Origin of the sequence: Primorskyibacter sp. S87 (assembly GCF_049801055.1) — a bacterium.
Classification (GTDB): Bacteria; Pseudomonadota; Alphaproteobacteria; order Rhodobacterales; family Rhodobacteraceae; genus JBNAGF01.
In genome coordinates, this window is record NZ_JBNAGF010000003.1 from 339804 (window position 1) to 396980 (window position 57177).

Annotated in this window: 53 protein-coding genes and 1 riboswitch (2 of these 54 running past the window's edge); of the genes, 26 read left to right on the forward strand and 27 right to left on the reverse strand. The window is 58.1% G+C overall.

Annotation, left to right across the window (positions count from 1 at the left end; translation table 11 throughout):
* Both ACP15U_RS07785 and ACP15U_RS07790 read right to left on the reverse strand, forming a co-directional pair.
* Window positions 1-1318, reverse strand: partial view of an ABC transporter substrate-binding protein gene (locus ACP15U_RS07785; protein WP_425044585.1) — the 5' portion only. The gene continues 614 nt to the left of window position 1, outside the view; the window shows 1318 of its 1932 coding nt (coding positions 1-1318); it begins with the start codon at window positions 1316-1318; its stop codon lies beyond the left edge, outside the window.
* Window positions 1311-3083 (reverse strand): dipeptide ABC transporter ATP-binding protein, encoded by a 1773-nt coding sequence (locus ACP15U_RS07790; RefSeq protein WP_425044586.1) that lies wholly within the window; start codon window positions 3081-3083, stop codon window positions 1311-1313. Before ACP15U_RS07790 ends, ACP15U_RS07785 begins: the two co-directional genes overlap by 8 nt.
* Window positions 3084-3321: 238 nt before the next feature.
* On the opposite strand from ACP15U_RS07790, the gene ACP15U_RS07795 reads away from it, so the two are divergent.
* The 5 genes from ACP15U_RS07795 (at window position 3322) to ACP15U_RS07815 (ending at window position 8512) form a co-directional block, all read left to right on the forward strand.
* Window positions 3322-3807: a class I SAM-dependent methyltransferase gene (locus tag ACP15U_RS07795; RefSeq protein ID WP_425044587.1), complete on the forward strand. Its 486-nt coding sequence runs from the start codon at window positions 3322-3324 to the stop codon at window positions 3805-3807.
* Between the two features lie 133 nt (window positions 3808-3940).
* On the forward strand, window positions 3941-5320 hold the full coding sequence (locus tag ACP15U_RS07800; RefSeq protein ID WP_425044671.1) for a bifunctional enoyl-CoA hydratase/phosphate acetyltransferase: 1380 nt from the start codon (window positions 3941-3943) through the stop codon (window positions 5318-5320).
* The gene (locus tag ACP15U_RS07805) at window positions 5317-6459 is read left to right on the forward strand and encodes an acetate/propionate family kinase (RefSeq protein WP_425044588.1); all 1143 of its coding nucleotides are present in this window, start codon (window positions 5317-5319) and stop codon (window positions 6457-6459) included. The genes ACP15U_RS07800 and ACP15U_RS07805 overlap by 4 nt, the downstream gene beginning before the upstream one ends.
* Before the next feature lie 99 nt (window positions 6460-6558).
* Window positions 6559-7188 carry a glutathione S-transferase family protein gene (locus ACP15U_RS07810; RefSeq protein ID WP_425044589.1) on the forward strand — a complete coding sequence of 210 codons (630 nt, stop codon included), beginning with the start codon at window positions 6559-6561 and terminating at the stop codon, window positions 7186-7188.
* Window positions 7189-7207: 19 nt separating this feature from the next.
* Entirely contained in the window at window positions 7208-8512 is a 1305-nt protein-coding gene (locus ACP15U_RS07815; RefSeq protein ID WP_425044590.1) for an NAD(P)/FAD-dependent oxidoreductase, read from the forward strand.
* Here the strand turns inward: ACP15U_RS07815 and ACP15U_RS07820 are convergent.
* Entirely contained in the window at window positions 8509-11907 is a 3399-nt protein-coding gene (locus ACP15U_RS07820; protein WP_425044591.1) for an indolepyruvate ferredoxin oxidoreductase family protein, read from the reverse strand. The genes ACP15U_RS07815 and ACP15U_RS07820 overlap by 4 nt on opposite strands.
* A gap of 142 nt (window positions 11908-12049) precedes the next feature.
* On the opposite strand from ACP15U_RS07820, the gene ACP15U_RS07825 reads away from it, so the two are divergent.
* Window positions 12050-12508 (forward strand): Lrp/AsnC family transcriptional regulator, encoded by a 459-nt coding sequence (locus ACP15U_RS07825; RefSeq protein WP_425044592.1) that lies wholly within the window; start codon window positions 12050-12052, stop codon window positions 12506-12508.
* An 18-nt stretch (window positions 12509-12526) separates the two neighbouring features.
* Here ACP15U_RS07825 and ACP15U_RS07830 read toward each other — a convergent pair whose 3' ends face one another.
* Window positions 12527-12916 carry a DUF3307 domain-containing protein gene (locus tag ACP15U_RS07830; protein ID WP_425044593.1) on the reverse strand — a complete coding sequence of 130 codons (390 nt, stop codon included), beginning with the start codon at window positions 12914-12916 and terminating at the stop codon, window positions 12527-12529.
* A gap of 268 nt (window positions 12917-13184) precedes the next feature.
* Between ACP15U_RS07830 and ACP15U_RS07835 the strand changes: the two genes are divergently transcribed.
* Window positions 13185-16139, forward strand: coding sequence for an ABC transporter transmembrane domain-containing protein (locus ACP15U_RS07835; protein ID WP_425044594.1), 2955 nt, complete (start codon window positions 13185-13187; stop codon window positions 16137-16139).
* A 7-nt stretch (window positions 16140-16146) separates the two neighbouring features.
* Here ACP15U_RS07835 and ACP15U_RS07840 read toward each other — a convergent pair whose 3' ends face one another.
* The 10 genes from ACP15U_RS07840 to ACP15U_RS07885 form a co-directional block, all read right to left on the reverse strand.
* Window positions 16147-16431 carry a metalloregulator ArsR/SmtB family transcription factor gene (locus ACP15U_RS07840; protein ID WP_425044672.1) on the reverse strand — a complete coding sequence of 95 codons (285 nt, stop codon included), beginning with the start codon at window positions 16429-16431 and terminating at the stop codon, window positions 16147-16149.
* A gap of 106 nt (window positions 16432-16537) precedes the next feature.
* A complete protein-coding gene (locus tag ACP15U_RS07845; RefSeq protein WP_425044595.1) occupies window positions 16538-17785 on the reverse strand; it encodes a mandelate racemase/muconate lactonizing enzyme family protein in 1248 nt (415 codons plus the stop codon).
* 28 nt (window positions 17786-17813) lie between these two features.
* A complete protein-coding gene (locus ACP15U_RS07850; protein ID WP_425044596.1) occupies window positions 17814-18905 on the reverse strand; it encodes a Zn-dependent alcohol dehydrogenase in 1092 nt (363 codons plus the stop codon).
* 93 nt (window positions 18906-18998) lie between these two features.
* Window positions 18999-20204 carry a TCR/Tet family MFS transporter gene (locus tag ACP15U_RS07855; protein ID WP_425044597.1) on the reverse strand — a complete coding sequence of 402 codons (1206 nt, stop codon included), beginning with the start codon at window positions 20202-20204 and terminating at the stop codon, window positions 18999-19001.
* Window positions 20205-20290: 86 nt separating this feature from the next.
* A complete protein-coding gene (locus ACP15U_RS07860; protein ID WP_425044598.1) occupies window positions 20291-21628 on the reverse strand; it encodes a class-II fumarase/aspartase family protein in 1338 nt (445 codons plus the stop codon).
* On the reverse strand, window positions 21628-22341 hold the full coding sequence (locus ACP15U_RS07865) for an alpha/beta fold hydrolase (RefSeq protein ID WP_425044599.1): 714 nt from the start codon (window positions 22339-22341) through the stop codon (window positions 21628-21630). Before ACP15U_RS07865 ends, ACP15U_RS07860 begins: the two co-directional genes overlap by 1 nt.
* Window positions 22342-22343: 2 nt before the next feature.
* The gene (gene pcaD / locus ACP15U_RS07870) at window positions 22344-23132 is read right to left on the reverse strand and encodes a 3-oxoadipate enol-lactonase (RefSeq protein WP_425044600.1); all 789 of its coding nucleotides are present in this window, start codon (window positions 23130-23132) and stop codon (window positions 22344-22346) included.
* A gap of 87 nt (window positions 23133-23219) precedes the next feature.
* On the reverse strand, window positions 23220-24197 hold the full coding sequence (locus tag ACP15U_RS07875; RefSeq protein ID WP_425044601.1) for a threonine ammonia-lyase: 978 nt from the start codon (window positions 24195-24197) through the stop codon (window positions 23220-23222).
* Complete coding sequence (locus ACP15U_RS07880) at window positions 24194-25018, reverse strand: alpha/beta fold hydrolase (protein WP_425044602.1); 825 nt, start codon at window positions 25016-25018, stop codon at window positions 24194-24196. Before ACP15U_RS07880 ends, ACP15U_RS07875 begins: the two co-directional genes overlap by 4 nt.
* Window positions 25018-25704, reverse strand: a complete 687-nt coding sequence (locus tag ACP15U_RS07885) for a haloacid dehalogenase type II (protein ID WP_425044603.1) — start codon at window positions 25702-25704, stop codon at window positions 25018-25020. The genes ACP15U_RS07880 and ACP15U_RS07885 overlap by 1 nt, the downstream gene beginning before the upstream one ends.
* 125 nt (window positions 25705-25829) lie before the next feature.
* Between ACP15U_RS07885 and ACP15U_RS07890 the strand changes: the two genes are divergently transcribed.
* Window positions 25830-26270, forward strand: coding sequence for an FKBP-type peptidyl-prolyl cis-trans isomerase (locus tag ACP15U_RS07890; RefSeq protein WP_425044604.1), 441 nt, complete (start codon window positions 25830-25832; stop codon window positions 26268-26270).
* Window positions 26271-26282: 12 nt separating this feature from the next.
* Here the strand turns inward: ACP15U_RS07890 and ACP15U_RS07895 are convergent, their stop codons facing one another.
* The 4 genes from ACP15U_RS07895 to fabA form a co-directional block, all read right to left on the reverse strand.
* Window positions 26283-26789: a hypothetical protein gene (locus tag ACP15U_RS07895; protein ID WP_425044605.1), complete on the reverse strand. Its 507-nt coding sequence runs from the start codon at window positions 26787-26789 to the stop codon at window positions 26283-26285.
* A gap of 102 nt (window positions 26790-26891) precedes the next feature.
* A complete protein-coding gene (locus tag ACP15U_RS07900) occupies window positions 26892-27683 on the reverse strand; it encodes an enoyl-ACP reductase FabI (RefSeq protein ID WP_425044606.1) in 792 nt (263 codons plus the stop codon).
* A 6-nt stretch (window positions 27684-27689) separates the two neighbouring features.
* Window positions 27690-28919, reverse strand: a complete 1230-nt coding sequence (gene fabB, locus ACP15U_RS07905; RefSeq protein WP_425044607.1) for a beta-ketoacyl-ACP synthase I — start codon at window positions 28917-28919, stop codon at window positions 27690-27692.
* 58 nt (window positions 28920-28977) lie between these two features.
* The gene (gene fabA / locus ACP15U_RS07910; RefSeq protein ID WP_425044608.1) at window positions 28978-29487 is read right to left on the reverse strand and encodes a bifunctional 3-hydroxydecanoyl-ACP dehydratase/trans-2-decenoyl-ACP isomerase; all 510 of its coding nucleotides are present in this window, start codon (window positions 29485-29487) and stop codon (window positions 28978-28980) included.
* Window positions 29488-29678: 191 nt separating this feature from the next.
* On the opposite strand from fabA, the gene irrA reads away from it, so the two are divergent.
* Together irrA and ACP15U_RS07920 are read left to right on the forward strand one after the other, a co-directional pair.
* Window positions 29679-30098, forward strand: coding sequence for an iron response transcriptional regulator IrrA (gene irrA / locus ACP15U_RS07915; RefSeq protein ID WP_425044609.1), 420 nt, complete (start codon window positions 29679-29681; stop codon window positions 30096-30098).
* A 130-nt stretch (window positions 30099-30228) separates the two neighbouring features.
* Window positions 30229-31026, forward strand: a complete 798-nt coding sequence (locus ACP15U_RS07920; protein WP_425044610.1) for a phytanoyl-CoA dioxygenase family protein — start codon at window positions 30229-30231, stop codon at window positions 31024-31026.
* 100 nt (window positions 31027-31126) lie between these two features.
* On the opposite strand, the gene ACP15U_RS07925 is transcribed toward ACP15U_RS07920, so the two are convergent.
* The gene (locus tag ACP15U_RS07925; RefSeq protein WP_425044611.1) at window positions 31127-31993 is read right to left on the reverse strand and encodes a hypothetical protein; all 867 of its coding nucleotides are present in this window, start codon (window positions 31991-31993) and stop codon (window positions 31127-31129) included.
* 181 nt (window positions 31994-32174) lie between these two features.
* On the opposite strand from ACP15U_RS07925, the gene miaB reads away from it, so the two are divergent.
* Window positions 32175-33506: a tRNA (N6-isopentenyl adenosine(37)-C2)-methylthiotransferase MiaB gene (gene miaB, locus ACP15U_RS07930; RefSeq protein ID WP_425044612.1), complete on the forward strand. Its 1332-nt coding sequence runs from the start codon at window positions 32175-32177 to the stop codon at window positions 33504-33506.
* Between the two features lie 63 nt (window positions 33507-33569).
* Here the strand turns inward: miaB and ACP15U_RS07935 are convergent, their stop codons facing one another.
* A complete protein-coding gene (locus ACP15U_RS07935; RefSeq protein ID WP_425044613.1) occupies window positions 33570-33908 on the reverse strand; it encodes a hypothetical protein in 339 nt (112 codons plus the stop codon).
* A 511-nt stretch (window positions 33909-34419) separates the two neighbouring features.
* On the opposite strand from ACP15U_RS07935, the gene ACP15U_RS07940 reads away from it, so the two are divergent.
* The 10 genes from ACP15U_RS07940 (at window position 34420) to ACP15U_RS07985 (ending at window position 44466) form a co-directional block, all read left to right on the forward strand.
* Window positions 34420-35430 (forward strand): PhoH family protein, encoded by a 1011-nt coding sequence (locus ACP15U_RS07940; protein WP_425044614.1) that lies wholly within the window; start codon window positions 34420-34422, stop codon window positions 35428-35430.
* A gap of 165 nt (window positions 35431-35595) precedes the next feature.
* Window positions 35596-36087, forward strand: coding sequence for an rRNA maturation RNase YbeY (gene ybeY, locus ACP15U_RS07945; protein WP_425044615.1), 492 nt, complete (start codon window positions 35596-35598; stop codon window positions 36085-36087).
* Between the two features lie 38 nt (window positions 36088-36125).
* Window positions 36126-37010: a hemolysin family protein gene (locus ACP15U_RS07950; RefSeq protein WP_425044616.1), complete on the forward strand. Its 885-nt coding sequence runs from the start codon at window positions 36126-36128 to the stop codon at window positions 37008-37010.
* Window positions 37007-38509, forward strand: coding sequence for an apolipoprotein N-acyltransferase (gene lnt, locus ACP15U_RS07955; protein WP_425044617.1), 1503 nt, complete (start codon window positions 37007-37009; stop codon window positions 38507-38509). The genes ACP15U_RS07950 and lnt overlap by 4 nt, the downstream gene beginning before the upstream one ends.
* A 31-nt stretch (window positions 38510-38540) precedes the next feature.
* Window positions 38541-38589: riboswitch (SAM-SAH riboswitch) on the forward strand.
* A 6-nt stretch (window positions 38590-38595) separates the two neighbouring features.
* Window positions 38596-39762, forward strand: coding sequence for a methionine adenosyltransferase (metK, locus tag ACP15U_RS07960; protein WP_425044618.1), 1167 nt, complete (start codon window positions 38596-38598; stop codon window positions 39760-39762).
* Window positions 39763-39945: 183 nt separating this feature from the next.
* Window positions 39946-40656 (forward strand): tRNA (guanine(46)-N(7))-methyltransferase TrmB, encoded by a 711-nt coding sequence (gene trmB / locus ACP15U_RS07965; RefSeq protein ID WP_425044619.1) that lies wholly within the window; start codon window positions 39946-39948, stop codon window positions 40654-40656.
* A 51-nt stretch (window positions 40657-40707) separates the two neighbouring features.
* Window positions 40708-41781, forward strand: a complete 1074-nt coding sequence (locus ACP15U_RS07970; RefSeq protein ID WP_425044620.1) for an amidohydrolase family protein — start codon at window positions 40708-40710, stop codon at window positions 41779-41781.
* A gap of 133 nt (window positions 41782-41914) precedes the next feature.
* Window positions 41915-43261, forward strand: a complete 1347-nt coding sequence (gene aroA / locus ACP15U_RS07975) for a 3-phosphoshikimate 1-carboxyvinyltransferase (protein ID WP_425044621.1) — start codon at window positions 41915-41917, stop codon at window positions 43259-43261.
* The gene (locus tag ACP15U_RS07980) at window positions 43258-43875 is read left to right on the forward strand and encodes a (d)CMP kinase (RefSeq protein WP_425044622.1); all 618 of its coding nucleotides are present in this window, start codon (window positions 43258-43260) and stop codon (window positions 43873-43875) included. The genes aroA and ACP15U_RS07980 overlap by 4 nt, the downstream gene beginning before the upstream one ends.
* 75 nt (window positions 43876-43950) lie before the next feature.
* The gene (locus ACP15U_RS07985; RefSeq protein WP_425044623.1) at window positions 43951-44466 is read left to right on the forward strand and encodes a hypothetical protein; all 516 of its coding nucleotides are present in this window, start codon (window positions 43951-43953) and stop codon (window positions 44464-44466) included.
* A gap of 80 nt (window positions 44467-44546) precedes the next feature.
* Here ACP15U_RS07985 and ACP15U_RS07990 read toward each other — a convergent pair whose 3' ends face one another.
* Window positions 44547-46106, reverse strand: coding sequence for an AMP-binding protein (locus ACP15U_RS07990; protein WP_425044624.1), 1560 nt, complete (start codon window positions 46104-46106; stop codon window positions 44547-44549).
* A gap of 359 nt (window positions 46107-46465) precedes the next feature.
* Here ACP15U_RS07990 and rpsA point away from each other — a divergent pair, with 359 nt between their 5' ends.
* The 5 genes from rpsA to trpB all read left to right on the forward strand — a co-directional run bounded on the left by rpsA (window position 46466) and on the right by trpB (window position 51130).
* Window positions 46466-48142, forward strand: coding sequence for a 30S ribosomal protein S1 (rpsA, locus tag ACP15U_RS07995; RefSeq protein WP_425044625.1), 1677 nt, complete (start codon window positions 46466-46468; stop codon window positions 48140-48142).
* Window positions 48143-48444: 302 nt separating this feature from the next.
* Window positions 48445-48729, forward strand: coding sequence for an integration host factor subunit beta (ihfB, locus tag ACP15U_RS08000; RefSeq protein ID WP_425044626.1), 285 nt, complete (start codon window positions 48445-48447; stop codon window positions 48727-48729).
* 8 nt (window positions 48730-48737) lie between these two features.
* Window positions 48738-49088: a lipopolysaccharide assembly protein LapA domain-containing protein gene (locus ACP15U_RS08005; RefSeq protein WP_425044673.1), complete on the forward strand. Its 351-nt coding sequence runs from the start codon at window positions 48738-48740 to the stop codon at window positions 49086-49088.
* Window positions 49089-49091: 3 nt separating this feature from the next.
* Window positions 49092-49745, forward strand: a complete 654-nt coding sequence (locus ACP15U_RS08010; RefSeq protein ID WP_425044627.1) for a phosphoribosylanthranilate isomerase — start codon at window positions 49092-49094, stop codon at window positions 49743-49745.
* A gap of 137 nt (window positions 49746-49882) precedes the next feature.
* Entirely contained in the window at window positions 49883-51130 is a 1248-nt protein-coding gene (gene trpB / locus ACP15U_RS08015; protein ID WP_425044628.1) for a tryptophan synthase subunit beta, read from the forward strand.
* Window positions 51131-51172: 42 nt separating this feature from the next.
* Here the strand turns inward: trpB and ACP15U_RS08020 are convergent, their stop codons facing one another.
* The 6 genes from ACP15U_RS08020 to ACP15U_RS08045 form a co-directional block, all read right to left on the reverse strand.
* Window positions 51173-51550 (reverse strand): DUF2237 family protein, encoded by a 378-nt coding sequence (locus ACP15U_RS08020; protein ID WP_425044629.1) that lies wholly within the window; start codon window positions 51548-51550, stop codon window positions 51173-51175.
* 20 nt (window positions 51551-51570) lie between these two features.
* Entirely contained in the window at window positions 51571-52734 is a 1164-nt protein-coding gene (locus ACP15U_RS08025) for a serine hydrolase domain-containing protein (protein WP_425044630.1), read from the reverse strand.
* Window positions 52735-52817: 83 nt separating this feature from the next.
* Window positions 52818-53510 carry an aminoacyl-tRNA hydrolase gene (gene pth / locus ACP15U_RS08030; protein WP_425044631.1) on the reverse strand — a complete coding sequence of 231 codons (693 nt, stop codon included), beginning with the start codon at window positions 53508-53510 and terminating at the stop codon, window positions 52818-52820.
* A gap of 113 nt (window positions 53511-53623) precedes the next feature.
* On the reverse strand, window positions 53624-55543 hold the full coding sequence (locus ACP15U_RS08035) for a DUF3604 domain-containing protein (protein WP_425044632.1): 1920 nt from the start codon (window positions 55541-55543) through the stop codon (window positions 53624-53626).
* 210 nt (window positions 55544-55753) lie between these two features.
* A complete protein-coding gene (locus tag ACP15U_RS08040; protein ID WP_425044633.1) occupies window positions 55754-56395 on the reverse strand; it encodes a 50S ribosomal protein L25/general stress protein Ctc in 642 nt (213 codons plus the stop codon).
* 169 nt (window positions 56396-56564) lie between these two features.
* On the reverse strand, window positions 56565-57177 hold the 3' portion of the coding sequence (locus ACP15U_RS08045; RefSeq protein WP_425044634.1) for an alpha-hydroxy acid oxidase. Its footprint extends 551 nt past the window's final position; 613 of the gene's 1164 nt are visible here — the last part of the coding sequence; the start codon falls outside the window, past its right edge; it ends in the stop codon at window positions 56565-56567.

The following is a 57177-nucleotide window of genomic DNA, read 5'->3' on the forward strand; positions in this document are numbered from 1 at the left end:
GCCGTTTATCCAAACCGGCTTCGTCCAGCAGGCGGTTTGCCTGTTCCGGGTCGAAATCCGACCATGCCGCCCGGTTGTTCTCATCAAAGAAGGGGCTGGAGGGGAGAACGGACATCGCGCCTGGCTTGGCCAGCTTGAAGTAGAGTGCCTTGTTGATGGTTGCCCGGTCGATGGCGAGTGACAGGGCCCTGCGGACGCGGACATCGCGCAGTACAGAGCGCCAGACGTCATCGGCGACATTCAGATTGGGGTAGATCGCAATTTGCGACGCCACGCCTGTTCGCCAAAGCAAAGTGACATAGTTTCCTCCCTCGGACTCGCCTTTGCGCAGGATCGAGATGTCGCGGAAATCCAAACCGCGCCCCTGCAGGTCGCTTTCACCCGCGTTCGACTTTGCGGCGACCAGTCCGGGGGCAACGATCTCCATCTCGACGACATCAATATAGGGTAACTGCACGCCCTTGCTGTCGATGCGGTGATAGTATGGGTTGCGAACGAAGAGATGGCGGATCTTCTTGCCGGCGCTGGAATTGATCCAGGGTTGCAGGGTTGGCAATTCGTGGTTGTCGAACTTGTACATGTTGTCGCGCTTGTTGTGCAGCGAGGCCCAGCTTTTGACCCGGTTGTCGGCGACGATCTCTGCAAGTGCGTCTGCCTCGGCATAGTCGCCATGGTAATGCTTCAGAAAATGCGACGGCCGGTAGATGAAGGGTGGTCGCGCCTGCGCCAGTGACTGAAGGAAGTTCGGGTTGGGATTTTTCCAGGAATAGACCACGGTATGTTCATCTGGGAAACTGACCTCGGGCAACTCACCGCCCGCCCGCAGGAAATCTGGTGGGCCAGCGGGGCTGAGAAGCTCATTATTGGCAACGTCTTCCCACCAATATCTGAAATCTTCGGAGGTGAACGGCGCGCCATCAGACCAGCGGTGCCCTTTGCGGAGGCGCAGGGTAAACACCCTGTTGTCCTCGTTTTCGAAGCTCTCAAGGATATCGGCAACAAGATTGTAGTTCTCATCATATCCGATAAGACGCGCATATCCGTAGACGACCATTTGCCGAATGTCTTTGCTGCGTGTCACCATCGTGCTCAGAGTTCCGCCCGGGGTGCCAAACTCGCGCCCCTTGGCGGACATGTCCACGACGACCGGATTTTCGGGAAGGCGTTGCTGGACCGGTGGCAAAGAATTGCTGTCGACCTCCTGCTGCCAGAAAGCGCCCTCTTGTAGTGGCGGGATCTGTTGCGCGGCTGCTGGCAGCGCAGTCAGCAGCGCGAAAGCAGCAGCAAGGGTCAGGGACGGACGAATAGACTTAAGCATGGCAGCGGACCTTGTGGCCGGGTTCGAATTCAGTGAGCGAAGGTATCACGGTGTCCGTGAAACGAAAGGCTTCGCCCCAGCTGTCCGGCGCTCCGGCGCCCTGTGCGACAAGCTTGAGATTGATGGGGCGGTCAATGTCGGGCTCCGGCTGTGCCGCGATCAGGGCCTTGGTGTAGGGGTGTTGCGGGTTGTGAAAGAGCGTATCCGGAGGAGCCTGTTCGACCACGAGCCCCTGCCGCATCACCGCGACTTCATCGGCGATCCGCGCCACCACGGCCAGATCATGTGAAATGAACAGGTAAGACAGGTTCATCTCGTCGCGGATTTCTTCCAACAGCGTCAGGATTTGCTCCTGAACCGATACATCGAGCGCCGAGGTGGGCTCGTCGCAGACGATAAGCTTGGGGTCCAGCATCATGGCGCGAGCGATCGACAATCGCTGGCGTTGGCCCCCGGAAAATGCGTGCGGATAACGTTTCAGCATGTCGGCATTCAGACCGACTTCCCGCAGCATCTGAGCCGCACGGTCACGTCGTTCGCTGCGCGACCCGATCTGGTGGATCTCCAGAGGCTCTATCATGGCATCCTGAATTCGCATGCGCGGGCTGAGCGAGGAATAGGGATCCTGAAACACCATCTGCGCCTGTTTCTGGAATTCGATGCGCTGGCTGCGGGTCATCTTGTGAACGGCCATCGCCTGACCGCCCGGTTCCGGCCTGAACAGGATTTGACCGCCTTTATCTGGGGGTTCGGCGCCCAGAGCCAGCCGTGCTGCGGTGGTTTTCCCTGATCCACTTTCGCCGACAATGGCCAGGGTTTTACCCCGCGGCAATGTCAGGTCGATACCCCGGCAGGCGTGGATTAGCTTTTCCTTTTTCAGAAAGCCGCTGGCTCGCATCGTGTAGGTCTTGGAGACATTGTTGAGCTCAAGGATCAGATCCCGTTGAGCGGGGGGCGGCACGTATTCAGTTTTTGCAGGTATTGCCGGGGCCGCGTCGAACAGTTGCCGTGTGTAGGGATGTGCCGGTGCCCCCAGGATAGCTTCGGCCGAGCCGGATTCCATAATCCGGCCTTTGTGCATCACCACGACCTGCTCGGCCATGTTGGCTACAACGCCTAGGTCATGCGTGACCAGTATCATTGCCATTCCGGTCTCTTGCTGCAGATCTTTGATCAGCCCCAGAACCTGTGCCTGCGTGGTCACGTCGAGCGCCGTAGTGGGTTCGTCTGCAATCAGCAGATCCGGCTTGGCCACCATCGCCATCGCAATCATCGCGCGCTGGCGCATGCCGCCCGACATCTCGAAAGGGTAAGAACGATATGCGCGGTCAGGGTCGGGAAAGCCCACACGATTAAAGGTATCCAGTACCTGGCGTCTTGCTTCGCGTTCGCTCATCCCGCGATGCAACCAGAGCACCTCGCTGACCTGGTTGCCGATCCGGTGCAATGGTGACAGCGACCGCATCGGCTCCTGAAAAATCATCGAAATACGGTCGCCGCGTACATCGCGCATGCGGCGTTCGCTGAGATCGGAGAGAACGACCTGCCCATCCCGTCCGTTCAATGTGACCTTGCCTGATCTGATGCGCGCAGCCCGCGGAAGAATTCGGAGGACGGCGCGGCAGGTGATCGTTTTGCCGGAACCGGATTCTCCGACAAGCGCAAGGGTTTCACCTTGCTGAACTTCGAACCCGATATCCCGGATGACGGGATCACCTTCTCCGAAGCTGATGCTAAGATCTTCGACCGACAGCAATGGTGTCATGCAAGCACGCCTGTCTGTCCGTCGTCCCGCAGCATTGGTCCCGGAAGCCTCCCCATCCCTTTTTCCTCGCGTCACCTTCGCTTGGCGCGACCCCTCTAGTCAAACCCGAAATCCGATTGCGACCGCATTACATGACGTTAGGCAACCGCCGGCAAGGGGATATAAGTCTACACATTCCCCGGCGTCTTTGGCATGACAAGGGCGGCGCGAATGCCGGAAACCACCCAAGGAGAGCCCCATGAGCCGTCTGGACCTGTTCATTGATCGTATGGTGTCACAGCGCGCCTGCCTGGATCATGCGATTGCCGAGACCGCAGGACTGACCGGGCCGGTGTTCGAACTGGGCCTTGGCAACGGTCGCACGTATCATCACATGTTGGAGAGGATCGAAGGGCGTGATATCTACGTGTTCGAACGCGCGGTTGCATCGCACCCTGATTCGACCCCTTCCGAGGACGCTCTGATCCTCGGTGATGTAACCGAGACGTTGCCGGAGGCATTTGAGCGGTTCGGGCCTTCGGCCAGTTTGGTGCATGCCGATCTGGGCGGGCACAACCGCGAAAAGAACGACATATTTGCTCGCAAGGTTTCGCCTCTGATTGAACCGTTGTTGGCAGAGGGCGGAATCATGGTGTCCTCTGACCGGATGTATTTCCAGTCGCTGACCGAGCTTGCCCTGCCAAAAAACGCCGTTGAAGGGCGTTGTTTCATATACCGTCGCTGATCGGGTCGCCGGCAAGATCCCAGTCCCAGTTGCGCCGGATCATGTCTATGCCTGACATTTCGTGGTATTCCGGGCGAAAAATTGGGTGTTGGTCCGCGCGCGGGCCTATTGAAACGGAGCCGCAGCGATGAACATACCAATAAAGAATGTGCCCTTCGAGGCGCTCGAAGTCGGGATGGAAGCCCAGCGGACAAGGACGCTCAAGGCGGACGATCTCTATGTTTTTGCCAATTCGTCGGGAAATATGAACCCGATGCATTTGCCAAAAGAGGATGGCGACGGCGATGGAATGTCCGAATCTGTCGCCCCCGGGATGTGGGTCGCTTCGCTGATCTCGGCGGTGCTGGGGTGCAAATTGCCGGGCCCGGGCACACTTTATCACGCGCAAACCCTGCGCTTTCTCGGGCGCGCTCATGCGGGCGATGAACTGACAGTCAAGGTGCGTCTGACCGCAAAGGGAGACAACCGGCTGGTCACGTTCGATACGTGGGTCGAGGCGCAGGACGGAAGCCGCATCGTGGAGGGCGAGGCCCAGGTCTTTGCCCCCGAGAAGCCCCTGCAATTCGAGCTGGAGGATATGCCGGGCCTGACGGTTCAGCGCCATGTTCATTTCGACCATTTGCTTGCCATGGCCGAGCCGTTGCCGGCCATACCCACCGCGGTTGTGGCGCCTGAAAAGGTCGATGCACTGGCCGGGGCGCTGCTGGCCGCCGAACATACCCTGATCGACCCGATTCTGATCGGCCATTCCGAAAAGGTCAGTGCTGCTGCGGAAGAGGGTGGGTTGGATCTCAACGGGTTCCGCGTCGTTGATGTTCGCGACCACCGGCTGGCCGCTAAACAGGCGGTGGCTATGGTGAACGAGGGCGGTGCTGCCGCCGTGATGAAAGGCCATTTGCACACCGACCAGTTGCTGGGCGAAATCGTCAAGCGCGATGGCGGATTGCGACGCGGGCGCAGGCTGAGCCATGTGTTCGTGATGGATGTCCCAGGATTGGAACACCTGCTCTTGGTGACCGACGCGGCAATCAACATCACGCCGGATCTTCAGACCAAAGCGGATATCATCCAGAATGCAATCGATCTCGCCCGATCGCTCGGTCTTGAGCAGCCCAAGGTGGGAGTTCTGTCGGCGGTGGAAACGGTCAATCCGGCGATCCCCTCGACACTTGATGCGGCAATCCTGTCAAAAATGGCGGACCGGGGCCAGATCACCGGCGGGCTCGTAGACGGGCCGCTCGCCATGGACAACGCGATCGATCTCGGAGCCGCCGCAACCAAGGGTATACGCTCATTGGTCGCCGGGCGCGCCGAGATTCTCGTGGCGCCGAACATGGAGGCAGGCAACATGCTGGCCAAAGAACTCACCTTTCTTGCGCATGCAGAGGCGGGTGGGATCGTGGTAGGAGCGAAATGTCCCATCATCCTCAACAGCCGATCAGATGACGACCGCGCCCGGTTGGCTTCGTGCGCAGTTGCAGCCCTGCACGCGGCGCGGGAACGGACAGAATGACAGCGATCCTCACACTGAATGCCGGCAGTTCGTCAATCAAGTTCGGGGTTTATCTTTCGGGTGATGAACCGGTACTGATTCAATTGGGTCAGGTCGAAAACCTTGGCCCGGTGGCACGGCTGGTATGCGATGGGGAAGAGCCACTGGAAATCGGGCCGGCAGACCACGCAGCAGCCATTCCAGCCATACTGCGGGCGGTGGCGCCGACGTTGGATGGCCGAGTTGTGACCGGTGTAGGTCACAGAATAGTTCACGGAGGCCAGACCTTTGGAACACCTGTCGAGCTGACCGGGGACGTTCTCACACAGCTTCAGACGCTTGTTCCGCTTGCCCCGTTGCATCAGCCGCACAACCTGTCTGCGGTAGCAGCCGCACAAGATGCCTTTCCGGACGCATTGCAGGTCGGGTGTTTCGACACGGCCTTTCATCGTGGCCATCCCTTTGTAAACGATACCTTTGCACTGCCCCGCAGATTTTATGACCGCGGTGTGCGGCGCTATGGGTTTCACGGTTTGAGTTATGACTACATCACCGGTGCACTAAAGCAGGATCATCCTGATCTTGCCAAAGGCCGCGTGGTGATCGCGCATCTGGGCAATGGTGCATCCATGTGCGCGGTTGAGGATGGTCGCTCGATCGGATCGACAATGGGATTTTCCGCCCTTGACGGACTGCCCATGGGGACCCGTTGCGGACAACTTGATCCTGGTGTTTTGCTCTATCTCATGGATCAGGGGCTGGGTGTCGAAGCGATTTCCCGGATCCTGTATAAAGAGAGCGGGCTGAAAGGTCTGTCCGAACTTAGCCACGATATGCGAACTCTGTTGGTCAGTGATAATCCCAAGGCAGCAGAAGCGGTGGACTATTATGTCTTTCGAATTCGGCGTGAGCTTGGAGCGATGGCAGCGATCCTGGGAGGGCTGGACGCCTTGGTCTTCTGCGGTGGGATAGGCGAAAACGCGGCACCGATCCGCGCCCGAGTGGTCGAAGGTATGGAATTCCTCGGTTTGGAGCTGGACGAACAAGCGAATGATGCCAATGCGACCGTGATTACCAAGGGCGCCATTCCCGCTCTGGTCATTCCCACGGATGAAGAGCGCGTGATTGCCCGTGCGGTGAATGCCCGGCTGAGCGACTGACCGGAACGCGCCGTCACGGTCAATGGGGCTGGCGGTCGGCCAGTGGCTGAGTATTCTCCTTTCGAAAACCGCAAAAGCGGCGGAAGGGGAGAAACCAGAATGATTTTCTACGATTGCTCGACAGCGCCGAACCCGCGCCGCGCGCGGCTGTTCATTGCAGAAAAAGGGCTGGATATCGACACCCGCGAGATTTCGATAGCCAAGGGTGAGCAGCTTCGACCGGATTTTCTGGCCGTCAATCCGCGGGCGACTCTTCCGGTTTTGGTCACTGATGAAGGGGATGTTCTGACCGAGAACCTTGGGATTGCTGCATATCTCGAGGCAAAATACCCCGAGCCACCGCTCATGGGGAGAACCCCGTCGGAGAAAGGGGCCGTGCTCATGTGGAACTCTATTGTCGAGCAACAGGGCGGCCTTCCGATCGCTGAGGCGTTGCGAAACAGCAATCCGCACATGAAGGATCGTGCGATACCGGGGCCGGTCGATTTCGTTCAGATTCCCGAGCTTGCTGAGCGCGGAATGGCGCGGGTTGGGTTGTTTTGGGACCTGTTGGAGAAACGGCTGGCGGAAACACCCTATGTCGCCGCGAGCACGTTCTCGCTGGCTGACATTACAACGTTTGTGTTTGTGGAGTTCGCGCGTGTGATCCGGGCGCGCATTCCCGAAGAGAACGATGCTACGCTGGCTTGGTACGAGAGGGTCAAGGCGCGCCCCAGCGCATCTCTGTAACGGACAAGGAGGGGCCGGAATGAACAGTCCGGATGCCATCATAATCGGGACCGGAGTGATCGGGGCCGCCATTGCTTTTGAAATGGCAAAGGCCGGCTGGAAGACCCTGTCACTGGATCGGAATTCGCAGGCCGGACACGGTTCAACTGCGGGATCCTGCGCGATCATTCGCATGCATTATTCCACGTTCGACGGAACGGCTCTTGCTTGGGAAGGCTATCACTACTGGCGCGATTGGGTGGAATACCTTGGCTTGCCAAGCGAAAAGGCTCTGGCCAAGTTTCGCGAAATCGGCTGCCTGGTGATGAAAACAGATGCAAACGGGCAGCTTGAAAAACATATGCGCTATTCAGCGCAACTGGGGTGCCCCTACGAAGAACTCACCGCGGAACAGGTTCTTGATAGATTGCCAATCTACAACTTGGACAGTTTTGCCCCGGCGAAGCGACTAGATGATCCCGCCTTTGGGAAGCCCAACGGTGGCCGAATGGGCGGTGCCGTGTTCTGGCCGAATGCGGGCTACGTCAGTGACCCAGCCCTCTCGGCGCAAAACCTGATGGACGCAGCTTGTCACTACGGGGCTCAGGTTCGCACCGGGGCCGAGGTCGTCGAAATCCTTCGAGCAAACGGCAGAGTTCGGGGTGTGAAACTGTCTGATGGTGAAGAACTCCTCGCGCCGGTTGTCATCAATGTTGCCGGTCCGGGGTCCGCCGCTATCAACAGAATGGCGGGGGTGACCGGAGATATGACGATAGAAACCCGCCCATTGCGGCAGGAAGTGGTGCATGTTCCTGCGCCAGAGGGTTTCAACTTTGAGGAGCGCGGCACGATTGTCTCTGACAGCGACATCGCCTGCTACGTGCGGCCCGAAAATGGAAACCACATCCTCATCGGGTCGGAGGACCCGGAGTGTGATCCGCATCAATGGTGCGAGGACGACATCCATTTCAACAGGGATTTCACCGATCAATGGACGACGCAGGCCATGCGCTATGCCCAGCGGGTGCCGTCGCTGGGCATTCCCGGCAGGACGCGCGGTGTCGTGGATCTCTATGACGCTTCGACGGACTGGATCCCGATCTATGACAAGTCCAGTCTGCCGGGTTTCTACATGGCCTGTGGAACCAGCGGAAATCAGTACAAGAATGCCCCGGTTGCGGGCAAGTTGATGGCCGCATTGGTGGCATATTGCGAAGGCGGCGCAAACCATGACGCGCAACCTTTGCAGTTTGCCTTGCCTTATATCGGCCGAACGATCGATACGGGCTTTTACTCGCGCAATCGCCCAATCAACGACGAAAGCAGTTTTTCGGTTCTTGGTTAGGCCAGAGCCGCTTCGACGGCTATCCGGGCTTCTGCAACGGCGGTCTCTCGAACGGGACCAAAGCCACGGATCTCGTCGGCAGAAGTGAGGGCAGCCTGCCAGCGCGGCTCTTGGTCTGATCGGTATTCCTGCTCTGCCCGGGCCAGCAAAGCCTCGTACCATTCCAGCGTTTGCCGGTGCATCCGGGCCTCGCTGTGATAGCCGAAGGGATTCAGCAATGAGCCTCGCAGCGACTTCAGGCTTGCGATTTGGTTCAGAACCGGTTTCAACCACGGGCCAAAAGACCGTTTGACCGGACGCCCTCGCGCGTCCTTGCGCCAGCTTAGCAATGGCGGGGCCAAGTGGTATCTGACCGAAAAGTCACCTTCGAACTTGTCTGCCAATTCGTTGTTGAAATCCGGGTTTGTCATCAGACGGGCGACCTCGAATTCGTCCTTGTAGGCCATGAATCTGAACAGGTTCCGGACAACGGTTTCCAGCAATGATGCCGGAAGTTTCCCCCGCAATGCCGCAATGCGATCTGTGTATCGCTTGGCATAAATTGCGTCTTGATAGCTGGTCAGGAATGTCGCCCGTCGGGCTATCATCTGGTCCAGTGTCTCATCGGCCGCCCGCGGCTCGCTGCATCTCTCCAAATGCGACGGATCGTGTGCGATGGAACGGCCAATGGCAAAGGCGAGCCGGTTCTTTTCTATCGCAACTCCGTTCAGGAGGATGGCCTGACACAAAGCCATCTCGGACACCGGGACCAATCCTTTTTGCCACGCAAATCCCAGCATCAAGACGTTGGCGAAGACGGCGTCACCCAACAATGTTTCTGCTGCGGCGTTCGCGTCAAAACCAGCAACGTTTTCGGGCCCCACCACCTGCGCGATTGCAGTTTCTCGCGCGTCAACCTTCAGCTGCGCGTCGCGACGCAGAACAAGATCACCCGTTGGCATTTCGGCGCGGTTCAAAACAACTTGGGTGCCCTTTCGGTAGTGCGCGGAGGCTTTTGACGCGGAACTGACGACAATATCGCAACCGATGACTGCGTCCGCCCCTTTGTGGTCAATCCGCACCTGATTCAATGCCTCAGGTGCGGCACCCAGTCGAACATAGCTGAGCACGGTTCCGAACTTTTGTGCAAACCCCGTAAAGTCCAGAACGGAACTGCCCTTGCCCTCCAGGTGAGCGGCCATGGTGATCAGCGCACCAACCGTGACAACCCCGGTCCCGCCCACCCCTGTGACAAGCAAATCGAACGGCTCCGTGAGTGGTGGAACCACAGGGGCGGGCAGGTTGGCCTCGAGTGAGGCCAGATCGATCGTGACGGCACGCTTGCGTCGGGCTGCGCCTTCGACCGTTACGAAACTGGGGCAGAATCCGTTGAGACAAGAGAAATCCTTGTTGCAGGTGCTCAGGTTGATCTTTCGCTTTCGGCCGAGCGGAGTCTCTTTCGGTTCCACGCTCAGACAGTTGGACTCGACCGAGCAATCACCGCAGCCTTCGCAGACCAGATCGTTGATATATGCAAACCGTTCCGGATCCTGCATCTTGCCGCGTTTGCGCCGCCGCCGCTTTTCGGTGGCGCAGGTTTGTTCGTAGATCAGAACGGAAACGCCCCTGACTTCACGCAGTTCACGCTGAAGCGGCATGAGGTCCGCCCTATCATGGAAACTGGTTCCGGCCGGGAAATCGGACCGGTTGAATTTTGAGATGTCGTCTGAGACCAGCGCGATCCGTTTCACGCCTTCTGCCCGACAGGTCTGAGCGATGCCAGAAACGCTGACCGGTCCATCGACCGGTTGGCCGCCGGTCATAGCCACAGCGTCATTGTAAAGGATCTTGTAGGTTATATTGGTGTTGGCCGCCACCGCTTGCCGGATGGCCAGCGATCCGGAATGGTACCATGTGCCTTCGCCGAGATTCTGGAATATGTGCTTGCCGCCGTTGAATTTGGACGCCACGACATGTGGCACGCCTTCGCCGCCCATTTGGGCATATCCGGCGGTCTGGCGGTCCATCCAGCTTGCCATCACATGGCAGCCAATACCGCTGGCCGCAGACGAGCCTTCCGGCACCTTGGTCGAAGAATTGTGCGGGCAGCCCGAACAGAAATAGGGGGTTCGGGTCGCCCCTTCGACATTGATCAATTGCGGCGGTTGGTCGGTCAGGGCTCTGGCCTTTGCCGGCAATCCTTCTTCTGGAAAGAACCCATCTAAGCGGGCCGCAATGATCGGGGCAAGCATGAGTGGGCTAAGTTCGCCGGTCCACGGGATCAGTGGTTCACCATGGCTGTCATACTTGCCCACCATCTTTTGAGGTTTGTCACCGGGCCAGTCGTAAAAATACTCTTTGAACTGGCTTTCGATGATTCCACGTTTTTCTTCGACAACCAGCACCTCGGACTTTCCGCGCACAAAACGCAACGCGTTTCGCCGAGCAAGGGGCCAGACCATGCCGACCTTGTAGATGTCGATACCCAGTTCCCGACACTTGGGTTCGTTCAATCCCAGAAGGCGCAGTGCCTCCATCAGGTCCAGATGACCCTTTCCGGTCGTCACAAAACCAAAGCGGGCTTTTTTGATGTCATAGATACGGCGGTCTATTGGGTTAGCCTCGGCAAAGGCTCGAACCGCACGCAATTTGTGACGAATGCGGGTTTCGATTTCGGGTGAAGGAAGATCCGCTGCGCGTACATGCAATCCGCCTGCAGGGAGATCGATCTGCGGCAATTCGAACTTTCGGTCGGGGCGCAGGTCTACGGATCGCGCCGATTCCACCGTTTCGCTAACCGCCTTGAACCCGACCCACGTTCCCGAAAATCGCGACAGCGCTATGCCGTATTCGCCGTATTCAAGATACTCCTCGATTGAAGCGGGGTTCAGCGTCGGCATGAACCACGACATGAAAGCGACGTCCGACTGATGGGGCTTGGATGAGGATACGCAGCCGTGGTCGTCGCCGGCCACTACCAGAACTCCCCCTTTGGGAGCGGATCCGTAGGCGTTCCCGTGTTTGAGTGCATCGCCGGACCGGTCGACGCCTGGGCCTTTGCCATACCACATCGAAAAGATGCCCTCGTGTTCGCAATGCGGGTCCAGAGTGGCTTGCTGGGCGCCCAGCACGGCGGTCGCCCCAAGGTCTTCGTTGACCGCTGGCATAATAGTCACCCGGTCTGCATCCAGCCTGTCTTTGGCTTTCCACATTTCCAGATCCAATGCGCCCAGTGGCGAGCCGCGATACCCCGAAACAAAGCCCGCCGTGTTCAGTCCGGCCGCGCGGTCGCGGCGGGCCTGATCCATCATGATCCGGACCAGTGCCTGCGTTCCGGTCAGAAAGACACGGCCCTCGGTGCGTTGGTAACGATCATCAAGCTGGTAGGTTTCAAAAGACGCATTGTGCTGGGTCATGGCAGGGATCCTGTTCACGTAACCATGCTGGTGGGTTAGAGTATCCTTCCGATCCCGAATTCTGGTTCCAATCTTACAGGCCTTCGGGAATAATGTGGTCGTTCTGCCCGAAATACTGTCAATAATCGGAGAAATTAACCAAATGCATCTTGATGACCGGGACCGCAGAATTCTCAGCTTGTTGCAGGCAGACAGCCGAATCTCGAATGCCGATCTGGCCGAAGCCGTCGGGATGTCAACATCGGCACTGTGGCGTCGGGTCCGGCAAATGGAGGAGGCTGGGGTGATCGAACGCTATGGCGTCGTTGTGAACCCCACAGCCGTGGGTCTGGGCTTTCAGGCTATCGTGCACGTGCAATTGACCCGACACGATCCGGATAAGATCGTCGAGTTCATTCGGGCTGTAGAAAACAACACCGATGTCCAGGACTGCTATGCCACAACAGGGCAGTCAGACTATCACCTGCGGGTGATGTGCCGGGATCTGGATGCGTACAACCAGTTTCTTGAAAGCTTTCTGTTTCGGCTACCGGCTGTCGCAAGTGCGCAGACAAACGTAGTTCTTCGCACCGTCAAACGGACCCGTTCCGTGCATTTCTAGTGGCGCAAGACCGGTCAATCAGACGGCAAAGTTTGCCCAGGCCCACACCATAGCAAGGTAGGTCAGATGGTGCAGTAGCTGGTCAAAGCCTGCCGCACGCCAAAAGGATGCTTGAGTCGGATTCAGGTCCTTAATCTCCGAATACCTCGCCTTGATGAAGTCGATATGGAAATGGATCACCCATTCCAGCAGGCAGATGACGACAATGAAACCGAACGGTGCGCCCACGATGATGAACGCCAGCGCAGATCCAATGGCGTGGATGGCTGCGTGTTCCGCGCGGCCAAGATGAATGTACTCGTCCCGACCCGCCAGCATTCTGGGTGTTTGCAGAAAATAGTCGGCGAACATGTGCTTGACCTGAAGCAAGCACAACAGCAACAAAACCTGTCCAACCAACACCGGCACATCGTCCTCCCGAAACGGACCGCTTGGGCATAGCTTACGGGTTTCGTCCTCGCGCTGCAATTGAGCAGACGGAAACGATGCGTTCGAATTCTGCGCCGAGCGCGAAAAAGACGTTGGGAAAACAGTTTGCCAGCGGCCGGGCAGGGTTGTTACACCTGTAAGGTATTGTCAGGAAAACCTTGCCTTGCCGGGCAACTGAGCGCATCGGACGGAACCTATAGAACGGACGCTATTCTCCTTTATCTGGAAATACTCCAAGCGGGATCAAATGATCCTGCTCATGGTGACCACGGCGTTGTTCCCGCTTCTTTACCTGACGCTCGAGCTGCCAAAACGCATTATTAACGACGCTATTGGTGCCCAGAGCTCCACGGTTGAATTCCTTGGCTTCACATTTGACCAATTGACGTTTCTGGCCATTCTGTGTGTCGGTTTCCTGCTGGCCGTTTTGGCGCATGGCTTGCTGAAGATGCGCATCAACACGATGAAGGGTGTGCTCTCCGAGCGTATGCTTCGGCGGTTTCGTTATCAGCTGATTGGACGGGTTCTGCGCTTTCCACAGCCCTATTTTGAGCGGGTAAGCCAAGGCGAACTAGTCTCGATGATCACCGCGGAAAGCGAGCCGATGGGCGGGTTGATGGGCGACGCGATCAGCCAGCCGGTCCTGCAGGCAGGGCAGATGATCACGATTCTGGCCTTTCTGTTTCTACAAAGTGTCTGGTTCGGTCTTGCCGCCGTTGCGCTCATTCCGCTTCAGGCCTGGCTGATTCCCAAGCTGCAGCGTCAGATCAACCTTCTCAACAAGAAACGTATTCAGGAGGTGCGCGTTCTGGCGGCGCAGATCGGGGAAAGCGCGGCCGGCGCGTCAACCCTGCGCACCAATGGCGGCTGGCGTTTTCGTATGGCGATGGTGACCGAGCAGCTAGGTCGCCTGTTCCGGATCCGGTTCGAAATCTACCAGAAAAAATTCTTCATGAAGTTCATCAACAACTTCATTTCTCAGATGACGCCGTTCTTGTTCTATTCGGTCGGCGGTTTTCTGGTGCTGCAGGGCACGGTTTCCCTGGGCGCGCTGGTGGCGGCACTGGGCGCCTACAAGGATCTGTCCAGCCCATGGAAGGAGCTTCTGGCCTACTATAACCAAACTCAGGACATGGCGCTTCGCTGGGATGTCATCCTTGAAAGGTTCGCCCCGCCCGGGATGGTCGATGAAAGCCTGTTTGACGGCGAACCGGAGAACATCCCGCATCTGAATGGCGATATCGTTCTCGAACATGTCAATGTCCGGGACGCCGACGGAAACCTTGTGCTGGAAGACCTGAATGCGACCCTCCCGGCGGGTGCGGTAATTGGTATTGCTGCATCGTCCGAAGAAGATCGCCGCGCATTCTCGGAACTGCTGACCCGAGAGGTTTTGCCATCGGTCGGAAAGGTCGGTATCGGAGAGTATGATCTGTCGGATCTTCATCAGGCGGTGGTGGCGTCCAGAATAGGCCACGCGACGTCGCGGCCGGTTCTTTTTCAGGGAACGTTCGGGGAAAACGTCATGATGCCGGTCAAGCATCGTCCGGTAACTGATACGCGCAACAGCACCGCATATGGCGAAGCGCAGCGGGCCGGAAACAGCCCGGATCCCTATCATGCCGATTGGCTCGACCCACAAATGGCAGGGCTCGAAACCGAGGACGAGCTGCGCAATTGGTGGCTGCGTCTGATCGAGGGCATGGGATCGGGCACCGCCTTGTTCCAACGCGGGCTCGAACAGAATTTCGATGCCGCCACGCACCCGGAACTGGCGACCTCATTGGTGACCCTGCGGCCCGTGGTTCAGCAAGCGGTGCGAGAGGCCGATCTTGAAGCACACGCCCACTTTTTTGATCCGGACGAATACAATGCGTCGTTGCCTCTTGGCGAAAACCTATTGTTTGCTACGCCGTCCGAAGAGATAACCCGCGAAAAGATGGCGCTACAGACCGAGTTTCTCGAGTTGCTGCGAACGCTTGACCTTGATGACACGCTGGTCAGCCTGACCACCGATGTGATCGACATGTTGCGGCAGACCTTTGGCATCGACGGCACCGACCACCCGCTGTTCCGCAAGCTCGGAATCGAGGTCAAAACTTATGAAACAGCGCTGGAACTGGTGGAGAGAACCCGCAAGGACGGCGCTGACATTCTGGACGATACGCAATTGGCCAATCTGCTGATTGTGCCGATGCTGATCTCGGCCGATCAGATTGGCCCCGCGTTTTCGGATGAACTCAAAGCGCAAATCCTTCAGCTGCGACGCAGCCATTCCGCCGAGCTTCTGGAATGCCTCGACACCTTGTTTGTTCCGCTCGAGCCAGAGCGGTTTGCGCCAGGGCTCACCGTGTTAGAAAATGCCCTGTTCGGAAAAGTCAGCCAAGTGTCAGGGGGTAAAGCGGATGAGTTGCGTAAGCTCGTAGCGACTGTTCTGATCGAGAATGGCGCTCAGCAACAGGTCGTTGAACTCATTTATGACCTTCCGTTGGCTTTGGGCGGGATCAACCTGCCGGGTATCTTTGCCGAGCCCTTGGCGTTTTCGAGGGCGACTATCAAAAGGCCGGATATCCTCATTCTCGATCAGGCGCTGGACAGCTATGACATGAAAACTCAGGTTTCTGTTTTCCGGAACCTGCGCGCACTGTTGCCCGATACGACGGTGATCTATCTCAACGAATCCTTCGAAAACGAAGACGCATTTGACAACTTCTTTGAGCTCAAACAGGGTCGAATCGTCACCGACGAAGCAACCGAAACTGTAGGGGATGACGGCGTTGCCAGCGCCGACCTCGCTCGCAAGGTGCGTGAACTTGAGCAAACGCCGCTGTTTTCAGGCCTCAACCGGCGACAGATGCGCCTGCTGGCGTTTGGTGCGCGCTGGTATCACGCCGAGCCGGGTGAGGTGGTGTTCCTGAAGGACGACGAACCCAAAGACGGTGCTTACATGATGATCGAGGGCGAAGCGGGTTTGTACCTTCCGCAAGATGACGCGGACGATCGCCTGATTGCCAAGGTCGGGCCGGGCACGCTTGTCGGAGAACTAGGGTTGATCCGCAAAGAACCGCGCGCGCTCAGCATGAAAGCCGAAACAGAAATTACCTGCTTGAGGATCGGCGAAGAAGAATTTCTTGCCGTGGTTGAGAATGACGCGGCAACAGCCTTCAAGCTTTTGCAGGTGGTCGCTGGATACGTCGCCTGACCGGGCATTACTCCTGCCCGCAGAACAGCGAATACAATAATCCGATCACTTGCTCGGTATTGTTATCGGATAGCGAGTAGAAAATCGTCTTGCCTTCGCGCCGGGTGGTGACCAGACCTTCCTCACGCAGTCTCGCAAGCATCTGGCTGACCGCGGCTTGCCGGATGTCCAGAAGGTTCTCGAGTTCTCCGACGGACTTTTCCCCAGCCCCGAGATGACACAAGATCATCAATCGTCCTTCATGGGCGAGTGTCTTGAGGTAGGCGGCGGCCTCGGCAGCGCGCTCGGTCATGTCCTTGGGTGTTGCCGGAGACAACTTCTCAGAAGGTTGAATCGTCACGGTTCGCGGGTCTCCTGTTCCGGGTTCTGGATAATATGACCCGAACAGGATCGGCAAGTCACCCCTCAGATGGGTCTGGTTCGCGAGCTGGCGCTCCGCCCTGGAAGGCATTTCCGTTTACATAGTCGCAAGGAGCTTCTTGTGTCTCCAGATGTAGCCCAGTGCCCTTATAGGGATGTGCGCGGGCCAGCTCCTCATCAACATCAATGCCCAGACCCGGAGCGTCAGGCGGCTTCACAAAACCGTTATCAACGCGGATTGAACCCTTTATCAGGCGATCGTGGAACTCGGTTTCGATCGTTTCCAGCAAAAGAAGATTGGGAATCGAGGCTGCGAGATGAATGTTGGCGGCCCATTCCACCGGCCCGGCATAGAGATGAGGCGCCATCTGAACGTTGAAGGTCTCAGCCATCGCCGCGACCTTTTTCATTTCCCAGATGCCACCTGCACGACCCAAGGCAGGTTGCAGGATCTCAGCGGCTCCCGCTCGCAGAACTGCGCCAAATTCGGCCTTGGTGGTCATCCGTTCCCCGGTCGCGACCGGGATGCGAACATTGCGGGCGACGCGCGCCATATCCTCGATGCTATCAGGTGGCGTAGGTTCTTCGAACCATAGAGGAGAATAAGGCTCGATCGCCTGACCCAACCTGATTGCGCCGGCGGTGTTGAACTGCCCATGTGTTCCGAACAGAAGGTCCGCCTTGTCACCCACGGCCTCTCGGATTGCCTTGCAAAAGGACACCGACATGGAAATGTCCGACATCGCCGGCATATGACCTCCGCGGATCGTGTAGGGGCCTGCAGGATCGAACTTGACCGCGGTGTAACCACGCCTGACCATTTCAGCGGCGCTTTCGGCGGCCTGTTCCGGCGAGGTCCAGAAATCACTGAGATTATGTTTAGCCAGCGGATAGAGGTAAGTGTAGGCACGGATGCGGTCATTCATTCGTCCACCGATCAGCGCGTGAACAGGACGGTCCCGATCCTTGCCGAGAATGTCCCAGCACGCGATCTCAAGCCCCGAGAAAGCTCCCATGACGGTCAGGTCGGGGCGCTGGGTAAAGCCACTGGAATAGGCGCGCCGGAACATCAGTTCGATGTTCTCGGGGTTTTCTCCTGCCATGTGCCGCTCGAACACATCGTGAATGACATGTTTCATCGCCTCGGGTCCGACGGATGAGGCGTAGCACTCTCCCCATCCGGTGACCCTGCTGTCGGTGGTCAGCTTGACCAGTATCCAGTAACGCCCGCCCCAGCCCGGAGCCGGTGGGGCGGTAACGATTACATCAAGATCCTGCAGTCGCATGGCCGGGGTCCTTCCGTGCGGTCAGATTTCAGCGATCGAACACGATCACATTTCGTTTGGCGCTACCGGAGTTGGTGTCGGCGATGGCCTCATTGATCTGGCCCAGCGACCAGCGACCCGAGATCAGCTCATCCAGTTTCAATCGGCCCTGTTTATAAAGGTCGATCATCCATGGGATGTCACGTTGAATTACCACATCGCCCATCTTGGAGCCGATCATGCCCTGGCTGAGCGCGCCAATGATCATCGGCTCGTATTGCGCTGTATCTCCGGCGTGAGGCAGTCCCACAATGATGACCTTGCCGCCCAATGCCAGGTAGCGTGGCGCCTGATCAAAGGCAGGAATGGCGCCGACTGTGACCATGACCACATCTGCGCCCTTTCCGCCCAACGCTTTAAAGACAGATTTCCATGGTGTCTTGTCTGTCGCGAGAACGCCGTGTGTCGCGCCAAATTCCTTTGCTGTTTCGAGCTTTTCCTCTGTCATGTCGACGGCAACAACCCGGCGGGCACCCGCAATTCGAGCGCCCTGAATGGCATTCAGCCCGACGCCGCCCGCGCCGATAACCACGGCATCCTGTCCCGGACGCAGGTTCGCAGCATTCACGGCAGCTCCGACCCCGGTGATGACCCCGCAAGACAACAGGCAAGCCACGTCCCCAGCCATATCCGAGGGGATCTTCACGATCTGGCTGTGATCGACGACAACCCGTTCCGCAAACGCGCCACAGGCCATCGCCTGTTCCAGTGGAGCACCGTCGCTGGTGCGGATCGGTCCTTTTTGCCCATCGATGGGTGTCGAGCAGATGGTTGGTTTTCCACCTGCGCAATTGGGGCATGAACCGCAGGCCCGGATCAGAGTGACAATGACACGATCCCCAACCTTGAAGTCGCCTGCGCCCTGACCAATTGCGCTGATCGCTCCTGAGGCTTCATGCCCATAGACCGCAGGGAGGTTTCCGCCCCAGCCGCCTTCGGCATAGTGAATGTCGGAATGACAGATCGCCACGGCTTCCAGCGTGACTTCTACCTGGCCCATGCCGGGGGCAGCAATCTGAATGTCCTCAATGGACAATGGTGCTCCGAACTCGCGGCAGACCGCGGCCTTGATAGTTTGCATGCAGTAGCCTCCCCTTTTCCCTGTTGAGCAAAGGGTGGGGCAGCAAATCGTATCGGGCAAGCCGGAAACCGGCACAGGCACGTCGCGGTTACGTCACGGAACGGTTTTGGCCCGGATCGAATGGATGAAAATAGCTGCCGCCAGGAGCAGAAGCAGCATCGACAGCGCAAATGGGGCTCCGGGTAGGTAAAAACGCGCATCAGCGCCGGCAAAAGCCGAAAAGACGCTTGCCATCATCAATGGCGAAACGATCATCGACAGTGCGTGAACCGAATTGACGACGCCCAGCAATTCGCCCTGCTGATTGTCGGGAACAGCGCGCGACATCATCGCCTGAATTGCGGGTGCTACCACCGCCCCAAGCGCCGCCACTGGGGTCAGCAGTAAGGCGACCGCGCCACTGGTCACGACGGTCAGCATTCCGAAGGCAAGAAAGTCTGCCCCGAGACCCAGAAGTACGGTGCGGGCTTCGCCGAACCGATGCAGCACAATCCGTATCAGCACGCCCTGAACAAGGGCCATGGTTAGTCCGAACAATGCGAGCGAGAGCCCGATGACCTGCGGACTCCAGCCAAAACGGGCCTCGGTGAAGTAGGACCAGATGGCCGGATAGACATAAAGGGCTACGGAATAGAGGAAATAGACCCAAAGCAGCTCACGCACTCCTGGCAGCGACGAAACAGCACGAAAGGCGCCAAGCGGGTTGGCCCGGCGCCAGTAAAAAGGGCGCCGGATGACGTCGGTGACTGTCTCGCGCATGACAAAGAGGCCAAGCAGGAAGTTTGCACCTGACAGGATCGCGGCAGCATAAAACGGAGCGCGGGTGCCAAACCCGCCCAGCACACCGCCAAGTATCGGCCCCAGCACGAACCCAACACCAAATGCGGCTCCGACCAAGCCGAAATTTGCAGCCTTCTTGGAGGGTTCCGAGATGTCGGCCATGTAGGCGGTGGCAGTCGTATGTGTAGCGGCGGTGATGCCGCCGACGACCCGGCCCAAAAGCAACAGCCAGATCGATCCCGCAATGGCCATCACGAGGTAATCCAATGCCATGACTGCAAGCGACACCAGCATGACTGGGCGCCGCCCCAGATAATCAGAAAGATTTCCAAGAACCGGGCTGAACAAGAACTGCATCACGGCAAAAACAGTCGACAACACCCCGCCCCACAGTGCTGCGTTGGCCAGATCGCCACCCTGCACCTCGCGGATCAGGGACGGCATGATCGGCATAATCAACCCGATGCCCATGGCATCGAGCATTACGGTGATCAGAATGAAGACAACAGGCAGTTTCATATCAGGCCGGTTTGGGAACGGAATCGCCGGCCGGACTGTATCGGGCGCTCTTGTCAGGGAAAGCCTGTAGTCGACATTCCCTGACGTCACGCAGGCGGCATGTTCATCACAGCCTCGGCAAAGCGTAATGCTTCGTCAGGTGCCTGCGCCAATTGTCGTGCCGGATCAAAAAGTGCATCTGCGTCGATCTCGGGCCAGTCGCGGGCCACGATGGCGCTTAGATGTGTTCCGGTTTCCTGTGCCTCCCGGCAGAGTTTCTTGGTCTCTTTTTGCGCTTGTGGGCGCGCCATTCGACTGGCCAGTGCGAAACTCAGTGCCTCGGCGTGTATCATCCCCAGGCCGGCAGCCATTGCTGCCGCCATTTTGTCTGAACGGGGATTGATACTTGCGGTCAGCGCTCGCGAGACATGTGCTGAAGATGCGGCGCAGAGAACCACTTGCGGCAGGCAAAGCCATTCGGTGAACCATGCCGCACCGTCTCGTTGATGCCGGTGTGTGGCCGACTGGTCCAGACCGGCCGTTAGCCCGGTGCAGAATCGCGCAAGCGCAACCAGCGCCGACGGGGAGACCGGGTTTTGCTTTTGCGGCATCGTCGATGAGGCACCGGTGTCTCCAAGCGAGATCTCGGCAATCTCTGTCTGGACAAGTTCGGTGGCGTCCTCGCCGATCTTGGATAGTGCCAGAGTCAGCCGTTCCATCCAGTTCGACAGCCGCAGGATCGGCGATCTGTCCGTGTGCCAATTGCGTTCGGGGTCATTCAGGTTCAGTAGCTCGGCCAGTCGCGCGCGCACCTGCGGTGCTTGCGGCCCAAGCGCCCCGGACGTGCCTGCGGCACCTGACAGAGACACGATCAGACAGTCACGCCGCAGCCCGTCCAATTCAGCATGCAGGTTGAAGAGCGGCCAACCCCAACCCGCGACAATGGCACCGAAACTTGTTGGCGTCGCGTGTTGGCCATAGGTCCGGCCCGGCATCGGCAGCTCTGCGTGAGCTGAGGCCAGTTTTGCGAGCGACGACGAAATCGCGACCAGATCGGTTTCTATCGCGGACAGCGCCTGCCGCAGCCGCAGAACCAACCCGGTATCGATAATGTCCTGCGAGGTCGCGCCCCAATGCACATACTGCGCGTGTTCCGGGGCCTGCATCTCTTCACGGAATGCAGAAACGAGACCGGGTACACTGACCCCGTTCTGCCCTGTTGCTTGCGCCAGCGAACCGGGATCAAGCTGCACCTCCATAGCCGCGCGAGAAATGGCTTGGGCCGAAAGTTCCGGGATCACGCCCGCTTCGCCTTGGGCCTTGGCCAGCATGCCTTCGACGAGCAGCATGGCGCGCAACTCGGCACTGTCGGTGAATAGGCGTCCGGTGTCCCCGGTTGGAAAAAGCTGTGCGAAAAGCGGGCTGTCAAAGAGCGAGGCGGCCATCAGATCTCCTGTGCGATGCGGCTCACTAGGGCGGCAAGGCCATTTGGGTTGGCAAAGAACGGCGAATGCGAACTGTCCATCACATGAACTCTTTGCGAAGGCCAGTCCTTGGTCATTTCTTGTTGATACTCGGGTGGGATTGTCCGGTCATTGCGACAGCGGATGTAATGCTTGGGAACACTGTCAAATCGCGCAGACAGCGGCAGAGGTGCAGTCTGCGGAGCGATGGCCTGTGCACAAAGCCGCGGAATGGCATATCGTACGGCCGCGTCGGGGCAATCGTGATAGAACAGTCCGGGGGCCTGTTCGGGATCGATGGTATAGCTGGCCCCGTCCGAAGACCGGTTGATGGCCTCAAGCACGGGCTGTCTGGGTGCGGCCTTGCGCATTTCGACCATCGATCGACCGCCGATGGGAATATAGGCGCAGAGATAGATCAGCCCGCGCATGGCATTCGGCTCGGTCTCGGCGGCCGCGCTGATCGGGTAACCACCCCAACTGTGCCCGAGGATCACGGTGTCCGGAGTGGAAGCATCCAGAACGGTGTCGCGGCAGCTATCGAGTGTGCACGCGCTCGGCAGAACGGTTGAAGGGCCATGTCCCGGCAAGTCAATAGCGCGGGCGGTATGCCCGGCGGCCTCCAATGCCGGAATAAGATCGCGCCAACACCAAGCGCCATGACACGAGCCGTGAACGAGCAGAAAATCGGCCATGTTCAGATATGGCCAATACCACGCAGAAACCCGTTCAGAGCTTCGGCATAGGCCAGTGGCTGCTCGACACAGGGTAGGTGGCCGGCCTTTCGGATCAGCTTGAACTGGGAACCCGGTATCAATTCCACGGTCTCGCGTACCAGATCCGGTGGGGTAGAGCCGTCCTCATCGCCGGCAATACCCAGAGCCGGCAGGCGTAGGCCGCTGGTCGGTGTGTAGAAATCAGTCCCGGAGATCGCGGCAGAGCAGCCGGCATAGCCTTCGATTGGTTGCCGAACCAGCATGTTGCGCCAGAGTTCTAGCTCGGGCATTGCCGTGAATCCTTTGGAAAACCAGCGCTCCATAATGCTGTCGGCCAAGGCTTCGATTCCACCCGTTTCCACGGCTGATATGCGTTCGGCCCACATCTCGGCGGTTCCGATCTTGGCGCCCGTATTGGACAGAACCAGCGCCCTGACCTGGTCCAATCGTTTAACGGCCAACCCTTGGGCGATCATGCCGCCTATGGAAAGGCCGATAAACACGCAGTCGCGAACATCCAGGTGATCCAGCAGTTTTTCGGCATCCCGAACCAGCGAGCCCATTGTATAAGGGCCGGAAGGCCCGGATGACAGACCGTGGCCGCGCTTGTCATAGCGGATGATCTTCAGGCCGTCCGGCAGCAACGGCAGGATTGCGTCCCAGAGCCGAAGATCGGTACCCAGAGAGTTGGAAAAAACAACCGGAGCGCCATTCGGGTCGCCATCGATTCTGTAGTGTAGTCGGACATCGCCCAGATCCGCGATTTGCATTTCCATCCCCTTCGTTCACTTCTGGGGCAACTTTACGTGGCACCCGGTTGAGGTAAACCCTGCCCATACCCAATGGTCGGCAACGGATTAGTCGGCAAACCGATCCAGCGCGGTTTGAAACAGGTCGGCATCCACGTTGCCGCCAGTAACCACGGCGATCACCGCAGCTCCGGAAATCTCGTCCTGACGAAACAGAGCCGCGGCGAGGGCAACCGCGCCGCCGGGTTCCGTCACGATTTTCAGGCGTGAGTAGGCCAGAGCCATCGCGCGCATGGCCTCGTCTTCGCTGACGGACAGGCCGGGGCCACACAGACGTTGCAGGATCGGGAAAGTGATCTGGCCGGGCGCCTGCGTCAGAATCGCGTCGCAGATATTTCCTGAAGTCTGCGAATTTTCTTCGATCCGGCCCGAGATCAATGAACGCGCGGTATCGTCGAACCCCTCCGGTTCGGCCGGGCGCGGGCGCAGACCCGGCGCGTGTGCCTCCAATGCCAGAGCGATTCCCGATGTCAATCCGCCGCCGCCGCAGCAGACAAGAACATCGGCGCTGTCCACGCCCTCGGCGGCTGCCTGTTCCGCAGTCTCCAATCCTGTTGTGCCCTGCCCGGCGATCACCTGAGGTTCATCATAAGGTTTGATCAGGGTCAGGCCGCGTTCGGTGGCCAGCCTGTTTCCGATTTCCTCCCGGCTTTCCGAAGCGCGGTCGTAGAGAACGACTTCGGCCCCGAGCGCAACGGTGTTTTCGATCTTCAGGCGCGGCGCATCCGAAGGCATAATGATCACAGACGGTGCCCCATGGCGCGCTGCTGCAAGTGCAATGCCTTGCGCATGATTTCCCGAAGAATAAGCCAGTATCCCCCGCTTCCGCACTTTCGGTTCCAATGCGGAAACTGCCGACCATGCTCCGCGGAACTTGAAGCTACCTGTATGTTGCAGACATTCCGGTTTGATCAGAAGGCGTCGACCCGCAATCTGATCCAAAAAAGGTGAACTGAGCAACGGTGTGCGCCGCGCGTGCCCCTTCAGCCGGTCGGCAGCGGCCTCTATCAGTTTTATCGAGGTCATGCCGCGAGAACCCTCCGTACAAGATCCAGCGCTTCGGGTTCGTCAAGAAACGGAACATGGCCTCGGTCAGGCACGGTTGCAGTGATCAACGCCGGCAGCCGCTTTTGCATTTCCGACATGGTTTCTTCGGTCAGCAAGTCCGAATTCGCGCCCCGGATAACGCCGGATGGCAGGCCTTCGAGCGCCTGAAACAGCGGCCAGAGATCGGGGGCAGGACCGTTGGCAGCCTGCTCCAGCAGGCTGGTCAGCAATGCGGCATCATACCTGAGTTGCAAGCCATCTGCGGTCTGGTCGAACAGAATCCGCGCCTGCTCGAGCCATCTGTTCATGGGAACACCGGGAAACTGCTCTTCCATCGTATATCGCAACGCATTGGCAGCGTCCTCGTAAGACTTCGAGGCCGGTTTCTTGCCGACATACTCCATGATCCGCGCAATTCCTTCATTGCTGATGGCGGGCCCGATGTCGTTGAGGATAACGGCAGAAAGCCGGTCATGGTTCAACATGGCTAAGGTCATCGCGATCAGCCCACCGCGCGACGTTCCGAGGATCGCGACCTGTTCAAGGCCGAGGTGGTCGAGCAGTTCCAGAACATCCTGCGCTTCGCGTAAGACGTTGTAGTTAAGGTAGTCAGGATCATAGTCAGATTTGCCACGACCCCGATAGTCCATACTGATCAAGCGCAGGTCAGAGGCGTAGGGGGCGAAATAGGAAAAGTCCCTGCTACACCGGGTCAGGCCCGCGAGGCATAGAACAGGCCGGCCACTGCCGGTGTCCTCGAAATAGATCTGAATGCCGTCTTTCGTTGTGAAATATGCCATCAGGCTTCTGCCAGCTCAGGTATCGTCATCAGGTCCGACAGAACATGGGACGGGGTCCAGGGCAAGCGGTCCATTGGTTCACCGGACCGGTTCACCCAGGCAGTCAAAAACCCGTATCCCGAAGCACCGGCAGCATCCCATCCATTAGAGGATACAAACAGGACTTCGCCACGATCGCAGCCAAATCTCTGACCAACCAGATCATAGACCCGTGCGTCCGGCTTGAAGATACCTACGCTTTCCACAGACAGAACATCGTCCAGCACGTCCGCAATCCCGGCAGATCGAACCGCACCATTGAGCATGTCAGGAGAGCCGTTCGACAGGATTGCCGTGTTCAGGCCGGTTTGTTTGAGCTTGGACAACATTTCGGGAACTTCCGGATAGGCCTGCAACTCCCAGTAAAGATCCAATAAGCGTTTGCGCAGCGCCGTGTTTCCATCCAGGCCGCAGGCTTCCATGGCCCAGTCCAGCCCATTCTGGGTTACTTCCCAGAAATCGGTATGGGCTCCGGTAATGGCCCGAAGCCAAGTGTATTGCAGCTGCTTCAAGCGCCAGTGGTTTGCCAGAGGCATCCATTTGTCTGTCAGTGCCGCGTTTTCCGGTTCGTTCGCCGCCTGACGGGCGGCTGCCGAAACGTCGAACAGAGTTCCGTAAGCATCGAAGATGCAGGTCGTGATTACCATTTGCGTCCCCTCCGGTTGCGGCAGCGTGGCACAAGGTTGCACCACAGGGAAGGGGGAGCGGCTTTACATCCTATCGGCAATCCCTAGGGTGGCCGCTTTATTCAAGTCCAGAGATCGGAGACCTCATGACCCAGACCCCACAACAGGTCAAAAACGGCGACACCGTGCGCATCCATTACACCGGAACCCTGACCGATGGGACGCAATTTGACAGTTCCGACGGGCGCGATCCGCTGGAGTTCACGGTTGGGTCAGGGCAGGTCATCCCTGGTCTGGATGCGGAGCTTCCGGGTATGTCGGCTGGCGACAAGAAACGGATCGAGATTGATTGCCAGCAGGCCTATGGTCCGATCAACCCTGACGCACGTCAGGCCATCCCGCGAGAGGGCATTCCGGACGATATCCCGCTGGAAGTCGGCATCCAGCTTCAGATGCAAACGCCGGATGGGCAGGTTCTGCCGGTAACCGTTGTTGAATTGGACGAGGCAACCGTGACCCTGGATGCCAATCACCCACTGGCAGGAAAAGACCTGATTTTCGATATCGAACTGGTGTCGATCGCCTGAACATTGGCGTGATCAAGGCTGCGCCGGCATTCCGGCGCGACGCACCGGAACTATGTTGCGGGGCATTTGCAGCACTTCCGGGCGGCTCGGGTCTTTGGCGATCTCGGGGACCGGAAACAGTTCCATAACCGACAGGTTGAAATCATCCTTGGTCACTGCTGTTGGATCGGCTTCTGCTACGGGCAGTGGCGACGTCTCCGGTAGGCTCAAGACCGGCATCGTGGCTGAAGGCGTGATAATTTCCGGTTTCACTTCGGCGGTTATCGCTTTGGGCGCCGGAACTTCCAGCGGAACGGCCTCGATTGTCACGGGGTCAGAGAAATGCGCAACCGAAGTCGGCTCGGCGCTTTGGCCCAATGGCAACAAGCCCGACAGGGTCCGGCTCAGAGGGTCGGCGAAAAAGATGACAATGAGGAATATCGTGCAGACCGTGATCACCACGCGGTTCAGACGACGCAGGCCCTTGGGGGCCGGTCTGGGCGGTCTCAGTGCCGCGCTGAGAGATACGTCATTGTCCACCATGACCTGAGGATAGTGGACAATTGTGGCGCAAAACGGGCGCCGGGATGTATATTCCCGGCACCCGTTTCATGAAATTGCCGCAATTTCGGAAATGCGGTGTTACATGGATTCGGGTTGAGGCATGCCCAGAACGTGAAACCCGCCGTCTACCCGTATGATCTCGCCGGTGGTGCAGGCGCCCGCATCCGAGGCCAGATACACGGCCGTTCCGCCGACTGCCTCAAGCGTCGCATTGGCACGCATCGGAGCGTTGTTGTCGCAGAATTTGTAGGTCTTTCGGGCCCCGCCAATCGCTGCCCCGGCCAGCGTTTTCATCGGGCCGGGAGAGATCGCGTTGACGCGAATGCCGTCGGGTCCCAGATCGTTGGCCAGATACCGGGTGGCGGATTCCAATGCCGCCTTGGCCACGCCCATGACATTGTAGTTGGGAACCACGCGGTTGGACCCCTGGTAGGTAAGTGTCAGCAGGGTGCCGCCGTTGTCCTTCATCAGCGGATAGGCGCGACGCGCCACCTCAATGAAGGAATAGGCTGAGATGTCCATCGAGTGCTTGAAGTTCGCGCGGCTCGTGTCCAAGAACCTGCCGGTCAACTCCGACTTGTCAGAAAAGGCGATGGCGTGGACCACGAAATCGATGGTTGGCCAGCGCTCTGCCAACTCTCCGAAAGCCCGGTCAAGCGAGGCATCGTCGGTGACATCCGCATCGACCATGAAATCGCTGCCGATGCTCTGTGCGAGTGGTTCAAGCCGTTTGCCGAACGCTTCGCCCTGATAGGTAAAGGCCAGTTCTGCGCCGGCTTCGTGCATGGCCTTGGCAATTCCCCAAGCGATCGATCGATCGTTGGCAACGCCCATGATCAGCCCACGCTTTCCGTTCAATGTGTCTGACATGTTCTGTTACCCGTTGAATTTCGAAAGGATCATGGAGCCGTTGGTTCCGCCAAAGCCGAAACTGTTGGTCATGACGCTGTCCAGTCCGGCGTTTTCGACAACTTCGGTCGCGACCTCACCGGGCAGAATTCCCTCGGCAAGGGTATCCACATTGATGGAGGGCGTGATGAAATCGTTGTCCAGCATAAGCAGACAGAAAATCGCTTCCAGCGCGCCAGCAGCACCCTGCGCGTGCCCGGTCATCGACTTGGTCGAAGAGATCGGTGGCACATTTCCTTCGCCGAAAATGCGGCGCACCGCTTCGACTTCGCCGACATCGCCTACCGGGGTCGACGTTCCGTGGGCATTGATGTAGCTGACTTTTCGCCCTTCGGGCAAAGTTGCCATCGCGGACCGCATGGCCCGTTCCCCACCTTCACCCGACGGGGCCACCATATCATGCCCGTCCGATGTGGCGGCATAACCCGTAACCTCTGCATAGATCTTTGCGCCGCGTGCCTTGGCGTGTTCCAGATCTTCCAGAACAACGATGCCGCCGCCGCCGGAAATCACGAACCCGTCGCGATCCTGATCAAAGGCGCGCGAGGCCTTGGCAGGGGTGTCATTATACTTGGACGACATCGCACCCATCGCGTCGAACAGGCAGCTCAGCGTCCAGTCGAGTTCTTCGCCGCCCCCCGCAAACATGACGTCCTGCTTGCCCATCATGATCTGTTCGGCTGCGTTGCCGATGCAATGCAGCGAGGTCGAGCAAGCCGATGTAATGGAATAGTTGATCCCCTTGATCTTAAACGCAGTCGCAAGGTTGGCCGAGATCGTCGAGCACATGCACTTGGGAACAGCAAAGGGACCGATACGCTTGGTGGCACCGGTTTTTAGCACGGTCTGGTGCGCTGTCAGCATGGCGCTGGTTGACGGCCCGCCGGAGCCCGCGACGAGGCCGGTGCGCGGGTTGACCACCTGATCCTCGGTCAGGCCGGCGTCGGCAATGGCCTGGCTCATCGCGATATGGGCATAGGCTGCGCCGGGCCCCATGAAACGCAAGGCGCGTTTGTCTACGTGCTCTTTGACATCCAGCTTCAGCGTTCCAGCGATCTGGCTGCGAAATCCGTGTTCTGCCATCTCATCGCTGGCCACGATCCCGGATTTTCCGGCTTTTAGAGATGTTACAACTTCTTCGGCATTATTTCCGATTGAGGAAACTACCCCAAGACCGGTGACGACGACACGACGCATATGCGCTCTCCCGTTATTTTGCTGCTCTGATCATTGCGGTTCGGACAATCGAACCGGCTCAGCTCTCGGACAGAGCAACCTTCATGTCTTTGACCTGATAGATAACCTCACCATCTGCTTCTACAATCCCGTCTGCGACACCCATTGTCAGGCGGCGGGTCTGAATGGCCTTGGTGAAATCGACCTTGTAGGTCAGCATCTTGCGGTCCGGGCGGACCATTCCGGTCAGCTTGACCTCGCCCACGCCCAGAGCATATCCGCGCCCTTGCCAGCCACGCCAGCCGAGATTGAACCCGGTAAGCTGCCAAAGCCCGTCAAGTCCGAGACATCCCGGCATGATCGGATTTCCCGGAAAGTGACAATCAAAAAACCAAAGGTCCGGTGTAATGTCGAATTCGGCCAGAACATGGCCTTTCCCATGCAGCCCGCCATCTCCCGAAACTTCGGTGATGCGGTCCATCATCAGCATCGGAGGCGCCGGCAATTGGGCGTTTCCGGGGCCGAACAACTCGCCTCGTGCGCATTTCAACAGGTCGTCTTTGTCAAAACTGCTCGGGAATTGTGCCATGCTGCAGTGTCTCCTGCCTGGGGTGCGTATTGTCTTTCAGGCCCCGTCTAGCATCGCGCCCTCGGGTCCCGCAAGGGTGGCACTGCCGGTATGCGCAAACAGGTCGCGGGTTCTGATGCGAATGAATTTCATTTGAAATTGACACCTGCACAGCCCTATATTTGCAGCAAGGATGGGATGAAGAGAGCGCCATGAGCAAAACGAGCCTGCAGATTGCCACGGATTGGTTGGTCGACGCCGGCCTGCGGCCAACGAGGCAGCGCGTCGCTTTAGCCGAGTTATTGGTGGGTGATGGCAAGCATCGTCACGTTACTGCTGAAAGCCTGTTTGAGGCTGCTCGGGCCGAAGATGCGCCGGTATCTTTGGCGACAGTCTACAATACTCTGCGTGCATTCTGTGCTGCAGGTGTATTGCAGGAAATTACCGTCGACGGTTCAAAGAGCTATTTCGACACCAACACACACGACCATCCGCACTTTTTCTGGGAGGATGAAGGTCGGCTTTCGGATGCACCTTCGGACCAGTTGGTGATTCAAAGCCTCCCCTCCGCGCCTGAAGGAGTGGAAATAGCTTCTGTCGATGTGGTGATCCGCTTGCGCCGCAAGCCCTAAGGCAATCCCATTTAGGCACGGTTCTTTTTAGCAGGCGCACCTTTGCGATCGCCAGCGGCGGATAACGATTGAATTTCGCGGATCGCAACGGCAGGGTCGGCGAAACAAGGTTGGCTTGGAGTAAACGCCGATGACACATCCTCTGGTTTCGCAAGAGATGATCGATACTTATCAGCGTGATGGTGTAGTTCTGATTCGGGGATTGTTCGCCGGGCAGGTGGACCAGCTGCGGGCCGGCATTGCCGAAAACATGGCGAACCCCGGACCATACGCGTCAAACAATGAAAAGCAGGGTCATACCGGACGGTTCTTTGACGACTACTGCAACTGGACACGCCTGACTGATTTTAAAGCGGCGATCGAAGAGTCTCCGGTCGCTGAGGTGGCCGCCGATCTGATGCAATCCAAATCCGTCCAGATGTTCCACGATCATGTTCTTGTGAAAGAGCCCGGAACTTCAATGGCGACACCTTGGCATCAGGATGGCCCTTACTACTTCGTCGAGGGAGAGCAGACGATCAGCTTCTGGTCCCCGCTGGATCCTGTGGAAGAGGCCACATTGCGCTGCGTAGCCGGGTCGCACCGCTGGGAGAAAGAAGTACTTCCGACACGTTGGGTGTCGGAAGACGGTTTCTTTCCGGACGAGGGCAAGTACATGCCGGTGCCGGATCCGGATGCCGAAGGTATGCGGGTCGTCGAGTTCCCGATGCAACCTGGTGATGCGCTGGCGTTCAATTTCCGGACTCTGCATGGTGCGCGGGGTAATACCAGTGATCGCCGCCGCCGCGCTTTTTCGCTCCGTTTGGTCGGAGATGACGCGCGGTACGTAGAACGGCCGGGCCGGACGTCACCGCCGTTTCCCGGGCACGACATGAAGCCGGGGCAGCGGTTGCGCGAGGACTGGTTTCCGATCCTTTTGCAACAGTAGGCAAGAGCGCGGCAAAACCATTGCCCTGTCCCTTTCCGGGCTGGTTCAGATACAACCGTTTTGCTGGCGCACGTACTGGCGCACGCTCAGCCCGGTCGCGTCAGAACCATTGGCCGGGTTCCATCAGGCCGAGATCCAGCAGCTGACGAGAGTGCCATTCGAACGGGGTGGAATTGTGCCAGCGAAAACTGTGGATGTCGAACGTGGATCCCGGGTTACGCTTGAGGGCTTTGGCCGTACGAAACGAACAGATCGCGGCGGTCAGGTTGTGATGCCAGGGGCAGGAATAGGTATTGTATTCCTGATCGTTGAAGGTGTGATCATCCTGCAGGCGCAGACCCGGCCTTGCGCAGAAAAGAGCAATACGGTCAATCTTGCGGCTGTTCTTGGGTATGTGCTCCTCATACCGCCAGCGCACGCCGCCATAGAAATCAAGCTGCCGTTCGCGCGGGTGCCCGGTTTCTGGGTCTTTGCGGGACTGAGCGTAATACCCGGATCGGTCAAGGAAAGCTCTGTCCAGTGACACGGCATTGGGAAATGCGTCGAGATCATCTGCATACAGGTCGATGACATAGGTGAGCATTGCGCTGCGCCGTTCCTCAGTATGAAAGGTGAGCATTTCGCCCACATCCCGAGTTTCGCAGAATGGAAAGAACAGGTATTCGGCATTGTAGCAGTAATAAAGCCAGGTGCCGGGCGCGGTCTCGATCACGGCATTGATTGCGCCCACTACTGCATCATGTGGACCGCAATCAAATGGTACACGGTGAATTTTGGCGGCAACATCGTCCGGCAACCGGAAGGCATCCGGCATCAGGGCGATCACCGCACGAAACCCGCATTGAAGGTGATGGCGCAAGGTGGTGGCAACCTCGACATCATCTTCGACGAAGATCATCGCGACCGGACCCTTTTCAAGGACCGATTTTCCCTGTTTCAGGAAGTTTTCGAAAGAGCTGTATTCCATTGCCTGTACCTGATTTCTGGTTTGCCTGCTCTGCTCGAAATTGCCGGCATGGCGCGGCGCTTCGAACTTTGGTGCCGCGCTGGCAATCTTTGCCAGAATCCGTTAAATGCGCGTGCATTGCAAGACATCCGGGAACCGGGTAAAGGCATCCGCTGATCCCGCGAACGCAAAGGCATTCTCCATGTCCAACTCATCCGAGCCCAAAAAGCTCTTCATCAAGACCTATGGCTGTCAGATGAACGTCTATGACAGCGAGCGCATGGCAGAGGCGCTGGGCGGTCAGGGATACGTGGAGACCAAGAGCGCCGACGATGCCGATATGATCCTGCTCAACACCTGCCACATTCGCGAAAAGGCAGCCGAAAAAGTCTATTCCGAGCTGGGTCGGTTCAAGGGGCTGAAAGCAGAAAAGCCTGACCTGAAGATCGGAGTCGCCGGATGCGTTGCACAGGCCGAAGGCGAAGAAATCATGCGGCGCCAGCCGTTGGTTGATCTGGTCGTGGGGCCGCAGAGCTATCACCGCCTGCCCGAAATGGAGCAAAAGGCACGAAACGGTGAAAAGGCGCTGGATACCGATTTCCCCGAAGAGGACAAGTTCGAGAAACTCAAGAACCGTCCCAAGGCCAAGCGCGGCCCGACTGCATTTCTTACGGTTCAGGAGGGTTGCGACAAATTCTGTGCGTTTTGTGTGGTTCCCTACACACGCGGCGCTGAGGTATCCCGACCCGCAGACCGGATCATCCGGGAAGCGCAGGATCTGGTCGAGCGTGGCGTGCGCGAAATTACCCTGCTCGGGCAGAATGTGAATGCCTATCACGGAGCGGGTCCAGAGGGTGACGTGACCTTGGCGCAGTTGATCTGGCAGCTCGACAAGGTCGATGGCTTGGAAAGAATTCGGTTCACCACCAGCCACCCAAATGACATGACGGACGAGCTGATCGAGGCCCACGGCACATGTGACAAGCTGATGCCATACCTGCATCTGCCGGTGCAGTCTGGCTCGGACAGGATCCTGAAGCGGATGAACCGGTCACATACGGCGGAAAGCTACCTGCGCCTGATCGAGCGTATTCGCGCGGCGCGTCCTGACATTCTGATGTCGGGCGATTTCATCGTCGGTTTCCCGGAAGAGACCGAAGAGGATTTTCAGGCCACACTCGATCTCGTTGAAGAGGTCAGGTACGGCTATGCCTATTCCTTCAAGTACTCGACGCGCCCCGGCACGCCGGCAGCCGAGCGGCCTCAGGTATCCGCCGAGCAAGCAGACGACCGACTGCAGCGCCTGCAGGCGTTGATCACGCGTCACCAGCGTGAAGTGCAGGATGAAATGGTCGGTCGGGAAGTATCGGTTCTGTTCGAAAAGCCGGGAAGACTGGCAGGTCAGATGGTCGGAAAATCCGAGTATCTGCACGCGGTGCACGTTTCTGATGACTCGCTTGCCCGTGGTGATCTGAAACGCGTCCGGATCATGGCATCGGGCGCCAATTCCCTTTCAGGAACCGTAGTTGGTTGACAAAGAAGAACGAGGGACGTGGATACGTCCCTCGCAATGCCTGCCCATCTTTGAAGGTGCCCCTCAGCGGCGAGGCGGCTGTTCCTTGATGAGTTTGGCCAGCGTTGCCTTCAGGTGTTCGGGATTCCGCACACCATACTCGTCGCGGCAAACCCGCTTTCCGATCGAGATGGCCTGAGTAGGCGTATAGCCATATTCCATCAGTTCATCGAGGAAGACGGCGTTGGGCCGGTCCAGTGCGACCGTATCGCGCCACGGTCCTCGGTAGCAGCTGATGACGAATTCATTGCCGGTGGTTCCGGGCTGGGTTGGCTTGGTTTGTGCCGACGTCATGTCAGCAGCAAACAGCGTAGCCGCGGCAAGACCTGTGATCAGGCCCGCTGCCATTATCTTGGTTCGCATAGTCTTTGCCTTTCTTTAAAAGTTCGGTCGTTAAAAACGGGTCCAGTTTTAACAAAAGGCCCATCCCCCACCGATGGTGCATTGGCAGTAAGGTAATATACCTTGCGACCCCGCTCCGGCAAATTCGAAACATATTCTGGCCATATTTCCCGGCAATTTTACCTTTTTGAGAGAACAGTTTGCCCCTCAGATCGCGATTGTGCATTTCAGCAGCACAATTGGTGGAGATTTCGCCACATTTCCAGAGCGCCAATTGCGGAGAATCCATGAATCGGATGGATGTTGGCTCGCCGTTCATGCACCCTGCGAAGATCCGGTTTCGGCGACAGGTCTTAAGCAGGGCGGCATTCAACGGCAACGATAGGGTTGAGCGATTGGCCGCCTTATCTTGTGTTTCCGACGGCAACTGACAGCTTATTTTGTTCAAATGCGGCTGATTTTGCGCATTGGCGCTTGCAAGGCAGGTTCGATCTTGGCACCGTTGAGTAAGGCTTCGACACAAGGAGAGCGGATGGCCATCGGTGAACTGACCCCACCGCAAGACGATACAGCATCCCACGAGATGCTGATCGAGTTTCCCGACAATCGGTTGCTGATCGACCTGTGCGGTGAATTTGACCGCAACCTGGCCGAGATCGAACAAAAGCTGGGCGTTCAGATCGTCCGGCGTGGCAATCAGCTGGCTGTCATGGGCGAGGACGCTCTTCAAAAACAGGCGACCGAGGTTTTGCAGGCCCTTTATGAGCGTCTCGAATCGGGCCGTTCGGTCGAGCCCGGGGATATCGACCGGGAACTCCGCATGGGCGGCCCCGAAGCCGATACCGGCAGCCGCGACGGCGATCAGCTGGAAATGTTTAAAGGTGGTCCGGTCGAGATCAAAACCCGAAAAAAGTTGGTTGAGCCCCGTACCGATGCGCAGAAAGCCTATGTGCAATCTCTGTTCAATCACGAACTGGCCTTTGGCATTGGCCCTGCAGGGACCGGCAAGACCTATCTTGCAGTCGCGGTAGGTGTGTCGATGTTCATTGGCGGCCATGTCGACCGGATCATTCTTAGTCGTCCGGCGGTGGAGGCGGGCGAAAAGCTCGGTTATCTGCCCGGCGACATGAAGGATAAGGTCGATCCATATATGCAGCCGCTATACGATGCGCTGAATGATTTCCTGCCCGGCAAGCAGCTGGCCAAACTGATTGAAGAGAAGCGAATCGAGATCGCGCCTCTTGCTTTTATGCGGGGCAGAACGCTTGCCAATGCATTCGTGGTTCTTGACGAAGCCCAAAATGCCACAACGATGCAGATGAAGATGTTTCTGACGCGTCTGGGTGAGGGGTCGCGAATGGTAATCACCGGCGACCGAAGCCAGGTGGATCTTCCTCGCGGAGTCCCGTCTGGCCTGCAGGACGCCGAGCGGCTGCTGAAGTCAGTTTCCGGCGTCAGTTTCAATTACTTCACGTCCCGTGACGTCGTGCGGCATCCGCTTGTAGCCGCCATTATCGAGGCTTATGAGGCCGATGCTGGCTGACCTCGGGTTGCTTTCAACTGTGGATAGCTTCTTTCAAACCGAACACCACTCGGTTTTGGGCGACGCCCCGGCATCTATGTCGTTGCACGCATATCAAAATCCCGGGTGGGCGATCACGGCAGGTGCATCCTTCCGAAACGTCCGCTCCTGAAATCTGAGGCCAGAATGACGCTTGACCTGACTTTGGAAGACCCGCGTTGGACCAGTCTTCCTCCGCTAGCCGAGCGGGGAATATCGGCCACCCTGGCGCATCTTGGTCTGGATCCCGAGATTTGCGAGATTTCACTGCTGGGATGTGACGATTCCCGGATTGAGGCTCTTAACACCGAATACCGTGACAAACCCACGCCGACGAATGTTCTGAGCTGGCCGGCCGAAGATCTCTCACCCAAGATCGCCGGAGAACGCCCAAGCCTGCCTCGGCCAGATTTCACCGGCGAGATAGCACTGGGCGATATTGCGATTTCATTTGATACCTGCCAACGAGAGGCTGAGGAGACTGGGAAGACAATGTCAGATCATGTCACGCATCTGGTGATTCACGGGCTGCTTCACCTTCTTGGCTACGATCATGTGCGTGACCCCGATGCCATAGTCATGGAAGCGCTCGAATCCGAGATCCTTGGCAAACTGGGGATAGATGACCCATATATGTAAGGTAACGGGTCCGACGGACCTCCAACCGGATAGGATAAATGGGCGATACAGACGGCAGTTCTAGTGCGGCGCAAAGCGCGCATCACAACGAACCTGAAAGCACGGGTGAAAAGGGAGGTTTTCTGGGCCGCATTCTGGATGCCCTGACACCCTCGGATGATACCGGGGAGTTCCCCGAAAACGGTACCCCGACCCCGAACCTTCAGCCACGCGGAATGATCAATCTGCGGCGCATGCGCGTGGAAGATGTGGCAATTCCTACTGCCGAGATCGTGTCGGTTCCAAGCACAATTCCGAAAGAGGAACTGGTGCAGATTTTCCGCGACAGCGGCCTGACACGGATTCCGGTATATGAAGGCACGTTGGACACCCCGCTTGGGTTTGTTCACCTCAAGGACTTTGCCCTGACCCACGGGTTCAATGGCAACACCGCCGAGTTCGATCTGACAGCCATGCTGCGCCAGCTTCTTTTTGTGCCACCGTCAATGCCAATCGGCGTTCTGCTGACCAAGATGCAGACGGAACGACGTCACATGGCGCTTGTGATCGATGAATATGGCGGGGTGGACGGGCTGCTGACCATCGAGGACCTGATCGAACAGGTTGTTGGCGAGATCGAGGATGAGCATGACAGCGACGAAGGCCAGCTTTGGGTGCAGGAGAAGCCCGGCTGCTACATCGCACAGGCCCGCACTCCGTTGGAGGAGTTCGAGGCCGAAATCGGGCGTTCGCTGACAGGCCACGAAGATGTCGACGAAGAGGATATCGACACTTTGGGTGGTTTGGTCTTCATGCTGTCGGGACGTGTTCCCGCCCGGGGAGAAGTTGTCTTGCACCCTGACGGGCCGGAGTTCGAGGTGATCGACGCCGATCCGCGCCGGATCAAACGGCTGCGGGTCATGTTGCCCGAAGGCACCGCATGATCCAGCGGCTGGCCCGCAAAATATCCCGGAATTCTCTTTTCGCCGCGGGCCTTGGTATGGCTTGCGCAACCGGGCTGGCACCGTTGAGCCTCTGGCCGGTATCACTCGTGTCTTTGGCATTAGTGGGTCTCTTGTATCTACGGTGCAAGAGCGTTCGCGCGGCTGGGACGACAGGTTGGTTCTTCGGATTCGGATATTTTGCGATCGGTCTGCTTTGGATTGTCGAACCGTTTCTGGTTGATGTGGCCCGGCATGGCTGGATGGCGCCATTTGCGCTGGTTTTTATGTCCGGGGGTCTTTCACTGTTCTGGACGGCTGCATTCATGGCTGCGGCCAGGTGGGGAAAAAGTGATCTGTCGCGGATGCTGTTGCTGGTGGCCTTCTGGGGGCTGGCAGAGTTCGCCAGAGCCTATCTGCTCACCGGGTTTCCCTGGGCGGCCTTTGCACAGCATTGGGTGGATACTCCGGTGGCTTTGCTTTTGGCATGGATCGGCCCTCACGGGTTGGCTTTAGGGACGCTGTGTGCAGCCCTACTTGCAGCACTGGCAGTTCACCGTCGATCGATGAAGCCCTTGGTTGGCACCTTACCGGTTTTGGTTGCAGCGTTCCTGCCATTTTGGTTCGCGGGCGAGACCGCGGAAACCGACGCCGTAATCCGGATGGTTCAACCCAACGCCCCGCAGCACCAAAAATGGGATCCAGCGCATATCCCGATATTCTATCAGCGACAGCTGGATATGACGGCGGCAGGATCGCCGCCGGACCTGATCGTTTGGCCTGAAACCGCCATTCCGAGCCTGCTGGATCAGGCCGGGCCTGTTCTGGCGGAGATCTCTCATTCGGCACGAGGATCACCGGTGGTTCTCGGGTTGCGCAGGATTGAAGGGAGCCGGATTTACAACAGCGCTGTTCTGATCGACGGGACCGGCGTGGCAACGGACATCTACGACAAGCACCACCTTGTTCCCTTCGGGGAATACGTGCCGTTCGGTGATTTGGCCGCGCGTTTTGGGATCCACGGGTTCGCGGCTGAGCAAGGGCAGGGGTTTTCGGCAGGGCCGGGTCCACGGCTGATGGATCTGGGACCGCTGGGAACAGCACTGCCTCTGATTTGTTACGAGGCGGTGTTTCCCCAAGATGTGAACGCCGCGCCTGCGCGACCAACTCTGTTGATGCAATTGACCAACGACGCATGGTTTGGCACTCACTCCGGCCCGTATCAGCACATGGCACAGGCAAGAATGCGGGCCATTGAACAGGGGCTGCCCATGCTACGGGTCGCCAATACCGGGGTCTCAGCGATGATCGATCCCCATGGCAAAGTGATGCGGCAGATACCGTTGGGCCAGTCAGGCTACGCGGATGCTGCCCTTCCGGCTCCGTTGCCGCCCACGTTCTATTCTTCAAGCGGGGATCTGCCTGCTCTGGTCGTACTGTTTCTTGTGGCAGGGATTGCAATCCGGTTTGACCGCCGAATTTCCAGTTCGAATACGGATTGACCTAGTGCGCTGGCGCGCGTATCCCGGCTGAGCCCAATCACAACGGCTTCCTGGCGTGATGGGATACACCTAATGGAGCACCTTCTATGACTCGAAAGAATTTTACGTTTACCTCGGAATCGGTTTCCGAGGGTCACCCCGATAAAGTTTGCGACCGTATTTCCGACGCTGTTCTTGATGCCTTCCTGACCGAAGATCGCTTTTCCCGCGTGGCGTGTGAGACCTTTGCGACCACCGACCGCGTCGTAATCGGTGGCGAGGTCCGTGGCCCTGCCAGCGTGATAGAACGCGTTGAAGAAATTGCGCGTGAGTGCGTGAAGGACATCGGATACGAGCAGAAGGACTTTCATTGGGCGAACATGAAAGTCAACAACTACCTGCATGCCCAGAGCGCGGATATCGCGCAGGGCGTCGACGCGGGTGACAACAAGGACGAAGGTGCCGGCGACCAGGGCATCATGTTCGGGTATGCCACAACCGAAACGCCGGCGCTGATGCCTGCCCCGATCCAGTACAGCCATGCGATCCTTCGCCGTCTGGCAGAAGTGCGAAAAAACGGAACCGAGCCGGCGCTTGGCCCTGATGCCAAGTCCCAGCTGTCGGTGGTGTATGAAAACGGGAAACCCGTTCGGGTAAGCTCGGTCGTTCTGTCTACTCAGCACCTGGACGAAGACCTGAGCAGCAACGACATCCGCGCCATCGTCGAACCGTATATTCGTGAAGAGCTGCCGGAAGGCTGGTTGACTGATGCAACCGAGTGGCATGTCAATCCGACGGGTAAATTCGTGATCGGTGGGCCTGATGGCGACGCTGGTCTGACGGGCCGCAAGATCATCGTGGATACTTATGGTGGCGCGGCCCCGCACGGCGGTGGCGCGTTTTCGGGCAAGGACCCAACCAAGGTTGACCGTTCGGCGGCCTATGCCGCGCGCTACCTTGCAAAGAACGTGGTCGCTGCCGGCATGGCGGAACGCTGCACCATTCAGCTTTCATACGCGATCGGCGTCTCCAAGCCGCTGTCGATTTATGCTGATACCCATGGAACAGGTGAAGTCGGCCCGGCGGCCATCGAAAAGGCAATCGACGAAGCGATGGACCTGACACCACGGGGGATTCGCGAGCATCTTGGTCTGAACCACCCGATCTATCAGAGAACGGCAGCATATGGCCATTTCGGGCGCCAGCCCGAGGCTGATGGCGGTTTCAGCTGGGAACGCACCAATCTTGTCGAAGCGCTCAAGAAAGCGGTCTGAACCGCAACTGGCAGGTTTTCGAACGGGCGGCCCAAGGGTCACCCGTTTTTTTCGAATGTGCTGAATTCGTCATTCGTCGCCGCCAATCAAGGTATTTGGCGAACCCCCAGAGCCTGGACTGATCCGGGCTTCTGCCCATGCCGGCACTTGCAACCCGGACTTCGGGGAAGTATGGCCCGCGCCATGAAAACCGATCACCCGCAACGCCCCCGCAGAAATTTCTATGGCCGCTTCAAAGGCAAGTCGCTGAAGCAAAGCCAGAAGATCTATCTGGATGAGGATCTCGCGGCCCTTGCGCCGGGCGCCGTAGACTGGGACAGCAATCCTGACAGGCTGCCACTCGATCTGAACGGTTTGTTCGACGGCAAGCCGGTTTGGTTGGAAATCGGGTTTGGTGGCGGTGAGCATTTGGTGCATCAGGCCGCTTCGAACCCCGATGTCGGGATCATAGGGGCAGAGCCTTACATCAACGGTGTCGCGATGCTGCTTGGAAAAATCCGCCGCGCCGGGGTGGAGAACCTCGCCGTGCATCCGGGTGATGTTCGGGATCTGTTTGACGTTCTGCCTGATCAGAGCGTTGCAAAAGCCTTTCTGCTCTACCCGGATCCGTGGCCGAAGAAACGGCACCATCGCAGACGGTTCGTGACCCAGGAACATTTGGAGCCTTTGGCCCGTGTGATGAAACCTGGTGCGATCTTCCGTGTCGCAACGGATATTCCCGACTACGTGCGCCAGACCTTGGAAGAAGTCCCGAAGGCCGGTTTTGAATGGCTGGCAGAGGGGCCAACGGATTGGCGGCAGCCGTGGGATGACTGGATTTCGACCCGATACGAGCAAAAGGCACTGCGTGAGGGCAGGGTGCCGCACTATTTGACATTCCGTCGACAGGGCTGACGGCTGCGATAGACTGGGAACATACAATACTGTTCCCGAAGGTCATTGCCCGTGTCCGATATTCGCATCATCAATTGCCACATTCACCTGTTCACCGGAAAGCACATTCCCGAGGACTACCCTTACTGGTTCCTGAGGCCGCTCAAGCGGATGCCTTGGCTGATACGCCTGCTAGCGGGGCTGATGTGCCTGATCGGACAGCATCCGGCAGCGGAAAAACTCGATCGGCTGCATCGGTTTCAGAAAGAGTCTCAGGCAGGAAGCCAGAAGGCCATTCTGGACAATGTCCGGCGCCATTATCCCGACAACACCCGGTTTGTCGTTTTGCCGATGGACCTGTCTGCTTTCGGATACGGTCGCCCAGAAGTCTCCTTGGCCCGGCAGCATGACGAACTTGCAGAACTGACCCGAGACCCTGACATTGGAAAGGCGGTCATTCCCTTTGCCACCATTGATCCACGAGCGGATCCGCAAGCGACCGAGCTGTGGCGCGCTGTGAACCAACTCGGGTTCAAAGGGGTAAAGATCTACCCTCGGCTTGGTTTCGCGCCCGATGACCCGCGCCTGATGTCGCATGTTTATCCAAAGATGGAGGCACATGGGTTGCCCTTGATGACGCATTGTTCGCGCGGAGGCGTGCAGGGCCGGGAGTTGTCCGACCATCGCGCGGACCGTTTTACCGAGCCGCAGGCTTACTTGTCGATCATGCGGGCCCATCCCCGGCTGCGAATCTGCCTTGCCCATTTCGGAGGGCAGAAAGATTGGGCGGCTTATGTGAACCCGGATCAGGAGAACCCACTGGCCGATGAGTATACCCGCAACTGGCAGGTGCAGATCCGGCGCATGATCGGCAGCGGAAACTATCCGGGCCTGTGGACAGACATCAGCTACACCTTGTTTCACTTCGAAGACTATGTGCCTTTCCTGAGGCTTTTTCTGATGGGCGATGAACCCGAGGACGAAAGGTTGCGAAAGCGGGTCTTGTTCGGGTCCGACTTTTATATGACCCGGCAGGAGGAGCTTTCGGAAAAGGCGGTCTGCTTTCGGCTTCGAAATGCGTTGGGCGAAGAGGTGTTTCGACAGATCGCCGAAGAAAACCCGGCTCGATGGCTGGGAGAGACCTGACTGGCTAACGGCTGCTGGTCTTTCGGGCGCTTGCACACAGGCCGCTTGAGCTTGGCGGGGCCGCCTTTGTTGCTGGACGGTCGGGCGGCAATTCGCTAATCGGCTTGGGACTATTCGCGCGAAAGGAACCTCGATGTCCGGACACGGCACTCCACTTCCAATGACCTCATCCGCTTGCGGGCCTTTGAATGGCGTTGCCGAGGTGCCGGGGGACAAGTCGATTTCCCACCGGTCTCTGATTCTGGGAGCTATGGCGGTTGGGGAAACCCGGATCACTGGCCTGCTCGAAGGCGAAGACGTTCTGGACACTGCAAAAGCCATGCGGGCATTTGGTGCCGAAGTGACGCGACATGACGATGGGTCGTGGTCGGTGCATGGCGTTGGTGTCGGCGGGTTTGCCGAACCGGATCAGGTTATCGACTGTGGCAATTCGGGAACCGGCGTGCGGCTGATAATGGGCACTATGGCCACGTCGCCGATCACCGTGACATTCACGGGTGATGCCAGTCTCAATGGGCGTCCTATGGCGAGGGTTACCGACCCGCTTGCCCTGTTCGGAGCACAGGCGGTCGGACGCAACGGCGGGCGTTTGCCGATGACCATCGTGGGCGCGGCGGATCCAGTCCCTGTCCGCTATGAGGTTCCGGTTCCGTCAGCTCAGGTAAAGTCCGCCGTCTTGCTGGCCGGATTGAACGCCCCGGGGCAGACTGTCGTGATCGAAAAAGAGGCGACGCGCGATCATTCCGAACGGATGCTGGCGGGTTTCGGCGCCGAGATCTCGGTGGAAGAATCCGAAGATGGTCGCGTGATTACGCTGACCGGCCGGCCTGAGCTCAAGCCGCAGGTGATCGCGGTTCCTCGGGATCCATCCAGCGCCGCATTCCCTGTCTGTGCAGCATTGATCACGCCGGGCTCGGATGTTCTGGTTCCGGGTATCGGGTTAAACCCGACCCGCGCCGGGCTGTTCACGACGTTACGCGAGATGGGTGCCAATCTGACCTACGAAAACGAACGCGAAGAAGGCGGAGAGCCTGTCGCCGATCTCAGGGCGCGCTTCTCGCCCGACATGAAAGGGATCGTTGTCCCCGCTGAGCGTGCGGCTTCAATGATTGACGAATACCCGGTGCTTTCGGTGGTGGCCGCCAACTCTACCGGCAAGACTATGATGGGCGGTGTCAAGGAACTGCGGGTGAAGGAAAGCGATCGGATCGATGCGATGGCTCGTGGTTTGCGCGCCTGTGGTGTGACCATCGAAGAGGGCGAGGACTGGTGGGAGGTCACCGGGCTCGGACCGCAGGGTGTACCGGGCGGCGCGGTTTGCGAGAGCTTTCTTGACCACCGTATTGCCATGTCTTTCATGGTGCTTGGGATGGCTGCGCAAGCACCGGTTTCGGTAGATGACGGAAACCCGATCGCCACGTCTTTTCCGATCTTTGAACCGCTATTGAACGGGCTTGGCGCCCGGGTGAAACGTGGATGAGTTTCACTGTTGCGATTGATGGTCCCGCTGCTGCGGGCAAGGGTACAATTTCCAAGGGTGTCGCTGCGCATTTCGGATTTGCGCATCTGGATACCGGGTTATTGTATCGTGCAGTCGGATGGCGGACCTTGAACGGAGAAGACCCCTTGGAGGCGGCGCGGGCGCTGGTGCCGGATGATCTTGAGCGGGGCGACTTGCGCACAGCCGAAGTCGCGCAAGCGGCGTCCAGGGTGGCTGTGAACTCCGATGTCCGGTCTGCGCTGGTCACATTCCAGCGCGAGTTTTCCCGCCGCCCCGGTGGCGCGGTTCTCGATGGCCGGGACATTGGCACGGTGATCTGTCCAAGTGCCGAAGTGAAGCTCTATGTGACCGCGAGTGCAGAAATTCGGGCGGAACGGCGGTATCTGGAACTGTCTGCGAAGGGTTCCGACATAACCCGCGAACAGGTGCTGGCGGATGTGCGGGAACGGGATACAAGAGATGCCGACCGCAGCACGGCTCCGATGAAACCGGCGGCGGACGCGGTTCTGCTCGACACGTCGGATATGAGCGTGGCGGAGGCTCTGAAGGCCGCTTTGGCGATCGTCGACAGAGCGCTTGGCGCAGTCGCCTGAGGGTGGTCACCAAGCTGTGTGTCGCAAGATGACGGCTATTGGGGTTAGGCTGCGGGTATTCCGCAGGAGCTGCCCATGATCCGAACTGTTCTTTTCTGCCTTTGTCTTGCGGTGCCGGTTGCCGCCCAGGAAGCCGAGCCGCCAATGAGTTATGAAAGGCTTGGGCGTATCCTGTTTGCTTTGGACCCTGAGACGCGACCAAATGGACCGGGTTTCGAACTTACCATTCAGGGTTTGCCGGTTGTAGTTGTTACTGACCCCGCGGCGGATCGGATGCGGGCAATGGTTCCGGTTCGGTCTTCCGACGAAATGTCCGAGGACGAACTCCGACGGGTATTGCAGGCCAATTTCGACACGGCATTGGATGCTCGTTATGCGGTTGCCAATGGCGTTTTGTGGGCGGTGTTTATCCACCCTCTTTCGCCGTTGGAGAAAAACCAGCTGATCTCTGGGCTGGCGCAGACGGTAAATGTGGCCCTAAGCTATGGGACGCTTTTTTCCGGCGGAGCGATGCAGTTCGGTGGAGGTGACAGCGGAAGGCTTCAGCGACAACTGATCGACGACCTGCTGAAGAAGGGCGAGGATATCTAGTTTGTGTTGTGGCCGTTCAGTGCGGCAAAACTTGTCCCGGCGCAGTTTGGCGCCGGGGTGTCTGCACTGCGGTCGATACTCTAGCCTGCTGCCAGCCTGTCCCGCAGAAACCGTCTGAGGATCTTGCCCGACGGTGATTTTGGAATTTCGTCAACGATTTCAAGAACCCGGACTTGCTTGTAATGCGCCAACCGATCTTCAAGATAGGATTGAACGACTTCCAGTGTCGGCGCGCTTTGCCCTGGCGGGGCGACTATGAAGGCCATTGGCAGTTCGCCGGCCTCTGAGTCCGGCTTTCCGATAACGGCGGCGTCTACGATGGCCGGATGGGTCAGCAATTCGGCTTCGACCTCGGCCGGGGCAACCTGAAACCCCTTGAACTTGATCAGCTCCTTCAGGCGATCAGTGATGTAGAGAAAGCCGTCATTGTCGAAATGGGCAATATCGCCGGTACGCAACCAATCCCCTTCTGCCATGGTTTGTTCGGTCGCCTTGGGATTATTGAGATAGCCCTTCATAACCTGCGGCCCCCGGACCCAGAGCTCTCCGTCTTCTCCGGCTGGTCGGTCCTGACCGGTTGCCGGGTCAACGATCCGGCATTCGGTGTTCGGCAGCGTCACGCCCGAAGCACCGGGCTTGCCTTGCCCGAAAGGTGATACGTGGCTTACCGGGCTGAGTTCCGTCATTCCGTAGCCCTGATTGACCGCCGCATCAAGGCGGGCGGCGAGGGCCTCGGCAGTGTCTCTGCCCAGTGGTGCGGCAGCGCTGAATACCTTTTCCACGAAGGACAGATCATACTTGTCGACAAGTGGGTGCATCGCCAGTGCAAGTGCCACCGGTGGCACGATCCAAAGCCGAGGTGTCTTGTAGGTGTTGATCGTCTCCAGGTAATCTTCCAGATCGAAGCGCGGCATGGTTATCAGACCACCACCCGCGGTGAGGTAAATGTTCATCAGGACCTGCAGCCCGTAGATATGAAAGAAGGGTAGGAAGGCCAGCGTGATCTCCCCTTTGACAAGATCCGCCGGAACCAAAGTCTGGTCGATGTTCACCACAAGGTTCTGATGCGTCAGCATTACGCCTTTTGGCAACCCGGTCGTGCCCGAGGAATAGGGTAGGGCCACGACATGATCAGCAACATTCACAGGTACCTGTTCTTCCAGCGGAGCCCCCATGAGATCGGCAAGGGCAACCGTGCCTTCGGGCGCGTCGCCGATTACGACGATCTCCTTCACACCGGTGCCCGCTATGGCCTCTTTGGCGGTGTCCACAAACATACCGATTGTGACCAGAACATCCGCTTTCGCGTCATTCAGCTGATAATTCACCTCATGTGCGGTGTAAGTCGGGTTGATCGTGGTAATCGTGCCACCGGCCCAAGCTGCTGCGTGAAACACAACGCAGTATTCCGGAATATTGGGAGCCATGAGGGCGATGCACTTGCCTGCGCCCATCCCGTGCCCGGTCATCCCCCCGGCCAGCGACTTAACGGCAGCCATGAATTCCGCTCCTGTCATCTTGCGACCTGTGGGCCCATCGATCAGGATCTCCATTTCGGGATCGATGCCCTCGAAGACCCTTTGTGTGACGGTTTTGTCCGTTACTTCTACGTCTGGAAATGTGCTTTTGATAATTGCCATTAGAATTGCTCCCCGTTCCGTTTTTGGACTTTTTATGTCTCTTCAATCCGGCCACCTTAGGCCGGATTGCCCTGAATCCCAAATCCGGGCCTGCGGAGTCTGGTTGGGAAAAACCGACCGGTTGCGCGAAGCCCTTGCCAGGCTGGGCCAAACACCCTATAGAGCGCCTGTCAAACAAGGCGAAAACGCCGCAAAACACTGGAATCGGGCAGGGTCGGAACTTTCCGGCCCGGTTTGTTTTGCGTCAAGGTATGGCCTTTCGTCTGACCAATCCGTTCCGCCCAAGGCGGACATCAATCAAGACCGGCGGAGACAACCGCTCGGCCAGATAAAGCGTAAGTAAAGGAAAACACTGCCACATGGCTAACGCATCCATGGAGGAATTCGAAGCCCTCCTGAATGAAAGCTTCGAAATGGACACGCCCGAAGAGGGTTCTGTTGTCAAAGGCAAGGTCATCGCCATTGAGGCGGGCCAGGCCATCATCGATGTCGGCTACAAAATGGAAGGCCGAGTCGAACTGAAAGAATTCGCAAATCCCGGCGAAGCTCCTGAGATCGCTGTTGGTGACGAGGTCGAAGTCTACCTCCGTGCCGCAGAGAACGCCCGTGGCGAAGCCGTCATCTCGCGTGAGATGGCCCGCCGTGAAGAGGCATGGGACCGTCTGGAAAAAGCATATGCCGACGACCAGCGCGTCGAAGGCGCGATCTTTGGCCGTGTCAAGGGTGGCTTCACCGTTGATCTGGGTGGTGCGGTTGCATTCCTGCCCGGTTCGCAAGTCGATGTTCGCCCCGTGCGGGACGCCGGCCCGCTGATGGGTCTCAAGCAGCCGTTCCAGATCCTGAAAATGGATCGCCGCCGTGGCAACATCGTTGTGTCGCGCCGTGCCATTCTGGAAGAGAGCCGGGCCGAACAGCGTGCCGAAGTTATCGGCAACCTCAGCGAAGGTCAGGCCGTGGATGGTGTCGTCAAGAACATCACCGAATACGGTGCCTTTGTGGATCTGGGCGGTGTCGACGGGCTGCTGCACGTCACCGATATGGCATGGCGTCGGGTCAACCACCCGTCAGAAATCCTGTCGATCGGCGAGACCGTCAAGGTTCAGGTCATCAAGATCAACAAGGAAACCCATCGTATCAGCCTCGGCATGAAGCAGCTGCAGGAAGATCCGTGGGATCTGGTGGGTGCCAAGTACCCGCTGGCCTCGGTGCACAAGGGTCGCGTGACCAACATCACCGACTACGGTGCATTTGTTGAGCTCGAGCCGGGCGTCGAAGGTCTTGTCCACGTTTCCGAGATGTCCTGGACCAAGAAAAACGTTCACCCCGGCAAGATCGTTTCGACCAGCCAGGAAGTCGACGTCATGGTTCTGGAAATCGACGGTGCCAAGCGCCGCGTTTCGCTGGGCCTCAAGCAGACCATGCGCAACCCGTGGGAAGTCTTTGCAGAGACCCACCCCGAGGGCACGCAGGTCGAGGGCGAAGTCAAGAACATCACCGAGTTTGGTCTGTTCATCGGTCTCGAAGGCGACATCGACGGCATGGTTCACCTGTCCGACCTGTCCTGGGACGAGCGTGGCGAGGATGCCATCCAGAACTACCGCAAGGGCGACGTTGTTCAGGCGGTTGTGTCCGAAGTCGACGTCGAGAAAGAGCGCATCTCGCTCTCGATCAAGGCTCTGGGCGGTGACAAGTTCGCCGAGGCCGTCGGCGGCGTGAAGCGTGGATCGGTCATCACCGTGAACGTGACCGCAATCGAAGATGGCGGCATCGAGGTGGAATACGAAGGCATGAAATCCTTCATCCGCCGTTCGGACCTGTCGCGTGATCGCGCAGAGCAGCGCCCTGAGCGTTTCTCGGTCGGCGACAAGGTCGACGTTCGCGTCACCAATGTCGACAGCAAGACCCGTCGTCTGGGCCTCTCGATCAAGGCGCGCGAAATCGCCGAAGAGAAGGAAGCCGTGGAACAGTATGGCTCCTCGGATTCCGGCGCATCGCTTGGCGACATTCTGGGCGCGGCCCTGAAGACCGGCGACTAATTCGGTCTGAACAACCAGAGAATCAGGACGGCCCCGCGCATTGTGCGGGGCCGTTTTGCGTCCCTAGGGCGATTTTTTTCCGAATCAAGGCTGTCGCTGCGTCGCCGCAATTGTGCTCCGGGACGGTGGCAAGCAACCGACACCAGAAAAAAATGGCGCCAATTCCCCCCTATTGAGGGCTTGTAGGGCAAAAAACTGGTGCACTCAGAAAGACTTGCAGTTTCCGCTGCGCGGTTTTCTTCCTATATTCGAACGTGACAATGCACTGCTCAACAAGTGTGACCTTGGGAGGGGACGCGAAAATGATCCGTTCAGAACTGATCCAGAAAATTGCTGATGAAAATCCACATCTCTACCAGCGGGACGTTGAGCGGATCGTGAACACCGTGTTCGAGGAAGTGACCAATGCGATGTCCCGGGGTGACCGGGTAGAATTGCGTGGGTTCGGAGCATTTTCGGTCAAGAAGCGCGACGCGCGGATTGGTCGCAATCCAAGAACCGGCGAAACAGTGCATGTGGAAGAGAAGCACGTGCCGTTCTTCAAGACAGGCAAGCTGCTTCGGGATCGACTGAACGGAAAAGCATAAACAACATGATGCGCTACATTCGCTACGCCTTCCTTGGCTCGCTCGGGATCATTCTGATCTCGGTCTCGCTTGCCAATCGGAACATGGTGACACTCAAGCTGATGCCGGATGATCTGGCTGACCTGCTTGGCTTCAACTTCACCATCGGTCTGCCGCTGTTCGTGGTGGTGCTTGGCGGTATCGCTTCGGGTTTGGTAATTGGGTTTTTCTGGGAATGGCTGCGGGAACATAAGCATCGCCGCGATGCCGGACAGAAAGCTCGAGAAGTTCGCAAGCTCGAACGCGAAGTCTCGCGTCTCAAAACCGAAAAGAACGAAGGCAAGGATGAGATACTTGCCATCCTTGACGAGGCAAGCTGAGCCTTGACCGACAAGGTCAGCGTGAAGATCTGCGGTCTTACGACCGCAGAGCAGGTTCAAGCTGTCGCGGCGGCCGGAGCCCGCTATGCAGGCTTTGTATTCTTTCCAAAATCGCCACGGCATCTTGAGGTGCCCAAGGCTGCCGAGATCGCAGGCTCTGCGCCGGTTGGTCTGGCCAAGGTTGCTCTTACAGTGAATGCCACTGACGCGCAGCTGGATTACATCCTCGAATCCGTGCCGCTGGACATGTTGCAGTTGCATGGCAGGGAAAGCCCAGAGCGCGTCGCGGAAATCCGGGACCGGTTTGGCTTGCCTGTTATGAAGGCGATTGGCATTGCTGACGAGGCGGATCTTCCGCAAATTTCTGCGTACGAAGACGTTGCGGACCAGCTCTTGATCGACGCGAAACCACCCAAGGATGCTGAATTGCCAGGCGGGAACGGGCTGGCCTTTGACTGGCGGTTACTGGCGGGGCGAAAATACTGGCGTCGGCCTTGGATGCTCGCCGGCGGCCTGACGCCCGAAAACGTCGCCGAAGCGGTCAGGATGACCGGAGCGCGACAGGTTGATGTGTCTTCCGGCGTGGAGCGCGCGCCCGGGGTCAAGAGCGCTGATCTGATCTCGTCTTTTGTGCGTGCGGCCCACGGCGAACCCTAGAAACCCGACATGCCGTTTTGCCAAGCTTTCCCTATTGAGAAAACAAGGGTTCTTTTGGAGGGTAATCCGGGTGCCTTGGCTTGCCCTCGGCGGTTCTGAGCACTAGGACAGAATTAACGCAACAAAGGGCGCGAAACATGGCCAACGACCTTTTCAATTCCTTCATGTCCGGCCCGGATGAAAATGGCCGGTTCGGCATTTTCGGCGGGCGCTTTGTCAGTGAAACCCTGATGCCGCTGATCCTGTCTCTGGAAGAGGAATACGACAAGGCCAAGGATGACCCGACATTCTGGGCCGAGATGGATGACCTCTGGGCAAATTACGTTGGTCGCCCCAGTCCGTTGTATTATGCAGAACGACTGACCGAACATTTGGGCGGCGCCAAGATCTATCTCAAGCGGGACGAGCTGAACCATACCGGCGCTCACAAGATCAACAACGTTCTGGGCCAGATCATTCTCGCCCGGCGAATGGGCAAGACCCGGATCATCGCCGAAACCGGGGCAGGGCAGCATGGCGTTGCGACGGCAACCGTCTGTGCCAAGTTCGGCCTGAAATGCGTCGTGTATATGGGCGCGCATGATGTTCAGAGACAGGCCCCCAACGTTTTCCGCATGCGCCTGCTGGGGGCCGAGGTGATCCCGGTCACATCCGGTCGCGGTACGCTCAAGGATGCGATGAATGACGCGCTGAGGGATTGGGTAACGAATGTGCGCGATACCTTCTACTGCATCGGCACCGTAGCCGGCCCACACCCGTATCCCGCGATGGTTCGGGATTTCCAATCCATCATTGGCAAGGAAGCTAAAGAGCAGATGATGAAGGCCGAAGGCCGCCTGCCTGACACGATCATCGCCGCAATTGGCGGGGGATCAAATGCGATGGGCCTGTTCTACCCGTTCCTTGACGACAAGTCGGTCAACATCATTGGAGTCGAAGCCGGCGGCAAGGGCGTCGACGAGAAGATGGAGCATTGCGCGTCTCTGACAGGTGGGCGCCCGGGCGTCCTGCACGGAAACCGGACCTATTTACTTCAGGACGATGACGGGCAGATCCTCGAGGGATACTCGATCTCGGCCGGGCTTGATTACCCCGGTATCGGACCGGAGCACAGCTGGCTGCACGAGGTAGGCCGCGCTGAGTATGTGTCGATCACCGACAAAGAGGCGTTGGAGGCGTTCCAGCTATGTTGTGCGACCGAAGGCATCATTCCGGCTCTGGAACCCTGCCACGCGCTCGCGCATGTGATGAAGATTGCCCCGACGCTTCCCGAAGATCACCTGATCTGCATGAACATGTGCGGGCGTGGCGACAAGGATGTTCAGACGGTGGCCAAGTATCTCGGGTTTGACATGTCCGACACCGAAGGCAGGGACGCTCACTGATTTCCTGCGTTTCCGCCCGGTGGTCATTTGCTGTTGCCGGGCTCAGCCCCCGGCGTGCGCGTTCTCCTTGAGCACCGAAAGCGGTACGATTTCCAGCGCCCGGGCATGTGTGGCTGACAGTTTCACCTTGGGTGCACACCCTTCGTCATGGGCTTGCATGAAACGCGCGGCGCACAGGCACCATTGATCACCGGGCATTAGTCCGGTGAACCGGAAATCCGGGCGCGGCGTGCTGAGGTCATTACCGACATATTTCGAGAACGCGAGGAATTCGGCAGTCATCACTGCGCAGACGGTGTGACTTCCCCGATCCTCGGCACAGGTATTGCAGTGGCCGTCGCGGAAGAAGCCGGTGAGCGGGTCGGACGAACACAGTTGAAGTTCGTCCCCAAGAACATTTAGCGGGGCATCAGGTGTCATGCCCGTAGTCTACATGTTTTTCACAGCGATTGGGTGATCTTGCGGAACATTTCGATATTGAGTTCGTTCACGCCGTCATCGCGGAAGTTCCGGTCGGCTCCAGTGGTCATGATGACCACGCCGCGCTTCTGATCCATATAAAGATACTGGCCATAGACACCGCGACCAAAGAATTCGCCTTCATGTGCTCCAGCGGGAATCCTCCACTGGTATCCATACCCTTCTTTACCGGGCTCGGTTGGCGCGGTCGCCGCCGTGGATTCCGCGATCCAATCCACAGGAATTACCTGCTGGCCATTGTACTGGCCGTTTTGCAGTATCATTTGCCCGAAACGTGCAAAATCACGGGTGGTAAAGTTCAACCCGCCCAGAACAAAGGCAACACCGGCCCCGTCGGTTATATAATACCCGTCGCGTTCCATACCCAACGGAACCAGGACCTTTTCCGAGAGCAACTCAGGAACACTGCGCCCGGTCGCGCCTCGGATCACCATGCTGATAACGTGGGTGTCGATTGACACGTATTTCCATGTTTCGCCCGGATCAGCGAAAGTTTCTGTAATCGAGGCCGCGAAATCGTCCAGCTTGCCACCGAGCGCCACCGCCCGACCCATCCGGTTGATATCGGAGTCATAGTCCAGATAGTCCTCGTCGAACACGACCCCGCTGGCCATGTTCAGGACGTTCCTGATGCTGGCACCATCGTAGGCGGATCCCTTGAGCAGGGGTGCATATTTCACAACCGGGTCATCCAGCGAGTCAAATGCGCCTTCGTCTTCCAGCACACCGAACAGGGCCGAGAGGTAGCTTTTGGCAATCGACCAGGAAATGCGGCGATCGTCCGGTCCTGTTCCCAGGTAGTATTCCTCGTACCGGATTTTGCCGCCCTGCATGACCAGAAGAGATGTCACGGCCCGTTCTTCGATCCACTGGCCGGTCCCCGCCGGCAGCTCGAATTCCGCTCCGTATGGCAGCTCGGTTGTCGCACCTGCTCCGCGAGGTAGAGGAGCCGTCAGAAAGGCCGCGTCCATGTTGGAGAAATTATGAACGATCTTTTCTTCGGAAAACAGCGAATTCACCGCCAGCAGACGCGTGATTTCCTCGCGCTTCCAAAAGCCAACCACGAGGGTTGCGAGAACCAGTGCCAGAAGAATCCGACCCAACCACTTGCCAACTCTGCGCATGAAACTCTCCGTCGCAATTTCCAGCCCATACCCTGCAAACAGTCACGGGCCAAGGCAATCGGGAACGTAGCGGCAAGGAGGCGTTATCTGAACTTGTCGACCAGCTTCTGCAGTGCGGTCTTGGGGGCTTCGTCTGGTTCAGGCGGCGTAGGGGACTCGGTTGTTTTTCCGGCTGGCTTTTCTTTCGCAACCGAGTTGGAGGATCGCGGGGGGGCGGTTCGCAGGGCAACCGCATTCATGAATTTGCCACCATCTCCGGCTGCAAGTTGAGGGGCGCCGTCCGAAACCCCCTGCAATACGTCCGCCAGCCAGTTTTCGTCGACCTTTGCGAAATCATGCAGCACATAGCCTGACACAAGTTCTTTGCGGCCCGGGTGACCAATGCCCAGTCGAACCCGATCATAGTGCGGACCGATATGCTCGTGTATCGAACGTAATCCGTTGTGGCCGGCATGACCTCCACCAGCCTTGACCCGCACTTTGCCCGGAGCAAGGTCCAGTTCGTCGTGAAGCACGGTCACGTCAACCGAGTCGAGCTTGTAGAACCGCATGGCTTCGCCGACGGACTGACCAGACCGGTTCATGAAAGTCGAGGGTTTCAGCAGCAGCACTTTTTCGGTGCCAAGCCGGCCCTCGGCGATCTGCCCCTGAAATTTTGATTTCCAAGGGCCGAATCCATGATCTTCGGCAATGCGATCGACGGCCATGAAACCGATGTTGTGCCGGTTTCGGGCGTATTTCCCACCGGGGTTTCCCAATCCGACAAAAAGCTTCATGCGGCGGCCTCGTTCGACTTGCTGTGACGGCGTCTCAATGCACCGAAATCGCCCGGGAATCCAGAGAAAGCCGCCCCGAAAGGCGGCTTTACCTTGTCGCTGTCTTGGTCGGTTCAGCCTTTGGGCGTGTACCAGATCGGTGAGGTATAAGCGCGTTCTGTCGTGGTCATCGGAACTTTATCGTCCATCTGGACGTTGAAGCGTTTTGCTTCATAAGCGGTCCAGCGCGGTGTGGGGATCTCGATTACCCGCACGTAGTAGAACGTGCGCAGGGACGGGTCGAAATCGGGGTCCTGCCAATATGTCAAAAGTTCCGGTGCTCCGATCGTATTGGTCCAGGTTGCATTCGCCACATCAACGGTATTGCCCACCGAAGGCAGCTTCCCGTCCGCACCGATTTCGCGATCACCGCTCCATGCAACGTCATAGACCTTTTCGCCCCGGGTTCCGTCAGAGTTCAGCCACCCCTTGACCACCTGAACACGGTCGAGATTGCCGCTGTAGGGGTCTTTGACTGCGGCGATCAGGAAGTTCGGAGCGCCATCACTCTTTCGGTCCGGCAGGTCCCCGCCCATTGGGACGCCCTTGGCGTATCCGATGTCCGCAGGCAGGCGGGTCATCGCATCCGAGGCCTCAAAGTCCCACCCTCCAAAGAAACGCACCAGCATGCGCGATCCTGTGGTGCCGTACACCTCGCGGCGTTCGAACGCATCAAAGATCGCTTCGCGGGTATTTTCGGTCGCCCAGACGGCGGCATAACCGCCTGATGCCTGTTTCCACCCATATATCGAAAACTCCGGGTCTGGCGCTTCGATGACGAGATGTTCCCAACGGTTCGGTTCGGGCTCGACACCCGAGTGCTTGCCAAAGAAGTTTTCTTCTTCCACCGCGGTCAAGCCGGTATGGGCATCGGTCGAGCCGATTTGTCCAACCTTGTAGGGGTTGATACCCATTTGCTCTTCCAGCATCAGCCCGGTCTTCAAGGCTTCGCGTGTGTACTCGTATTGCAGCATGTCCTCGGTCTTGGCCTCTGTTCCGTTCAGGTTCGAAGCATCCCAAGTGTCAAAATCGGCAAACTCGTCATCGGGGCTGAGGAACGGGTGTGCCTCGCTGTCGCCCTTGATCTGGGTGGTTTCGACGACCGGTTCAAACCGGGCGCGAAGGCGGGCCATCTCTTCCGTCAAGGGCGACCCATCAAAGTTCGAGACCGAGAACAGTCGGCCATTCGAAAGGTTTCCGTTATGAGGGATGGCCAAGACGTCACCGCCTGTCCGGTCTTCGTACATGGCCAGATGGGACCACAGATCTTCGGGGTTCTGACTGTCGAACTGGGAGAAGGGCACAACGGAATTGGCCATCTCGGCGCCATCGCGGAATATCACATTGCGGTGGATGTTGTCGCCGCCCTGTGATGTCCATTCATACCCGATCAGTGCAGTGAAAACACCCGGCTCATTATACCGTTCGGCAAGCGCGGTATATTCTCGCCATGCTTTCTTGATGCCTTTGGCGCTTTCGAAAGGTGGTTCGGGCTGCGACAGAGAGGCGACGATTTCCATCGCTGTGTTGAACACCCGGTCAGGATCACCGGTAATCAGTTCGTCATACCAGGCCTTGGCTTGCGGGTGCGACAGGATCTCGGGATCCCCACCCAGAAGTTGTGGCATCAACCCATACATCTCGGAGTGATCGGCGATCACAAGCCAGTCGAGTGGGCGAGAGAGCTTGGCTTGAAGCCCGTGCGTTGTGGTGACTTCTTCGCCCCGGGCAAAGCGGTAGGCATCTTCCTGACTCATCCGGGTCATGGTACCGGCGTCGACCGAGACTTCGGTGTGTAGGTGCGTATCACCCCACAATACCTCTGTGGGAAAGTTGCGGCCCGCATAGGGGGAGTAATGGTCACTGGTGAACCTGTTGGCGACATCATCTTTCGAAGGCAGCATGTCCTGCACCTGAGCCAAGCTGGCCGTCGATACACTGGAAAGCAAGCCGGCTATGGAAACGGTACCCGCGCGTATCAAATTTCTAGTCATTTTATCTCTCCCTGTTTTGGGCGGTCGGCACCGCCCTTCGGCCCAAGAATGTGAGCCAATGCAATCAGGATAACTACTTCGGGAGATATGTAAAATCTTGGCTGGGAACTGCGCGGATATGTACCTGCGAAAACCGAAGGTCCCCAAAAAAAGACGGGGCCCGGATAGTCCGGACCCCGTCTGAAGCTGTTGGTTATAGCAAGCGGAAGATCACTCTTCGGCTGCTTCCACCTCTTCGACTTCACCTTCGGCTTCTTCGCCTTCGTCATCCGAGGATGCCAGGCCGGTGGGTGCCGAGATGTTTGCAATCACGAAATCACGGTCGATTGTCGGCTTGGTGCCTGCAGGCAGTTCCACCGACGAAATGGTTGCGACATCGTTGATGTTCATTCCGGTCAGATCGACGACGATCTTCTCGGGGATTTCGCCCGCGGTGCAGACCAGCTCGACTTCGGGGCGAACAACGGTCAGAACACCACCCTTCTTGATACCCGGGGCTTCGGCTTCGTTCACGAACTCAACCGGGATAAACAGGTTGATCTTGGTGTTCCGGCGCAGGCGCATCAGGTCGAGGTGCGTGGGCAGATCTTTGACAACGTCCCGCTGCACGTCGCGGCAGATGACACGGACGTCTTCCTGACCCTCAACCTTGAGGTTGAACAGGGTGGACTTGAACCGGCCAGCTTTCAGCTTTTTAAACAGTTCGTTGAAGGGAATTTGAATCGGAAGCGGATCTTTTTCGCCACCAAATACAATGCCCGGAACCATGCCGTCACGGCGTGCCTGACGAGCGGCGCCCTTGCCTGTCCCCGTCCGTTCCAGAGCTACGAGATCAGGAATCTCACCAGCCATGATAAATCTCCAATGTTAGGGCGGGCATCCTCCAAGGCTGTATGCCCGCGTGAAGCCGCGTCCTTAGACCGAATCCCCTGGTTTGAAAAGAGGAAAACGACACTGTGCCAAGGCCGTAGTCCGCTCTGGTGGCCGGCTGATGATACCGTCAAAGCCCCGAGGCCGCCTTTCAGGCCCAATGGCCCTCGAAATCGGCCGGCACAAGCAGGTTATCGCGGCTCAGATCGGCGACGGAACGAACACCGCAAAGGCCCATTGTCGTGTCCAGTTCCTTGTGGATCACCTCCAGTGCCGTGGTCACACCCTGTTCGCCCTGAGCCCCGAGCCCATATACGAAAGCGCGGCCCACATACGTGCCTTTGGCGCCCAGCGACAGGGCCTTGAGAACGTCCTGTCCGCTGCGAATGCCGCTGTCGAGATGCACTTCGATCTTGTCGCCCACGGCATCCATGATTGCCGGAAGTGAGCGGATCGCGCTGAGCGCTCCGTCCAGTTGCCGCCCGCCATGGTTGGAAACGATGATAGCATCGGCCCCGACATTCAGCGCCGCCTTTGCATCCTCGGCGTCGAGAATGCCTTTGATGATCAATGGCCCGTCCCACATCTTGCGGAACTCGCGAATTCGATTCCAGTCCAGTGCCTGATCAAAGGCTTCGGCGGTCCAGGAAGACAGTGATGACGCATCTTTCACTCCTTTGGCGTGACCCACGATGTTACCAAAGAACCTCCGTTTGGTTCCCAGCATGCCAAGGCCCCAATGAACCTTTGTCATCATGTTCGCC

Bases quoted from the DNA above. Each gene is read 5' to 3' on its own strand.
- ACP15U_RS07790 (WP_425044586.1), bottom strand. From the start codon at position 3,083: ATGACACCATTGCTGTCGGTCGAAGATCTTAGCATCAGCTTCGGAGAA.
- ACP15U_RS07795 (WP_425044587.1), top strand. From the start codon at position 3,322: ATGAGCCGTCTGGACCTGTTCATTGATCGTATGGTGTCACAGCGCGCC.
- ACP15U_RS07805 (WP_425044588.1), top strand. From the start codon at position 5,317: ATGACAGCGATCCTCACACTGAATGCCGGCAGTTCGTCAATCAAGTTC.
- ACP15U_RS07810 (WP_425044589.1), top strand. From the start codon at position 6,559: ATGATTTTCTACGATTGCTCGACAGCGCCGAACCCGCGCCGCGCGCGG.
- ACP15U_RS07815 (WP_425044590.1), top strand. From the start codon at position 7,208: ATGAACAGTCCGGATGCCATCATAATCGGGACCGGAGTGATCGGGGCC.
- ACP15U_RS07820 (WP_425044591.1), bottom strand. From the start codon at position 11,907: ATGACCCAGCACAATGCGTCTTTTGAAACCTACCAGCTTGATGATCGT.
- ACP15U_RS07825 (WP_425044592.1), top strand. From the start codon at position 12,050: ATGCATCTTGATGACCGGGACCGCAGAATTCTCAGCTTGTTGCAGGCA.
- ACP15U_RS07835 (WP_425044594.1), top strand. From the start codon at position 13,185: ATGATCCTGCTCATGGTGACCACGGCGTTGTTCCCGCTTCTTTACCTG.
- ACP15U_RS07840 (WP_425044672.1), bottom strand. From the start codon at position 16,431: ATGACCGAGCGCGCTGCCGAGGCCGCCGCCTACCTCAAGACACTCGCC.
- ACP15U_RS07845 (WP_425044595.1), bottom strand. From the start codon at position 17,785: ATGCGACTGCAGGATCTTGATGTAATCGTTACCGCCCCACCGGCTCCG.
- ACP15U_RS07850 (WP_425044596.1), bottom strand. From the start codon at position 18,905: ATGCAAACTATCAAGGCCGCGGTCTGCCGCGAGTTCGGAGCACCATTG.
- ACP15U_RS07855 (WP_425044597.1), bottom strand. From the start codon at position 20,204: ATGAAACTGCCTGTTGTCTTCATTCTGATCACCGTAATGCTCGATGCC.
- ACP15U_RS07860 (WP_425044598.1), bottom strand. From the start codon at position 21,628: ATGGCCGCCTCGCTCTTTGACAGCCCGCTTTTCGCACAGCTTTTTCCA.
- ACP15U_RS07865 (WP_425044599.1), bottom strand. From the start codon at position 22,341: ATGGCCGATTTTCTGCTCGTTCACGGCTCGTGTCATGGCGCTTGGTGT.
- pcaD (WP_425044600.1), bottom strand. From the start codon at position 23,132: ATGCAAATCGCGGATCTGGGCGATGTCCGACTACACTACAGAATCGAT.
- ACP15U_RS07875 (WP_425044601.1), bottom strand. From the start codon at position 24,197: ATGACCTCGATAAAACTGATAGAGGCCGCTGCCGACCGGCTGAAGGGG.
- ACP15U_RS07880 (WP_425044602.1), bottom strand. From the start codon at position 25,018: ATGGCATATTTCACAACGAAAGACGGCATTCAGATCTATTTCGAGGAC.
- ACP15U_RS07885 (WP_425044603.1), bottom strand. From the start codon at position 25,704: ATGGTAATCACGACCTGCATCTTCGATGCTTACGGAACTCTGTTCGAC.
- ACP15U_RS07890 (WP_425044604.1), top strand. From the start codon at position 25,830: ATGACCCAGACCCCACAACAGGTCAAAAACGGCGACACCGTGCGCATC.
- ACP15U_RS07900 (WP_425044606.1), bottom strand. From the start codon at position 27,683: ATGTCAGACACATTGAACGGAAAGCGTGGGCTGATCATGGGCGTTGCC.
- fabB (WP_425044607.1), bottom strand. From the start codon at position 28,919: ATGCGTCGTGTCGTCGTCACCGGTCTTGGGGTAGTTTCCTCAATCGGA.
- fabA (WP_425044608.1), bottom strand. From the start codon at position 29,487: ATGGCACAATTCCCGAGCAGTTTTGACAAAGACGACCTGTTGAAATGC.
- irrA (WP_425044609.1), top strand. From the start codon at position 29,679: ATGAGCAAAACGAGCCTGCAGATTGCCACGGATTGGTTGGTCGACGCC.
- ACP15U_RS07920 (WP_425044610.1), top strand. From the start codon at position 30,229: ATGACACATCCTCTGGTTTCGCAAGAGATGATCGATACTTATCAGCGT.
- ACP15U_RS07925 (WP_425044611.1), bottom strand. From the start codon at position 31,993: ATGGAATACAGCTCTTTCGAAAACTTCCTGAAACAGGGAAAATCGGTC.
- miaB (WP_425044612.1), top strand. From the start codon at position 32,175: ATGTCCAACTCATCCGAGCCCAAAAAGCTCTTCATCAAGACCTATGGC.
- ACP15U_RS07935 (WP_425044613.1), bottom strand. From the start codon at position 33,908: ATGCGAACCAAGATAATGGCAGCGGGCCTGATCACAGGTCTTGCCGCG.
- ACP15U_RS07940 (WP_425044614.1), top strand. From the start codon at position 34,420: ATGGCCATCGGTGAACTGACCCCACCGCAAGACGATACAGCATCCCAC.
- ybeY (WP_425044615.1), top strand. From the start codon at position 35,596: ATGACGCTTGACCTGACTTTGGAAGACCCGCGTTGGACCAGTCTTCCT.
- ACP15U_RS07950 (WP_425044616.1), top strand. From the start codon at position 36,126: ATGGGCGATACAGACGGCAGTTCTAGTGCGGCGCAAAGCGCGCATCAC.
- lnt (WP_425044617.1), top strand. From the start codon at position 37,007: ATGATCCAGCGGCTGGCCCGCAAAATATCCCGGAATTCTCTTTTCGCC.
- metK (WP_425044618.1), top strand. From the start codon at position 38,596: ATGACTCGAAAGAATTTTACGTTTACCTCGGAATCGGTTTCCGAGGGT.
- trmB (WP_425044619.1), top strand. From the start codon at position 39,946: ATGAAAACCGATCACCCGCAACGCCCCCGCAGAAATTTCTATGGCCGC.
- aroA (WP_425044621.1), top strand. From the start codon at position 41,915: ATGTCCGGACACGGCACTCCACTTCCAATGACCTCATCCGCTTGCGGG.
- ACP15U_RS07980 (WP_425044622.1), top strand. From the start codon at position 43,258: ATGAGTTTCACTGTTGCGATTGATGGTCCCGCTGCTGCGGGCAAGGGT.
- ACP15U_RS07985 (WP_425044623.1), top strand. From the start codon at position 43,951: ATGATCCGAACTGTTCTTTTCTGCCTTTGTCTTGCGGTGCCGGTTGCC.
- ACP15U_RS07990 (WP_425044624.1), bottom strand. From the start codon at position 46,106: ATGGCAATTATCAAAAGCACATTTCCAGACGTAGAAGTAACGGACAAA.
- rpsA (WP_425044625.1), top strand. From the start codon at position 46,466: ATGGCTAACGCATCCATGGAGGAATTCGAAGCCCTCCTGAATGAAAGC.
- ihfB (WP_425044626.1), top strand. From the start codon at position 48,445: ATGATCCGTTCAGAACTGATCCAGAAAATTGCTGATGAAAATCCACAT.
- ACP15U_RS08005 (WP_425044673.1), top strand. From the start codon at position 48,738: ATGCGCTACATTCGCTACGCCTTCCTTGGCTCGCTCGGGATCATTCTG.
- trpB (WP_425044628.1), top strand. From the start codon at position 49,883: ATGGCCAACGACCTTTTCAATTCCTTCATGTCCGGCCCGGATGAAAAT.
- ACP15U_RS08020 (WP_425044629.1), bottom strand. From the start codon at position 51,550: ATGACACCTGATGCCCCGCTAAATGTTCTTGGGGACGAACTTCAACTG.
- ACP15U_RS08025 (WP_425044630.1), bottom strand. From the start codon at position 52,734: ATGCGCAGAGTTGGCAAGTGGTTGGGTCGGATTCTTCTGGCACTGGTT.
- pth (WP_425044631.1), bottom strand. From the start codon at position 53,510: ATGAAGCTTTTTGTCGGATTGGGAAACCCCGGTGGGAAATACGCCCGA.
- ACP15U_RS08035 (WP_425044632.1), bottom strand. From the start codon at position 55,543: ATGACTAGAAATTTGATACGCGCGGGTACCGTTTCCATAGCCGGCTTG.
- ACP15U_RS08040 (WP_425044633.1), bottom strand. From the start codon at position 56,395: ATGGCTGGTGAGATTCCTGATCTCGTAGCTCTGGAACGGACGGGGACA.